Raw genomic sequence first — 57,671 nt, 5'->3', positions numbered from 1 at the left:
GCCTGCTGGACCCGCCGCTGCACGAGTTCCTGCCCGACATCACCGAGCTGTCGGTGCGCGTCGCCCTCGCCGAGGCCCGCAAGGAGCCGCACGAGAACGAGCTGCGCCTCCTCCAGGCCGTGCACCGGCTGCACGAGCAGAACCCGATGTTGGGTCTGCGCGGTGTCCGCCTCGGTCTGGTCATCCCCGGCCTGTTCACCATGCAGGTCCGTGCCATCGCCGAGGCCGCCGCCCAGCGCATCGAGGCCAAGGGCGACCCGCGCGCCGAGATCATGATCCCGCTGGTGGGCACCGTCCAGGAGCTGGAGCTGGTCCGCGACGAGGCCGAGCAGGTCATCGCCGAGGTCCAGGCGCAGACCGGCGTCGAGCTGAAGCTCGCGCTCGGCACGATGATCGAGCTGCCGCGCGCCGCCGTGACCGCCGGTCAGATCGCCGAGTGCGCCGAGTTCTTCTCCTTCGGCACCAACGACCTCACCCAGACGGTGTGGGGCTTCTCCCGGGACGACGTGGAGGCCAGCTTCTTCACCGCGTACCTGGAGAAGGGCATCTTCGGCGTCAGTCCGTTCGAGACGATCGACAAGGATGGCGTGGGCGCGCTCGTGCGCAGCGCGGTCGAGGCCGGCCGGGCCACCCGCCCGGACATCAAGCTCGGCGTGTGCGGTGAGCACGGCGGTGACCCCGAGTCGGTGCACTTCTTCCACGAGGTGGGCCTGGACTACGTCTCCTGCTCGCCGTTCCGCATCCCGGTGGCACGCCTGGAGGCGGGCCGCGCGGCGGCGCAGCCGAGCGGGAGCGACAGCCGCTGAACCGTGGCCGGACCGTGGCCGGGCCGCCGTGGCCCGGACGGTCCGGCGCTGAGACCCCGGAGCCGCCGTTGGTCCCCGACCCTCACCGATCGGCGGCGGCTCCGGTCCGTTAGAGAGACGGGGCGGACACCTTGTGCGGAGGTGTCCGCCCCGCCGTCGTCCGTTGCCCCGGAGGGGCGTGCGCGCACGCCCCTCCGGGGCAACGCGCTGCTCCCGCGCGCTGCTCCCGCGCGCTGCTCCCGCGCGCCGGGGCGGGGCCACCAGGATGGGCGTGCGGGCGGGCGTGTGCGGGACGGGCCCGCCAGTCCGCGCGGAGCGGGCGCAGGGGGCTGGGCTGAGGGGCGTGGTGGTGCTGGGGGGTGCGGGGCATGGAGGGTGGGTCGCCGGGCGGCGTTTGGGCGCCGGTACCGGGGATACCCGCCCGGGAGGTTCCCACCCGCCGGGGCGCCGGTGCCGTGGTGGGCTCAGGTGTCCCCCGGGGCCGGGGGCCCTCGTGGGCGGGGGCCGTCGGCCGCCAGGGGCCGCCGTCGTACACGTCCGGCGGTGACGGGGGAGCCGCGAGGAGAGGAATTGTGGGTTCCTGTTGCATTGCGGCCGGTTGAATTCCGGGCTGTTGAACACCGGACCTTTATGTCAGGTCAATGTACTGGCCATTGTCCGGCCGAATGAGGCGATTCATCCCGCAAAGAACGGGCGGAGCGCGGCCACCGGATCCCCACCCGCCGACCGCGCCCCATTACCCCTGCCGGGCGGGAGAGCCGCAACCTTTCAGGTCCGCCGCCGGACGTGCGAAGCCCCCCACGGTCTTCACCACGTCACCTCGGTCCTGAAGGTTTCCTGCCCGACGCCGTACAGCTTTTCGGTTCACCCCCTGTCTCCGCGATGCGTTTCAACTGTGGCTGAAATGCCGTGGTGACGGCGTGTGATGGCATGCATACTCATTGGCGGGGGGTGATTGCGGATGCAACAGGGGTGGGTTCAGTGCTGCGTATTCATTTCACCGGGGACGACCTTGCCGGGGTCCGGATGGCGGCCCGGCCGGATGCGTTGTGGGAAACGATTCTCAGCTTTCACAGGTTGCGCGACCGGCGCGGCGCGCTCGTCTACGGGGCATGGCGATCGGAATCGCGGACGCGGCTGAACGGCGAAACGCGGCTGCTGGGCGCGCTGGTGCCCACGCGGGGCTATTTCCCGGATTTCCTGACCCCGCCACAGGGCATTGACGGCCTCGACACGGGCCTTCAGGCAGTGCGCGCCACCCCGCCCGCCCGGGTCCACACGGAGCTGGCCCTGCTGGCCTCCTCACGCCCCGGCGGGCCCCAGTTGCCCGGCTGGGCGCGCGACCTCGCCGAGGGGCGCCAGGAGCCGTTCGGACGGCTCATCGGGGCACTGCGCGGCTACCACCGGGCCGCCATCGAGCCGTACTGGTCGCACATCGAGGCCCGTGTGGAGGCCGACCGCGCCGTACGCGGCCGCGCCCTCCTCGACGGCGGGGCCGACGAACTGCTCGCCTCCCTGCCGCCGGTGCTGCGCTGGCGCGCGCCGGTACTGGAGGCCGACTACCCGGTCGACCGCGAACTGTGGCTGGACGGGCGCGGCCTGCTGCTCCAGCCCTCGTACTTCTGCCGGGGCACCCCGGTCGTCCTGCGCGACCCGGACCTGCCGCCTGTCCTCGTCTACCCCGTCACGCACAGCGACGCGCCGGTGTCCGGCCCGTGCGAGCCCGGGGCGACCCCGCTGGGCCGGCTCGTCGGGCACACGCGTTGCGCGGTCCTCCGGGCCATAGGCCAGGGCGGCACGACCAGCGAGCTGGCCCGCCGGGCGGGCGTCTCCCTCGCCTCCGCCAGCCAGCACGCGGGCGTGCTGCGCGACGCGGGCCTTGTCGTCACGCTCCGCCAGGGCAGTTCCGTGCTGCACACGCTGACGCCACTGGGCGCCGCCCTCCTCCACGGGGGCGGCGCCCAGCCCGGGCAGCAGCAGTCGCAGCGACGGCGCTACGCGCGGAACGGCCCCGTCACCTCGTAGGTGATGCCGCCCGACGAACTGCCGCTCGTACCGCGCTGGCTGGAGAAGTACAGCCGCTTGCCGTCCGGCGAGAAGGCCGGGCCGCAGATCTCGGAGCCGGACTGGCCGTTGATCCGCAGGAAGGGTGCCACCACGTCGTCCGGCGTGATGACGCAGATCTCCATGTTGCCGCCGTCCTCCGCGACGAACAGGTCGCCGGAGGACGATCCGGTGACGTTGTCCACCCCGGTCAGCGGGGCGGTGCCGCCGCTGACCAACGAGTCGTCGTAGGCCAGCTCGTAGGTGTTGTTCGCCAGGTTCAGCTGCCACAGGCGGTTGTCGCCCTTGGTGGTGAACCAGACGGTGTCGTTGGCGTAGTGGCAGCCCTCGCCGCCGTTGAAGCGCTTGGCGCCCGACACCTGGTCACGGGTGTAGGTCGGCGAGCCGTCCCGGTCGGGCACGGTCGCCCAGGTGAAGCTGCCGGAGGTGGCGGTGCCGGCCTTCAGCACCTGGAGGGTGCCGGAGGACAGGTCGCCCCAGGTGGTGGGGATGAAGCGGTACAGACAGCCGTTGGACTCGTCCTCGGTCAGGTAGATCACCTTGCGCACGGGGTCGGCGGCCGCCGCCTCGTGCTTGAAGCGGCCCATGGCGTCCCGCCGCACGGCGGCCTTCACGCCGTAGGGGTCGGTCTCGTACACGTATCCGAGGCTGACCTCCTCGCAGGACAGCCAGGTGTTCCACGGGGTCTTGCCGCCCGCGCAGTTGGTGCGGGTGTTCGACAGGATGCGGTACGCGCCGGTGATCGCGCCCGTGGAGGAGAACCTGACGGCGCCGGCGCCGCCCCCCGGGTTGATCTCCGAGTTCGAGACGTAGATCCAGCCCGTGCCGTCCACGAAGCAGGCGCCGCCGTCCGGGGCGTTGTGCCAGGTGTACGAGGTGGAACCGACCTTCTGTCCGGACCGGGCGATCACCCGGCTCGTGAAGCCGCTGGGCAACTGGATGCCGTTGGCGTCCGCCGCGCCGAGTGCCCCGTACGGCCCGGGACCCGGCTGTGCGGGGGCCGCGTAGGCCGCGCCACGCATGAGGGTGCCGCCGAAGGCGGCGGCGGTGCCGCCGATGACCGCTCCACGCAGGAAACTGCGACGTTCCACTTGTCACTCCAGGAGGTTCGTGACCGGACCAGCCGCACCGGGGCGGGGCGGCGGGGTCGAGCGCTTCGGGGAACCTAGAAGCCCTGGATTGACGGTGCATCAACAAGCAGTGAAGGGGAAGCGTCGGGCGCCGGTCCGTGCCGGTCCACCCCTCCAGCGGCTTCATGAGTTCGGTGAGGCGCTCTTTCCAGAACACCTTCTACGCCCCCGTCGCCTCCGTGTCCGGGAGCCCGGCCCCGCCCGGGCCGTGGCCGCGGCGGTGCGGGCCCGGGCGGGTGGACGCCTCGCCCGGCGGCCTCCCGGTGATCCTCCGGCCGGGCGAGGCCGGGGCCCGGGCCGCGCGGTGGCGGGCGGTGGGGGCCGGGGCGCCCGCGCGGTGGCGGGCCGGGCGCGGCGGGGCGAGATTTTCTTCGAGGAAGTCCGGCGGGAGCGATGAGTTCCGCCGGGCCCCCCGGTCTACCACCCGAAAGCGCCACACCACGAGAGAAGAGATGACGACATGCCTCAGATGATCTTCGTGAACCTGCCGGTGAAGGACCTCGAGACGTCGAAGGCCTTCTGGAGCAAAATGGGCTACTCCTTCAACGAGCAGTTCAGCGACGACAGGACCGCGTGCCTGGTCATCAGCGACACCATCTTCGTGATGCTGCTCACCGAGCCGCGCTTCAAGGACTTCACCAAGAAGGAGATCGCGGACGCGGCGCGCTCCACCGAGGCGATCTTCGCGCTGAGCGCCGACAGCCGGGACAGGGTCGACCAGCTGTGCGACGCCGCACTGGCGTCCGGCGGCTCGCCCGCCAACGACCCCCTCGACTACGGAACGATGTACGCCCGCTCCTTCCAGGACCCGGACCACCACCTCTGGGAGGTCGTGTGGATGGACCCGGCCGCCGTCCAGGGCTGACTCGGTCGGCACGGGGGCGCGGTCGGCACGGGGCGCGGTCGGCGCGGGGGCGTCGTCCGCCACGCCGAGGCGCCCCCGTCGACGGCCGGGCCGGCAGCGCCGTCGGCGCCCGGCCTCGGACGCCGCCCGGCGTGGACCGCCGCACCGCCGCCCGTACGGCGGGCAGCGCCCGCGCCCGGCTCGGTCGGCTCGGCCGGGAGGGTCCGGGTCGCGGGCCCCGGGGTACCGGCCGGGCGCCTTGGGGCAGGGCTCGCGCGCGTCGCCGGAGGCCGCGTGGATCGCGGCGCGGCCGGTGCCGGGGCGGTCACCGGGTCCGCCGTCGGCGTCACCGCGTGGCCCTCTCCCGGGACAGCTCATGGGCGTCCTCGGTCCTGGCCACGGCCAGGACCTCGGACATTCCCGCGACGACCGGTCAGGAGACGGCGGCGAGTTCGCGCGCCCGGAGCTCGAAGACGGCCACCGACACCTCCTCGTCGTCCAGGCACCGTCCGCTCTCCAGGTCGAAGCGCTGCTTGAGGAGCGGGGACGCCACGAACGGCCGCCCGCCCGCCGACCCGATCAGTCCGCGCGACAGCACCTGGGCGCCGGTGAACGGGTCGCGGTTGTCGATCGCGTACGACCGCCCCGCCCGGTCCCGGAACAGTGCCACCTGGCGGCCGTCCGGCAGCAGCGCGGCCATGCCGCGGCCCGGCGTCAGCACGGAGTCGTCGCAGATCCGCAACCACTCGTCGGCGTAGGAGAGTTCGAGCATCATCGGGCGGAAGCTCCTTCCAGGGGTTCCAGCGTGAGGATCGTCAGGTCCGGCTTGATCTGGCCGCGCTCCGGCACGAACCGCACCGACGGGTCCGGCGCGTCGGGGGCGTTCACGAAGGAGACGAACCGGCGCAGCCGCTCCGGGTCGTTCAGCGTCTCGGCCCATTCGTCGTGGTAGCTCGCCACGTGCGCGGCCATCAGCGCCTCCAGCTCGTCGCAGAGCCCGAGCTTGTCGTGCACCACCACGTCCCGGAGGTGGTCGAGCCCGCCCTCCAGCCGCTCCAGCCAGGCCGCCGTGCGCTCCAGCCGGTCGGCGGTACGGATGTAGAACATCAGGAACCGGTCGATCAGCCGGATCAGCTCCGCGTCCGACAGGTCCTGGGCCAGCAGGTCCGCGTGGCGCGGCGTCGCGCCGCCGTTGCCGCCGACGTACAGGTTCCAGCCATTCGCCGTGGCGATCACGCCGAAGTCCTTCGACTGCGCCTCCGCGCATTCGCGGGCGCAGCCCGAGACCGCCGACTTGAGCTTGTGCGGGGCGCGCAGGCCCCGGTAGCGCAGCTCCAGGTCGATCGCCATCCGCACCGAGTCCTGCACGCCGTAGCGGCACCAGGTCTGGCCCACGCACGACTTCACCGTGCGCAGCGACTTGCCGTACGCGTGCCCCGACTCGAACCCGGCGTCCACCAGCCGCGACCAGATCTGCGGCAACTGGTCCACCCGCGCGCCGAACAGGTCGATCCGCTGGCCACCCGTGATCTTGGTGTAGAGCCCGAAGTCCCGGGCCACCTCACCGATCACGATCAGCTTCTCCGGGGTGATCTCCCCGCCCGGGATGCGCGGCACGATCGAGTACGAGCCGTTGCGCTGCATGTTCGCCAGGAAGTGGTCGTTGGTGTCCTGGAGCGCCGCCCGCTCGCCATCGAGGATGTACTCGTTGGTCAGGCTCGCCAGGATCGACGCCACGGCCGGCTTGCAGACCTCGCAGCCCTCGCCGCCGCGCGCCTCCGCACGCCCGTGCGAGTCGAGCAGCTCCGCGAACGACGTGAAGCGCATCGCGCGGACGATCTCGTACAGCTCGCTGCGGGTGTACGAGAAGCAGCCGCACATCCCGCTGTCGGCCGGCTTGGGCAGCAGCTGCTGGATGACCTTCACGCAACTGCCGCAGCCGGTGCCCGCCTTGGTGCACTTCTTCACCTCGGGCAGCGAGGAACAGGCGCAGATGGCGCCCTTGGTGACGTTGTGGCAGGAGCAGATGACGGCGTCGTCCGGGAGGGACTGCGGGCCGAGCGTCACCGGCGCCCCGGCGCCGGCCGGCAGCACCAGCTGCTCCGGAGCCACCGGCGGCTTCGTCCCGGTCATCGGGCGGAGCATGCCGTACGACTCGGCGTCACCCACCAGGACGCCGCCCAGCAGCACGCCGTCGGGGTCGACGACCAGCTTCTTGTAGACGCCGGAGCGGGAGTCCGAGTACACGACGTCCAGGCACCCCTCGGCGGTGCCGTGCGCGTCGCCGAAGGACGCCACGTCCACGCCGAGCAGCTTCAGCTTGGTGGACATGTCCGCACCGGTGAACCCGCTCGCCTCCTCCTCGGCGATCGTCGCGGCCGCCGTGAGCGCCATCTCGTAGCCGGGCGCGACCAGGCCGTACACCCGGCCGTCGGCCGCGAGGGCGCACTCGCCGATCGCGTACACCGCGGGGTCCGACGTACGGCACCGCTCGTCGACCGCGATACCGCCGCGCTCGCCGACCGTCAGGCCGCAGTCGCGCGCCAGCTGGTCACGGGGGCGGACACCCGCCGAGAAGACCACCATGTCGGTGGCGACCGTCGTCCCGTCCGACAGGGCCATGCCGGTCACCGCGCCGTCCTCGGTGAGGACCTCCTGCGTGCCGGTACCGGTGTGGACGACGAGGCCCATGTTCTCGATGGTGCGCAGCAGGGCCGCGCCGCCGCCCTCGTCCACCTGCACCGGCATCAGCCGGGGCGCGAACTCCACCACGTGCGTCTCCAGGCCCAGGCCCTTGAGCGCGCCCGCCGCCTCCAGGCCGAGCAGCCCCCCGCCGACCACGGCGCCGGTCCTCGCCGTCTTCGCGTACTCCTCGATGGCGAGCAGGTCCTCGATCGTCCGGTAGACGAAGCAGCCCGTGGCGTCCTTGCCCGGCACCGGCGGTACGAACGGGTACGAGCCGGTCGCCAGGACCAGCGTGTCGTACGCGATCACGCGGCCGGCGCGCGAGGTGACCGTGCGGGCCTCGCGGTCGATGGCCGCGGCCGGGTCGTCCAGGTGCAGCTCGATGCCGTGCCGCGCCATGAAGCCGTCCTCGACCATGGACAGGTCGTCGGGCGTCTTCCCGTCGAAGTACGAGGTCAGCCGGACTCGGTCGTACGCCGGGCGGGGCTCCTCGCAGAGCACGACGACCCGCGCCCGCTCCGTGACGCCGCGCTCGGCGAGGGCCTCGAGGAAGCGCTGGCCGACCATGCCGTGGCCGACGAGGACGATAGTGGGCATGTGGGCCATTTCAGGAGCCTCCGTCATGGGTGAGCAGGTGGAGCAGGGGCGCTTCCGGGAGGGCCTCGTCGCCCTCCCAGGCCCGGGCGAGCGCCCCGACCGCGCCGAGGTCGCCGAGGAGTACGCCGCCGACGAGGCGGTCGCCGCGGACGACGACCTTGCGGTAGGCGCCGCTCGTCGCGTCCGCCAGCCGCACGGTGTCGTCACCGGGCAGCGGCGTCGCCTCGCCGAACGCCGCCAGTTCGAGGGCGTCCATGCTGAGCCGGGTCAGCGCGCGGGTGCCCCGGTAGGCGCCGGTGCCCCGGGTGAGCACCTCGGTGAGGACGTCGGCCTGCTCCAGGGCGGCACCGGCCAGCCCGTAGAGCCGGCCGTCGTGCTCGGCGCAGTCGCCGACGGCGTGGATGTACGGGTCGGAGGTGCGCAGCCGGTCGTCGACGACGATCCCGCGCTTCACGTCCAGGCCCGCGTCGAGGGCGAGGCCCACGCGCGGCCGCACCCCGCAGGCGATGACGACGACGTCCGCGTCGAGCACGAACCCGTCGGCGAGCTCCACCGCCTCGACCGCGTCGTCGACGCGGCGCACGCCGCGGACCCGGCACTCGGTGTGGACCTCCACGCCCAGGTCCGCCTCCAGGTGACGGCGGAGCAGCCGCGAGGCCTCGGCGTCCAGCTGGCGTTCCATCAGGTGCTCGCCCTGCTGGGCCAGCACCACCTCGGCGCCCCGGGCCGCCAGCGCGCGGGCCGCCGACACCCCCAGCAGGCCGCCGCCGATCACCACCGCCCGCACACCGGGGCGGACCAGCGCGTCCAGTGCCAGACAGTCGTCGAGCGTCCGGAACGCGTGCACCCCGGACGGCAGCCGCCCGCCGCCCAGGCCACGCAGCGGCGGCAGCACCGGGTTCGAGCCGGTGGCCAGAACCAGCCGGTCGTACGCGAACGCCTCGCCGTCCGCGCAGTGCACCACCCGGGCGGCGCGGTCGATCCCGGTCACCCGCACCTCGTGCCGCGCCCCGTCGTTCCGGGGGGACGGCAGGGTGATGACCTCGGGCCCGTACCGCCCGGCCAGGACGTCCGCGAGCAGCACCCGGTTGTACGGGGCGTGCGGCTCCTCGCCGAGCAGGGTGACGGGCAGCCGCTCGGCGAGGCGAGCGCCCGCCGTGCCTCCGCCGACCACCACGATCCGTTGACTCATGCTCGCCAGCGTGCGTCGGCGGTGTTTCCCGGCCGCATCCCGATTGTTTCGCGCACGGAAAGCTGACCTCAGCGACGGCCGCCGCCGCCGGTGAGGGGACCGCGCTCGGGAGCGGGGTGCGGGCTCCGGAGCGGGGTGCGCGCCTGAACCTCAGAGGCAGCTCAAGCCTCGCTCATCTCTTGGACGGCACACGTGTCCCGTCCATAGGGTCTCGGTCGTGCCCGACATATCGCTGACCACTCTGGTCCTCCTCTGCGCGGCCGCTCTCCTGGCGGGCTGGATCGACGCCGTGGTGGGCGGCGGCGGGCTGCTTCTGCTGCCCGCGCTGCTGCTGGGTCTCCCGCAGGTCCCGGCCGCCCACATCCTCGGCACCAACAAGGCGGTGGCGATCGTGGGGACGACGGGGGCCGCCGTGACCTACGTACGCAAGGCGCCGGTGCGGGTGAGGACGGCCGTGCGGATCGGGCTGGCGGCGCTGGCCGGGTCGATGGGCGGGGCGTTCTTCGCGGCGGGGATCAGCAGTGCCGTCCTGCGGCCGGTCATCATGGTGGTGCTGCTGGGGGTGGCGGCGTTCGTGATGCTGCGGCCGTCCTTCGGCACGGGTGCGGGTGAGGGCCCGGTCACCAGGGCGCGGGTGGTCACGGCGATCGTCCTCGTCGGCGGCGGGATCGGCTTCTACGACGGCCTCTTCGGTCCCGGCACCGGCACGTTCCTGGTGCTGGCGCTGACCGCCGTGCTCCACCTGGACCTGGTGACCGCCTCCGCCACGGCCAAGATCGTGAACGTGTGCACCAACGCGGGGGCGCTGGCGATGTTCGCCTACCAGGGCACGGTGCTGTGGCGGTTGGCGGCGCTGATGGCGCTGTTCAACCTGGCGGGCGGGATGACCGGGGCGCGGATGGCGCTGCGCGGGGGCGCGGAGTTCGTGCGGGGCGTGCTGCTGGTGGTGGTCTTCTCGCTGGTCGCGAAGCTGGCCTTCGACCAGTGGGGGTGACGTCCGGTCAGCGGACGCCGATCAGATGGGCGTAGGCGACGACGTTGCCCTGGTAGCCGGTCTTCTTGTCGAACGCGCCGCCGCAGGTGATCACGCGCAGCTCGGCGCGGTCGGCGGGCCCGTAGACCTTCCGGTCGGGGAAGTCCTCGTTGTCGTACACCTCGATGGCGTCGATGGTGAAGACGGCGGTCCGGTCGTCGCGGCGGGTGACTTCGATCCAGTGGCCCTTCTTGAGGCTGCCCAGCGCGTAGAAGACGGCGGGGCCTTCCGCGTTGTCGACGTGGCCGGCGACGATGGCCGTTCCCCGGGCCCCGGGCGGGGTGCCGTCCTTGTACCAGCCGGCGATGTTCGGGTTCCCGGCCGGTGGCACCTCCAGGCTGCCGTCCCGGGCGAGGCCCAGGCGCATCACCGGGGCGTCGACCCCGATCTCGGGGATGCGGATGCGGACCGGGGCCGAGGGGGGCAGCGGCGCGGCGGCCGCGTCGGTGTGCCGGTGCGGTCCGGCGGCGAAGGCCTCGGCGGCGGTCGGGACGGGCGGGGTCAGCTCCGCGGAGCCGTTCTGGACGAGCCAGAGGCCGACGCACGCGGCGACGGCTATGCCCCAGCCCTTGCCCCTGGTGCCGGTGGTGCCGGTGGTGCCAGAACCTTTGCCCATGCCTGAGCCGGTGCCCGTGCCGTTCTCCGTCCCACTCCTGGTGTCGTCGGTCATGGCTGCCCTCGCGGGTGTGGGGCTCCCCGCCCGCGCCGCGGTCTCGGGGACACACGCGGCGGGGGCGGGGAGCGGGGCGGGGGTACGGGGACGGACCCCGTCAGCTGTCCTGCGCGCCGCTCGCCCGGCGGCGCAGGAGCCAGACCCCGCCTGCGGCGGAGGCGACCAGCACGGCCGCTCCCGCCGCGATCTGGGTGGTGTCGGGGCCGACGCTGCCGCCCACCCCGGTCTTCACGTGGCCGCTGGGGACGTGGCCGCCCTGGTCGTGCCCGCCCGTGCTCTGGCCGCCCGAGTCGTGCCCGCCGGAGCTGTGGCCGCCGCCGTGCTTGACGACCAGGTCACCGGTGGCGGTCTTGCCGTTGTCGCAGGCCACGGCGATGGCGTAGGTGCCCGGCTTGGTGCGGGTGGGGACCGTGAACTGGCCGATCACGACGTCCTTGTGGGTGCCCGGCGACAGCTTGAAGTCGCCCGCGCCGAGCGACTGCGCGTCGCCGATGCCGTGCCCCTTCTTGCCGCACGCGGTGGTGTTGACCGTGACGGTCTCGCCCGGCTCGGCGGTCGACGGGTACACCTCCAGCTTCCCGAGGTCACCGGCGTAGGCGACGTACGCGGTCGGCGAGGCGGGGGCGCCGAGCGAGACGGCCGCCAGCGCGGTGACGGTCAGCAGGCGGGCAGTGGTGCGCATGGGGTCCTCCGGGGCGCGCGAGAGGCGGGGCGTGACGGGTGGATGTCCTGTCTCCGAGGTAAGGCGCCGCTCGCCGCGCCCGCCTCCTGATGCCCCATCAGATTGCGCCGTCCGGGTCGGCGTGTCGGTGTGGACGTCCCGCGTCACCGCAGGTCAGCGCCGGTTCGCCGGTGCCACCGGCGCGCCGCCCCGAACGGGTGAAGGTGCCCCTGGGTGGGAGGCCCTCGACCGGCCGGCGCGGTCCCGGTCCGTGGGGGGCCCGGCTCGTCGCCCGTCATCCGCTCGGCAGTGACTTGACCTCAACTTTGGTCGAGGTACGAAGGTCTTCCCCATGGAGATCACCCAGACCTCGCCCCTGACGCTGGCCGTCATCGTCGGAAGCAACCGCGAAGGCCGCTTCGGCCCCGTCATCGCCGACTGGTTCCTCGCCCACGCCACCCGGCGCACCGACTTCACCGTCGACGTCATCGACCTCGCCGACCCCGACACCGACCTGCCGACCTCCCTGTCCCACGACCCGGCACCGGCCGTCCGCGACCGGCTCGCCAAGGTCAGCCCCACCCTGTCCGCCGCCGACGCCTTCGTCGTCATCACCCCCGAGTACAACCACTCCTTCCCCGCGTCCATCAAGAACCTCATCGACTGGCACTTCGCCGAATGGCAGGCCAAGCCCGTGGGGTTCGTCTCCTACGGCGGTATGTCCGGCGGTCTGCGCGCCGTCGAGCAACTGCGCCAGGTCTTCGCCGAGATGCACGCCGTGACCGTCCGCGACACGGTCTCCTTCCACAACGCCCACGGCCACTTCGACGAGGACGGCCGCCACAAGGACCCCACCGCCCCCGACGCCGCGGCCAAGGCGATGCTCGACCAGCTCGCCTGGTGGGCCAACGCCCTGCGCGACGCCAAGTCCGTCCGCGCCTACGGGAGCTGAACCACGCCGGCGCGGCCGCCCCGGGGCCCACCCGCCCTCGTCCCGCCGCCCCCACCGCCGGCCCCGCCGACGGCGGAGAGTGCGTACGCTCGGCTGTACGCGGCGCGGTTCGCCACCGTGGCGTGAGGACCGGCACGCGGAGACGACGCGCGGAGGAGAGACCGTGACCCTGGCCCTGACCGTACTCACCACGACAGACAGCGCCGAGAAGGCGGAGGAACTGGCCCGGGGCGCGGTGGAGGCGCGGCTCGCCGCGTGCGCGCAGATCTCCGGTCCGGTCACCTCCGTCTACCACTGGCAGAACGCCATCGAGACCAGCCAGGAGTGGCAGGTCCTCTTCAAAACCACGGAGGGCTGCTACGACGCGCTGGAGGCGTACCTCACCGCGAAGCACGACTACGACACCCCCGAGATCATCGCCACTCCGGTGGTACGGGGGAGCGCCCAGTACCTGGCGTGGCTCCAGCGGGAGACGTCGGCGCGATGAGCGCACCGGGCCGGGAGCTGCCGTTCTTCGTGTACGGGACGCTGCGCCCGGGCCAGTACAACCACGACCTGTTCCTGCGCGGCCGTACGTCGGCGGAGGAACCGGCCCTGCTGGCGGGCGCCGTGCTGTACGGCGGGCCCGGCTACCCCTACCTGGTCCGGGGCGCCGGGCGGGTGGCGGGGGAGCTGGTCGGCGCCGCGCCGGGCGCGTACGAGGAACTCCTCGCCCTCCTGGACCTCCTGGAGGACGGGTACGACCGGGAGGTGTGCGAGGCGGTGCGGATCAGGGACGGCGCGAGGGTCCGGGCGTGGGTGTACGTCGCCACGTCCGTCGTGCGGCTCGGGGAGCCGATAGCGGGCGGGGACTGGCTCAGCCGCCACCCACGGCCGGGCCGCCGCTCACGGCCGGGCCGCCGCCCACGGGCGGAGCCGCCTGCGGAGCCGTGCCCGCCCGCGGAGCCGGGTCTTCCTCCGGAACCACGCCCGCCTGCGGAGCCGGGCCGGCTTGCGGACGCACCGCTTCGAGACGCACAGCGCACACCTTGAACTCGGGCATCCGGGAGGTCGGGTCGAGCGCCGGGTTGGTGAGCGTGTTCGCCCGGCCCTCCCCGGCCCAGTGGAACGGCATGAACACCGTGTCCGGCCGGATGCCGGTGGTGATCCGCGCGGGCGCCACCGCCCGCCCCCGCCGCGACACGACCGCCACCGGCTCTCCCTCGGCGACCCCCAGCCGCCCGGCCAGCCGGGGGTGCAGCTCCACGAACGGCCCGGGCGCGGCGGCGTTCAGCTCGTCGACCCGCCGGGTCTGGGCGCCCGACTGGTACTGCGACACGACGCGCCCGGTCGTCAGCACCACCGGGTACGCGGCGTCGGTCTCCTCGCCCGCCGCCCGGTGGGTGACGGGCACGAACCGCGCCCGCCCGTCCGGTGTCGCGAACCGCTCCAGGAACAGCCGGGGCGTGCCGGGGTGGCCGGGCTCGGGGCACGGCCAGAAGACGCCGTCCTCCTCCGCGATGCGGCGGTAGCTGATGCCCGCGTAGTCGGCGGGCCCGCCGGCCGAGGCGCGGCGCAGCTCGTCGAAGACCTCCTCGGGGTCCGTGGCGAAGCCCTTCTCCCACCCCAGCAGCGCGGCGAGCGCGTTCAGCACCTCCAGGTCGGTCCGTACGCCCTCGGGCGGGTCGACGGCACGGCGGCGCAGCAGGACGCGGCCCTCCAGGTTGGTGAGGGTGCCGGTCTCCTCCGCCCACTGGGTGACGGGCAGGACGACGTCGGCGAGCGCGGCGGTCTCCGACAGCACCACGTCCGCCACGGCGAGGAAGTCCAGCGACTCGATCCGCTCCTGGATGTGCGCGGCACGGGGCGCGGAGACGACCGGGTTGGAGCCCATCAGCAGCAGGGCCTTGATGTCGGTGCCGAGCGCGTCGAGCAGTTCGTAGGCGCTGCGGCCGGGCCCGGGGAGGGTGTTGGGGTCGACGCCCCACACCCCGGCGACGTGGGCGCGGGCGGCGGGGTCGTCGAGCTTGCGGTAGCCGGGCAGCTGGTCGGCCTTCTGCCCGTGCTCGCGCCCGCCCTGCCCGTTGCCCTGTCCGGTGAGGCAGCCGTAGCCGGACAGGGGCCGGCCCGCGCGGCCGGTGGCCAGGCACAGGTTGATCCAGGCGCCGACGGTGTCGGTGCCCTTGGACTGCTGCTCGGGGCCGCGTGCGGTGAGGACCATGCCCTCGGGGGCGTCGCAGAACATCGCCGCCGCCTCCCGCAGCTGCGGCACGGGCACGCCCGTGATGCGCTCGACCTGCGCGGGCCAGTGGGACATGGCGGCGGCGCGGGCCTCGGCCCAGCCCGTCGTACGGCTCTCGATGAACTCCTCGTCCGTCCGCCCCTCCGCGACCACCAGGTGCAGCAGCCCGAGCGCGAGGGCCAGGTCGGTGCCGGGACGCGGCGCGAGGTGCAGGTCGGCCTGTTCGGCGGTGCGGGTGCGGCGCGGGTCGACGACGATGAGCCTGCCGCCGTTCGCCTTCAGCTCGGTGAGGTAGCGCAGGGCGGGAGGCATGGTCTCGGCCAGGTTCGACCCGACGAGGATCACGCAGCCGGTGCGGGGGATGTCCTCCAGCGGGAACGGCAGCCCCCGGTCGAGCCCGAAGGCCCGCTGGTGGGCGGCGGCGGCGGACGACATGCAGAACCGGCCGTTGTAGTCGATCTGCGAGGTGCCCAGGACCAGCCGGGCGAACTTGCCGAGCGTGTACGCCTTCTCGTTGGTGAGCCCGCCTCCGCCGAAGACCCCGACGGCGTCGGCCCCGTACTCCTCCCTGGTGCCGCGCAGACCGTCGGCGACGGTACGCAGGGCCTCCTCCCAGGTGGCCGGTTCGAGCCTGCCGGTGGCGGGGCGTCGGACCAGGGGCCCGTCCAGCCTGACCCGGGAGGAGAGCACCGCGGGTGCGGTACGTCCCTTACCGCACAGGGCTCCCCGGTTGACGGGGAAGTCCGTACGTTCCACCACCTCGACGCCGTCGCCGACGGGCCGGAGGTTCATCCCGCACTGCAGCGCGCAGTACGGACAGTGCGTGGCGGTGGTGGCGGTGAGCATGCCCCCGAGCATGCGGCGCGCGTGTTACGTCCACCGACACGGCGCATTACGGGCCCGGTACGGCCGGCTCCACCCCCACCGGCGCCGCCGGTGAGGCGCGTCGGCGCCCCAGCGCCTCCGTCACGCCCTTCTCCTCGCGGCCCAGGAACCTCGGATCCGGTTTGAGCGCCGCGTCCAGCGCCGCCTTGCCCGCCGCCACCAGTTCACGCGCCCCGCCGTAGTACCAGACCGAGTCGCGCGGCTCGTCGACCCCGACCCCGTACACGTCGATGCCCGCCGTCCGGCAGAGCGTGACCGCCCGGCGGATGTGGAAGCCCTGGGTCACCAGGACGGCCCGGTCCACGCCGAAGATCTTCTTCGCGCGGACGCACGAGTCCCAGGTGTCGAAGCCCGCGTAGTCGCTGACGATCCGCCCGTCCGGTACGCCCCGTTCCCTCAGGTACGCGCGCATGGCGTCCGGCTCGTCGTACTCGGCGCGGCCGTTGTCACCGGTGACGAGGAGGACCTTCACCTTGCCGTCCCGGTACAGCGCGGCGGCGGTGTCGAGCCGGTGTGCCAGGTACGGGGTCGGGCGGCCCTTCCACAACCCGGCCCCGAAGACGACGGCCACGTCCCGCGCCGGCACGTCCGCCGCCGTGCGCAGCCGGCCGTCGGCGGCGGCGTGCGTCCACGTCGCGGGGGTGAGCGCCAGCACGCACCCCAGCATGACGCCCTGCGTCAGCCGCCGCTGTCCGCGCCGGCTCACCGGCCACTTCAGCCTCGACCGTACGGACCGCACACCCTGTCGGAATCCCACGTCCCACCTCCGACTCCTCCGACGCCGCGGCGGCCCGTCCGGTTCAGTGCGGCACGTGTGATCTCGACGGCGGCAGGCCGCCGTACAGGAGCGCGGCGAGCCCCGCCCCCAGCAGGCCGCCGAGGAGCTGGGCGGCGATGAAGCCCGGCGTCGACGCGGGCGCGATGCCGGTGAACGAGTCGGTGAGGGAGCGACCCACCGTCGCGGCCGGGTTCGCGAACGAGCCGGACGAGGTGAACCAGATGGCGGCGGCGATGTACGCGGCGACCGCGAGCGGCGCGAGGTGGGCCCGCCCGATGCGGTCCAGGCCCTGGACGAGCAGCACCAGACCTGCCGTCGCGACGGTCTCGCCGAGCAGCAGGTGGCCGTCGGACCGCGCCTGGGTGGACCAGCTGCCGGGGCTCCGCCCGAACATGGCTCCGGCGAGCAGGGCACCCGCGACCGCCCCGGTCAGCTGGGCGGTGATGTAGAGGGAGACCTCCCGGCCGGTCAGCCCGCCCGGGGCGCGCCTCCCGGTCCACCAGACGGAGAGCGTGACGACCGGGTTGAGGTGGGCGCCGGAGACCGGGGCGAACAGGGCGATGAGCAGCCCGAGTCCGATGGCCGAGGCCAGGGAGTTGGCCAGCAGCCGCACCCCGACGTCCTGACTGAGGCCGGTGGCCTGGATGCCCGAACCGATGATGACCGCCACAAGAGCCCCGGTACCGACGAGCTCCGCGACAGCGCGGCGTGGCAGCGCCCTCTGCGTACCACTCATGAGACCCCCACTTCCTGTGAGCGGAAAACTTATTCCGCGTTTCGAAAATAAGGTAGCGGGTAAAAGAGATCGTTCTCCGCCGTACGCCCTGGCACGATGTCCCGCGTGACCACATCCGGCCCCTGGGCCCGTGCAGCCGCCCGCAACAACGCCGAGTGGTGCGACACCATGTGCCGAGCCCACGGCCGCGGTGCCGGCGCCTTCGGCGACCGCGCCTGGACCCACCCGCGCCGGACCCCGCCGTACTACCCGGACGCCGTCACCCTCGTACCCGACGCGGCCACGCACGACGTGCTGGACGGCATCGACCGGCGCGCGCCCGGATGCTCGGTCAAGGACGGCTTCGCCACCCTCGACCTCACCGGGCACGGCTTCGAACCGCTCTTCGACGCCCAGTGGATCCACCGCCCCGCCGCCGCGCCCGTACCCCCTCTCGCCGGCGCCGCGCCCTGGGAGCCGGTCCGCACCGCCGCCGAACTCGCCGCATGGGAAACCGCCTGGAGCGACGGGCACCCCATGGGCCTCTTCCCGCCCGTCCTCCTCGCCGACCCGGCCACCACCGTCCTCGCCGGCCGCGCACCGGACGGCCGCATCGTCGCCGGGGCGGTCGTCAGCCACAGCACCGCCCCGGACGTCACGGGCGTCTCCAACCTGTTCGGCACAGACCCCTGGCCCGGCTGCCTCGCCGCGATCACCCGCCTGAGGCCCGGCACACCGGTCGTCGGATACGAACACGGCGACGACCTCACGGCCGCCCTCCGCCACGGCTTCGCCGCCACCGGCCCCCTCCGCGTCTGGGTCTCGACCGGCTGAGGCCGGCCCGGACCGGTCCGACGGCCCACCCGCGCGGCCGGTGAGCCGGCGGAAAACACCCGTCACCGCCACGCAACGCCCCGGCAACACCCGTCCGCCACCATCGGTTCATGACGGAGCCGGCCGACCCCCACGAGCCCCAGCCCCCCGACAGCACCGCCCAGCCGCCCAGCCGCTCACCCGCGCCACCGCCCGGCCCGGCACCCGGCCGACCCACCCCCGCCTCAACGGAACGAACGGAACGCGCAGGCCCATGAGCACACCCCACCTGCCCACCCTCGTCGCCGTCGCCCACGGCAGCCGCGACCCCCGCGCGCTGACCACCGTGAAGGCCCTGCTCGACCGGGTCCGCGAACTCCGGCCCGGTCTGCCGGTCAGGCTCGGCCACATCGAACTGAACGCGCCCCTCCTCACCGACACCCTCGCCGGCCTGCCGGAGGGCGACGCCGTCCTCGTACCCCTCCTCCTCAGCCGCGGTCACCACGTCAAGCACGACCTGCCCGGCGCCGCCGCCACCGCACCCCACCTGCGCGTGCGCGTCGCCGCCCCGCTCGGCCCCCACCCCCTGCTCGTCGAAGCGCTCCACGCCCGGCTCATCGAAGCCGGCTGGCGCACCGCGTACGGCACCAGCCGCTCCACCGGCGTCGTCCTCGCCGCGGCCGGATCCCGCGACCCCGACTCCGCCGCCGACACCCGGCGGACCGCCCGGCTGCTCAGCGAGCGCCTCGGCGGCGTACCCGTCGTCCCCGCCTACGCCTCCGCCGCCGCCCCCACCGTCCAGGGCGCCATCCGAGCGCTCACCGCCCAGGGCCGCCACCGCATAGCCGTGGCCTCGTACTTCACCGCCCCCGGCCTGTTCGCCACCCGCAGCGCGGCCGCCGCCCCCCGGCTCGCCGCCGCACCCCTCGGACCCCACCCCGCGCTCGCCCGGCTCGTCCTCCACCGCTATGACCAGGCCCTCGCCACGGCACCGCTCACCACCGGTCCCTCGCAACTGGTCACCGTCTGACCGGTTCACCGTCAGTCCCTGCGGTTACCTTCAGTGCATGGACGGCATGGACGGCATGGACGGTACGTACGACGAGACGGCCACCGAGCGCTGGGCCCCCGAGCCCGACAAGCGGCCCGGCCGCACCGCGTTCCAGCGCGACCGCGCACGCGTGCTGCACTCGAGCGCGCTGCGACGGCTGGCCGGCAAGACCCAGGTCGTCACCCCCGGCTCCCGCAGCCACGCCTGGGACGCGAGCCCCCGCACCCGGCTCACCCACTCCCTGGAGTGTGCCCAGGTCGGCCGTGAGCTGGGCGCCGCCCTCGGCTGCGACCCCGACCTCGTCGAGGCCGCCTGCCTCTCGCACGACATGGGCCACCCGCCCTTCGGGCACAACGGCGAACAGGCCCTCAACGACTTCGCCGAGGACTGCGGCGGCTTCGAGGGCAACGCCCAGTCGCTGCGCCTGCTCACCCGGATCGAACCCAAGCGGTTCCTCCACGCCGACGGCACCGACGAGGTCGTCAGCGTCGGCCTCAACCTCACCCGCGCCACCCTCGACGCCGCCACCAAGTACCCCTGGCCGCGCGGCGCCCACCCCACCGACCCCGGCTCACCCAAGTTCGGGGTCTACGAGGACGACCTCCCGGTCTTCGCCTGGGTCCGCCAGGGCGCGCCCGAACACGGCCGTTGCTTCGAGGCGCAGGTCATGGACTGGTCCGACGACGTCGCCTACTCGGTCCACGACTTCGAGGACGGCCTCCACGCCGGGCACCTCGACCCCAACCTCCTCCTCGCCGAACCCGAGCGCGCCGACATCTGGCGCGTCGCCATCGGGCGGTACGTCCCCGCCGACACCTCCCCGCAGGAGCTCGCCGACGCCCTCGACCGGCTCATGGAGCAGGAGTGGTGGCCGCACGGCTACGACGGCAGCGCGACCGCCCAGGCCCGCCTCAAGGACGCCACCAGCCAGTTGATCGGCCGCTTCTGCCTCGCCGCCGAGGCCGCCACCCGCCAGGCCCACGGCGCGGGCCGCCTCACCCGGTACGCCGCCGAACTGGTCGTACCGCGCGAGACCCGCAACGAGTGCGCGGTGCTCAAAGCGGTCGCCGACCGGTACGTGATGCAGCGCGCCGAGCAGGAGGCGCTCCGGGCGGACCAGCGGATCGTGCTCGCCGAGCTGGCCGAGGCGCTGACCGCCCGCGCGCCCGAGGGGCTGGACCCCCAGTTCCGAGCCCTGTTCGACACGGCACCCGACGACCGGGCCCGCAAGCGGGTGATCGTCGACCAGATCTCCTCCCTCACCGACGCCTCCGCCCGCACCCTCCACGCCCGCCTGACCGGCCCCCGCTGACTCCCGCCTCCCGCGGACGACGTCCGCCGGACGACTTCCGCCGGACGTCCCCTTCCCCCATCACGCTCCGTACGGGACGCTGCGGGGGGCCGACGGCGTAGCGTGACAATCCCGGAACCACCAGGAGGCAACAAGTGGTCGACGCAGATCAGACCTTCGTCATCGTCGGCGGGGGACTGGCCGGGGCCAAGGCGGCGGAGGCACTCCGCGCCGAGGGATTCCACGGCCGCGTGATCCTCATCGGTGACGAGAACGACCCGCCCTACGAGCGTCCGCCGTTGTCCAAGGGCTACCTCACCGGCAAGGAACCGCGCGAGCGCGCCTTCGTCCACGAGTCCGCCTGGTACGCGGAGAACGACATCGAGCTCCACATCGGCCAGCCCGTCACCGCCGTCGACCGCGCCACCAAGTCGGTACGCCTCGGGGACGGCACCACCATCCGCTACGACAAGCTGCTGCTGGCCACCGGCGCCGAACCGCGCCGCCTCGACATCCCCGGCACCGACCTCGCCGGCGTCCACCACCTGCGGCGTCTCGCCCACGCCGACCTGCTCCAGGGCACCCTCGCCGCGCTCGGCCGCGACAACGGCCACCTGGTCATCGCCGGAGCCGGCTGGATCGGCCTGGAGGCCGCCGCCGCCGCGCGGGGGTACGGCGCCGAGGTCACCGTCGTGGAACCCGCCCCCACCCCCCTCCACCAGGTCATCGGCCCCGAGCTGGGCCAGCTCTTCGCCGACCTGCACGCCGGGCACGGCGTCCGCTTCCACTTCGGCACCCGCCTCACCGAGATCGTCGGCCAGGACGGCATGGTGCTGGCCGCCCGCACCGACGACGGCGACGAGCACCCGGCCCACGCCGTGCTGGTCGCGGTCGGCGCCGCCCCCCGCACCACCCTCGCCGAGAACGCCGGCCTCGCCCTCGTCGACCGCGCCCACGGCGGCGGCATCGCCGTCGACGCGTCGCTGCGCACCTCCGACCCGGACATCCACGCCGCCGGCGACGTGGCCGCCGCCGAGCACCCCCTCCTCCACACCCGGCTGCGGGTCGAGCACTGGGCCAACGCGCTCAACGGCGGCCCCGCCGCCGCCCGCGCCATGCTCGGCCAGGACGTCACCTACGACCGGGTCCCCTACTTCTTCTCCGACCAGTACGACCTCGGCATGGAGTACAGCGGCTGGGCCCCGCCCGGCACGTACGACCAGGTACTGCTCCGCGGCGACGTGGGGAAGCGCGAGTTCATCGCCTTCTGGCTGAAGGACCGCAGGGTGCTGGCCGGGATGAACGTGAATGTGTGGGACGTCACACCCGCCATCCAGGACCTCATCCGTTCCGGTGCGCCCGTGGACCCCGAGGCCCTCGCCGACCCCTCGACACCGCTTACCGCCGTCCTGCCCCGCCCGTAGGCCCCGTTTCCCGCCGGGCGACCGCCGCGGCCCCCGTAAGATTCAGGCGTGGCAGGCGGCAGGATCAACGATGACGACGTGAAGGCGGTTCGGGACGCGGTCCCGATCGACGCCGTCGTGTCCGAGTACCTCCAGCTGCGCAGCGCCGGCGGCGGCAACCTCAAGGGCCTGTGCCCCTTCCACGACGAGAAGTCCCCCTCCTTCCAGGTCAGCCCCAGCAAGGGTCTCTTCCACTGCTTCGGCTGCCAGGAGGGCGGGGACACCATCGCCTTCGTGATGAAGATCGACCACCTCTCCTTCTCGGAGACCGTCGAGCGCCTCGCCGGCAAGGCGGGCATCACCCTGCGCTACGAGGAGGGCGGGTACAACCCCGGCCACCAGCGCGGCGAGCGGATCCGGCTGATCGAGGCCCACAAGGCCGCCGCCCAGTTCTACGTCGAGCAACTCGACAGCGCCGAGGCCGAGATCGGGCGGAAGTTCCTCGCCGAGCGCGGCTTCGACCAGGCCGCCGCCCAGCACTTCGGCGTCGGCTACAGCCCGGCCGGCTGGGACCACCTCACCCGCTACCTGCGCGGCAAGGGCTTCTCCGACAAGGAGCTGCTCCTCTCCGGACTCTCCCAGGAGTCCCGCCGCAACCCCATCGACCGGTTCCGCGGCCGCCTGATGTGGCCCATCCGGGACGTCGGCGGAGACGTCGTCGGCTTCGGCGCGCGCAAGCTCCGCGACGACGACAACGGGCCCAAGTACCTCAATACCCCCGAGACGCCGATCTACAAGAAGTCCCAGGTGCTGTACGGCATCGACCTCGCCAAGAAGGACATCGCCAAGTCCAGCCGGGCGGTCGTCGTCGAGGGCTACACCGACGTCATGGCCTGCCACCTCGCCGGCGTCACCACCGCCATCGCCACCTGCGGCACCGCGTTCGGCGGCGACCACATCAAGATCCTCCGCCGCCTGCTGATGGACAACGGCTCGGCGCGCGTCATCTTCACCTTCGACGGCGACGCCGCCGGACAGAAGGCGGCCCTGCGGGCCTTCGAGGACGACCAGAAGTTCGCCGCCGAGACGTACATCGCCATCGCCCCGGACGGCATGGACCCCTGCGACCTGCGCCTCGCCAAGGGCGACGAGGCGGTCGCCGACCTCGTCGAGCCCCGCACCCCGCTCTTCGAGTTCGCGCTGCGCCAGATCGTGAACCGGTACGACCTGGAGACCCCGGCCGGCCGCGCCGCCGCCCTCGACGAGGCCGCCCCGATCGTCGCCCGCATCAAGAACATCGCCTCGCAGCACGAGGTCGCCGTCCAGCTCGCGGGCATGCTGGGCATCCTCGACACCCAGTTCGTCGTCAAGCGCGTCGCCCAGTTCGCCCGCTGGGCCAGGGACCGCGGCGGCCGGGGCCCCGCGCCCGCCACCCGCCCCGCGCCCGCCGCACCCGCGACGAAGGCCCCGGCCGCGCCTTCCGGCCCGGCGCTCAACCTGCGCAGCCCGGCCCACCGCACCGAGCGGGAGCTGCTGAAGCTGGCGCTCCAGCACCCGGCCCTCGTCTCACCCGCCTTCGACGCGTACGGCGCCGACGAGTTCACCGCCCCGCCGTACGCCGAGGTGCGCCGGACCATCGCGGAAGCGGGCGGCGCCGAGCAGGGCATCAGCAACGCCGCCGAGTACCTGGCGCGGGTCCGGGACGCCGCACCCGACGACACGGTCCGCGCACTGGTCACGGAGCTGGCCGTGGAGGTCATCCACGGACGTACCGTCGACGAGACGTACGCGGGCGACCAGCTCGTCCAGGTGCGCCTGCGCGCGGTCGACCGCCGCGTCCGTGACGTCCAGGGCTCCCTCGCCCGTCTCGGCACGCACGGCGACCCGGACCACCTGGCCGCCGTCCAGAACGAGCTGTGGGTTCTCCAGCAGTACGCACAGTCGCTCCGCAACCACGGCGCGGCCGCGCTCTAACCCCGGGGGCCCGGCCGAGCCTCACAGGCCGATCGCGTACACCTTGCGCAGCGTCCGGTGCACCGTCCACGTCGTCCGGTCGCCCTCGCGCAGCACCGCCATGTCGCCGGGGCCGACGTGCAGCGTGGGGCCGCCTTCGATCTCGACGGTCGCCGAGCCGCTGACCACAACGAACAGCTCGTCCGCCTCGGTGTCGGTGACGACGCCCGGGGTGATCTGCCAGATCCCGCGGACCTGCTTGCCGTCCTCCGACTCCCACACCACCTTGCCGGTCACCTCGGGGGTCCCGGAGACGATCTGCCCCGGGTCGAGCGGCTCGGGCCCGAGCTCGGCGTCGGCGATGTGAAGAGCGAAACTGTGCGTCATGACGCGACCCTAACGAGGCGGCGGTCCCACCGGCGTCGACACTGTGTGCCGTATCGGCCGGGAGCACCGGACACTTCGTCACCCCGGGCGGCCCGGCCCCGTCCGCGGCGGAGCCGACGGCCGCCGGTGATCAGTCATCAGTCACCGGTCACCGGTCACCGCGAGGCGTCACCGACCGGTCGCAAAAAGTGGCCGCACGCCCCTACTGGCGGTGATGTGTCGTACCCCACACTGGGGGCGGTGCCTGAGTCCTCGGAGCGCGGCCGGCCCACCGACGGTGTGCCTCTCACCCCCGCGGATCCGCTCATCGAGTACGGGACGGAGAACAGCGGCACGGCCGCCGCCGTCCCGCTGCCGCACGCCCCCGAACCGGCAGCGATCACCCTGGAGGCCGCCCCCGTGCAGACCCGGACCCTGACCGACACCGACCCGGCCACGGCCACCGCCGTCCCCGTACAGGGCATCCCGCCCCACCACCCGGAGATCCTGCCCGACGCCGTACCGGACCCGGACGAACCGGAGCAGGCACCTTCCCTTCGGAGCCGGCCCGCCGCCGAAGCGGCCGGCGGCCCGACCTCCGACCTCTTCCGCCAGTACCTCCGGGAGATCGGCCGCATCCCGCTGCTGACCGCCGCCGAGGAGGTCGAACTCGCCCGCCGTGTCGAAGCCGGCCTGTTCGCCGAGGAGAAGCTCGCCGGGACCCCCGACCTCGACTCCCAGCTGGCGCTGGACCTCGACCGGCTGGTCGTCATGGGCCGGATGGCCAAGCGCCGCCTGATAGAGGCCAACCTGCGCCTCGTCGTCTCCGTGGCCAAGCGGTACGTCGGCCGCGGCCTGACCATGCTCGACCTCGTCCAGGAGGGCAACCTGGGCCTGATCCGGGCGGTCGAGAAGTTCGACTACGCGCGCGGCTACAAGTTCTCCACGTACGCCACCTGGTGGATCCGCCAGGCCATGTCCCGCGCACTCGCCGACCAGGCCCGCACCATCCGTGTCCCGGTCCACGTCGTCGAGCTCATCAACCGGGTCGTACGGGTCCAGCGCCGGATGCTCCAGGAGCGTGGCTGTGAACCCACCCACGAGGAGGTCGCCGCCCACCTCGACCTGGCGCCCGAGCGGGTCGGCGAGGTCCTGCGCCTCGCACAGGAACCGGTCTCCCTGCACGCCCCGGTCGGCGAGGAGGACGACGTCGCGCTCGGCGACCTCATCGAGGACGGGGACGCCGCGTCCCCCGTGGAGTCCGCGGCGTTCCTCCTGCTGCGCGAACACCTGGAGACCGTCCTGTCGACGCTCGGCGAACGCGAACGCAAGGTCGTCCAGCTCCGTTACGGACTGGACGACGGCCGGCCCCGCACGCTGGAGGAGATCGGACGGATCTTCGGCGTGACGCGTGAACGCATCCGCCAGATCGAGTCCAAGACCCTCAACAAGCTGCGGGACCACGCCTTCGCCGACCAGCTGCGCGGCTACCTGGACTGATCGGCCCCCGCCCCCCCACCCGGCGCCCGCCACCGTTCCCGCCCCTGCCGTCGTCCGTCCCGTTCCCGTCCCTCCCCGTCAGTCGACCTCCGCCACCGCCTGCGCGAACTGCGCCGCGTACAGGCGGGCGTAGGCGCCCTCCGCCGCCAGCAGCTCCTCGTGCGTGCCCTGTTCGACGATCGCCCCGTTCTCCATCACCAGGATCACGTCGGCGTCCCGGATCGTCGACAGCCGGTGCGCGATGACGAAGCTCGTGCGCCCGTGCGCCAGCCGCGCCATCGCCTTCTGGATGAGCACCTCGGTACGGGTGTCGACGGAGCTGGTCGCCTCGTCCAGCACCAGGATCACCGGGTCCGACAGGAACGCCCGCGCGATGGTGATCAGCTGCTTCTCGCCCGCGCTGACGCCCGCGCCCTCGTCGTCGATGACGGTGTCGTACCCGTCCGGCAGCGTACGGATGAACCGGTCGGCGTGCGCGGCCCGTGCCGCCTCCTCGATCTCCTCCCGCGAGACGTCACGCGAGGCGCCGTACGCGATGTTGTCGGCGATCGTGCCGCCGAACAGCCAGGTGTCCTGGAGCACCATGCCGATCCGGGACCGCAGCTCGTCCCGCGTCATGTCCGTCGAGTCGACCCCGTCCAGCAGGACGCGGCCGCCGGTCACCTCGTAGAACCGCATCAGCAGGTTGACGAGCGTGGTCTTGCCGGCGCCCGTCGGCCCGACGATCGCGACCGTCTGCCCGGGCTCCACCGACAGGGAGAGGTTCTCGATGAGCGGCCGGTCCGGGTCGTAGCGGAACGACACCTTCTCCAGCGCCACCCGCCCCTCCTGCGGCGCGGCACGCCCGACCGAGCCGGGGGTGTCCGGCTCCTGCTCCTCCGCGTCCAGCAGTTCGAAGATCCGCTCCGCCGACGCGACGCCGGACTGCACCAGGTTCGCCATCGACGCCACCTGCGTCAGCGGCATCGAGAACTGGCGCGAGTACTGGATGAACGCCTGTACGTCGCCGATGGACAGCGTCCCGGACGCGACGCGCAGACCGCCCACCACCGCCACCAGGACGTAGTTCAGGTTCGAGATGAAGAACATCAGCGGCTGCATGATCCCGCTGTTGAACTGGGCCTTGAACCCGGCCTCGTACAACGCGTCGTTCTGCTCGCGGAAGTCGGCCGCCGACTCGTCCTGCCGCCCGAAGACCTTCACCAGCGCGTGCCCGGTGTACATCTCCTCGACGTGGGCGTTCAGGCTGCCCGTCGACTTCCACTGCTGCACGAAGTGCGGCTGCGACCGCTTGCCGACCCTCGTCGCCACGACCACCGACAGCGGCACGGTCACCAGCGCGACCAGCGCCAGCAGCGGCGAGATCCAGAACATCATCACCAGCACACCGACGATGGTCAGCGCCGAGTTGATCAGCTGGCCCATCGTCTGCTGCATGGTCTGCGAGATGTTGTCGATGTCGTTGGTCGCCCGGCTCAGCACCTCACCGCGCTTCGCCCGGTCGAAGTACGCCAACGGCAGCCGCTCCAGCTTGCCCTGCACGTCCTCCCGCAGCCGGTACACGGTCCGGTTGATCACCCGGATCGACATGCGCGTCGACACCAGCATCAGCAGCCCGGCCGCCACGTACACGACCAGCGCGAACATGAGTACGTCGCCGACGGCACCGAAGTCGATGCCCTGGCCCGGCCGGAAGTCCACCCCCGACAGCATGTCCGCGAGCCCGCCGTCCCCGCCGGCCCGCAGTCCCGCCAGCGCCTGCTCCTTGGAGAGCCCGTCCCGCATCTCCCGGCCGACCACCCCCGCGAAGATCAGGTCGGTCGCCCGGCCGAGGATCATCGGACCCACCACCGACAGCGCCACGCTCAGCACTCCGGCCGCCAGCATCAGCCACAGCGTGACCTTCTCCGGCCGCAGCTGCCGCAGCAGCCGCTTCCCCGACCCCTTGAAGTCCATCGACCGCTGGTCGGGGCCCCCGGCCGCCGCCATCATCCGTCCCGCCGGCCCCGCCATCAGGCTGCCTCCGCCTCGGTCAGCTGGGAGAGCACGATCTCCCGGTACGTCTCATTGCCCGCCATCAGCTCGTGGTGGAGCCCCGCCCCCACCACCCGGCCCTCGTCGAGGACGACGATCCGGTCGGCGTCCCGGATGGTCGACACCCGCTGGGCGACGATCACCACCGTCGCCTCGGCGGTCTCCGCCGCCAGCGCCGTCCGCAGCAGAGCGTCCGTCGTGTAGTCCAGCGCCGAGAACGAGTCGTCGAACAGGTAGATCTCCGGCCGCTGCACCAGCGTCCGCGCGATCGCCAGGCGCTGCCGCTGCCCGCCCGACACGTTCGTCCCGCCCTGCGATATCGGCGCCTCCAGACCGCCGTCCAGTTCCCGTACGAAGTCCGTGGCCTGGGCCACCTCCAGCGCGTGCCACAGCTCCTCGTCGCTCGCGCCGGGGTTGCCGTACCGCAGGTTCGTCGCCACCGTCCCGGAGAACAGGTACGGCTTCTGCGGCACCAGACCGACCGTCCGCGACATCAGCCCCGGGTCCAGGTCCCGCACGTCCACGCCGTCGACCAGCACCTCGCCGCCCGTGACGTCGAACAGCCGTGGCACCAGGCCGAGCAGCGTCGACTTACCGCTGCCGGTCGAACCGATGATCGCCGTCGTCTCGCCCGGCCGGGCCACCAGGTCGACACCGCGCAGCACCGGCTCCTCGGCACCCGGATAGCGGAAGTCCGCGCCCCGCACCTCCAGGTGCCCGCGCCGCGGCAGCTCCCGCACCGGAGCCGCGGGCGGGATCACGCTCGACTCCGTACGCAGCACCTCCTCGATGCGCTCGGCACACACCTCGGCGCGCGGCACCGTCATGAACATGAAGGTGGCCATCATCACGGCCATCACGATCTGCATCAGATAGGCCAGGAACGCCGTCAGCGCCCCGATCTCCATCCCGCCGCTGTCGATGCGGTGCGCACCGAACCAGACCACGGCCACGCTGGAGATGTTCACCACGGTCATCACGGTGGGGAACATCAGCGCCATCAGCCGGCCGGTCGACATCGACACCTCGGTCAGATCGGCGTTGGCGCGCTCGAACCGCTCCCGTTCGTAGGCGTCCTTCACGAAGGCCCTGATCACCCGGTTGCCGGTGATCTGCTCGCGCAGCACCCGGTTCACCGTGTCCAGCCGCACCTGCATCGTCCGGAAGAGCGGCCGCATCCTCCGCACGATCAGCGAGACGGCGACACCCAGCACCGGAACCACCGCGAGCAGCACGCCGGAGAGCGGCACGTCCTGTCCGAGGGCCATCACGATGCCGCCCACACACATGATCGGCGCCGACACCATCAGCGTGAACGCCATCAGCACCAGCATCTGCACCTGCTGGACGTCATTGGTCGTCCGCGTGATCAGCGAAGGCGCCCCGAAGTGACCGACCTCCCGCGCCGAGAACGACTGCACGCGGTCGAAGACCGCCGCCCGCACGTCCCGCCCGAGCGCCGCGGCGGTACGCGCGCCGAAGTAGACCGCGCCGATGTTGCAGACGACCTGCACCACGGAGACCGCGATCATCAGCGCGCCGTACGTGAGGATGTAACCGGAGTCACCCCGGACGACACCGTTGTCGATGATGTCCGCGTTCAGCGTCGGCAGGTAGAGGGTGGCGGACGTCTGCAACAGCTGCAGTGCCACCAACAGGGCTATGGGCCGCTTGTACGGTCCCAGATGGATCCGGAGAAGTTGTCTGAGCACGGTTCAACTATCGCCGGACGCGCCCGCTCCGACGACTCGGTTTTCCGGTCCTTTGCCCCCGGCCGTCAGCCCGAGAAGGCTCCGGGATGCAGCTGTTCGCGGGTCGCGCCGTACTGCTGACGCACCGCGCGGCCGACCGCGAGCTCCTCGCCCGGCTCGAAGACCTGGGCGGCAGCTCCCTGCCAGGCCGGCGGCTCGTGCGGCGACAGCGCGCCCCGCGACACCCCCAGCGCCCACGCCGCCTGCCGCGCCGCACCCACTGCCGCGTAATCGGCCGGCTGGGGGACGACCACCTGCGCCCCGAAGATCGCCGGCGCCGCCGCCTGCACCGCGGGGAGTTCGGCGGCCGCCCCCAGCAGGAACACCCGCCGCACCTCCACGCCCCGCCCGCGCAGCACGTCCATCGCGTCCGCCAGCGAGCACAGCATGCCCTCGAACGCCGCCCGCGCCAGATGCTCGGGCTTCATCGACTCACGCCGCAGCCCGCTCAACGTCCCGGCGGTGTGCGGCAGCTGAGGCGTGCGCTCACCCTCCAGATAGGGCAGCAGTACGAGCCCGGAGGCACCCGGCGTCGACTTCAGCGCCAGCGCCGACAGCTCCTCCAGACCACCGTCCAGGCCCAGCATCTCGGCGGTACCGCGCAGGGCCCGGACCGCGTTCGACGTGTGCACGACCGGCAGGTGCATCCCCGCCGCGTCCGCGAACGCCGTGATCATCCCGCGCGGGTCGGCCAACGCCTCGTGGTGCACCGCCATGACCGAGCCGGACGCCCCGAGCGACACCACGGCGTCCCCGGTCCCGAGTCCCAGCCCGAGGGCGGCCGCCATGGTCTCGCCGGTCCCGGCGGAGATCAGTAGCCCCTCCGGAGTCGTCCCCGCGGCCTCGGCGGGCCCCAGCACCTCCGGCAGCGCGGCCTGGTGCCCCAGCGCCAGCTCCACCAGATCCGGCCGGTACGCGCCCGTACCCGCCGACCAGTAACCCGTACCCGACGCCGCGCCCCGGTCGGTCGTCCGCCGCACCGGCCGGCCCAGCAGCTGCCACACCAGCCAGTCGTGCGGCTGCATCACCACCGCCACCCGCGCCGCCGCCTCCGGCTCCGTGCGCGCCAGCCACCGCAGCTTCGCCACCGGCTGCGCCGCCTGCGGCACGCAGCCCACGGCCTCCGCCCACGCCTGACGGCCGCCGAAGGCCTCGACCAGGTCCGCGGCGGCCACTTGGGCCCGTTTGTCGTTGCCCACCAGCGCGGGCCGCACCAGCGCGCCCTGCCGGTCCAGCGGCACCAGCCCGTGCTGCTGCGCGGAGACGCCGATGGCCTGGACGCCTTCGAGCAACCCGCCCGACGCGGCCTCGCCCAGCGACAGCAGCCACGCCTGCGGGTCCACCTCGGTCGCCTTCGGCTCGACGGGGTGCGGCGCATAGCCCTGCCGCAGCACCGCACCCGTTTCCGCGTCACAGACGACGATGCGTGTGAAACCCGACGAACTGTCCAACCCGGCGACTATCCCCATGGGGATAGATTCTGCCGCACCCTAGGTGTTACTGGTCCCCCACTCGTCCTGGCCATTGCCCTGGCTGCGCTCCTTCAGTGAACGCACCCGCTCGGCGACCGACTCGGGCATCCGGTCCCCGACCTTGTCGCTCACCGTGTGCAGCGCCTTGCCGGCCACCTCCCTCCCGGTCTGCGCTGCCGACTCGGCCGCGTTGCGCACGGCCGGGTTGTGCGAGAACTCGCGCGCGGACTTCCGCAGCTGTTCGTAGCGCTCGCGTCCGGCACGGGTGCCGAGGACGTAACCGAGGGCCACTCCAACGACGAACGTGACCTTGTACCGCATGGCTGCCACCCTTCCCTAGGCGTCGGTGCTGGCCGCCTACCCGTAAGGGCCGGAGATCACCCCGGGGAACCGATTGGCGGAGCACCCCCCTGCTTGCGCTAATGTATGTGTCGCAGCGAGCGAGCGCCGCCCGGGACGCCCCGGGAGGGTACGTTCGGTGCAACGCAGCAATCCCCTGTAGCTCAATTGGCAGAGCAGCCGGCTGTTAACCGGCAGGTTACTGGTTCGAGTCCAGTCGGGGGAGCGCGATCCCCTGTAGCTCAATTGGCAGAGCATTCGGCTGTTAACCGGAGGGTTACTGGTTCGAGTCCAGTCGGGGGAGCGGTGGAGGGAGAGGGTCCTATGGGCCCTCTCCTTTCTTTTCGCCCCGATTCCGCCTCGGAGGGAACCGTCCGGGGCGTGAGGCGGTCCTCATGGACGTGCGTTGCCGACCATCCGGAGCAGGAGATCGTATGAGCGGCTATGCTGCGGCAGACGGCGCGCACAAATGTGCGCGACGCGCCGTAAGGGGCGGTAGCTCAGCCGGTTAGAGCAGCGGACTCATAATCCGTCGGCCGTGGGTTCGAGTCCCACCCGCCCCACCGAGCGCAGGTCGGAGAAACGTTCTGACCTGCTTAAACGTTTCTCCGGTCGGCTGAATCCGGGATTCCGGGGCGACTGGAGCACGGGGCGGTTCGCCCCGGCGCGCGGGCTCGTCTCAAGGGCCGGGCCCACCTCGACGGCGCGGATCTCGCACCGCGGCGTGGGGCCCCTCATAGGGGAGGGCGCAGGCGACTGTCCGTACGGGCAGGGGAGCGACTTCCGCGAGCACCGTGCGTCGAGCTCCCGACCGCCCGGCAGGGGGCACGCCTGGGGCGCGCCCCCGCGGTGTACCGGGCAGGGTCAGAACCTGAGCACGAAGTTGTTGATGGTGCCGGTGCTGCCGGGCATGACGTCGTCGACGCGGAGCTTCCACATGCCGTTGGCGGACTGGCCGCTGGTGTCGACGGTGTACGTCTTCCTGATCACGCCTCTCCCCTCGGGCGATCCGGAGCCCTTCAGGAGGTGCAGCGAGCCGTCCGGGGCGACGAGGTCGATCTTGAGGTTGGCGAGATTGGCGTGTTCGACGTGGACGTAGACCTGTGTGTGGGCCGAGCCGGTGCCGGTCATGCCGGTGACCCTGGTCCAGATCTGCTCGTAACCGGCGTCGGGGATCTGCTTGACGGTCTGGTTCTCGAAGGAGGGGAATCCGAGCGACCAGGCGTTGAGCTGCCCGGTGGAACCGCCCGCTGAATCGGTGACCTTCAGGGTCCAGGTGCCGGCGGCCGTCGCGGTGGTGGCGTCGATGCCGTACGTGGTCTTCAGGGTGCCGCCGGGCTCGGAGCCGTAGGCCTTGAGCGTGAAGACCTTGTTGTCGGGACTGGTCAGGGTCAGCCCCAGATCGCCGATCTTGGTATGGGTGAGGTCGACGTACACCTGCGAGGGGCCGGAGGCGTTGCCGGTGACACGCGAGACGGTGACGGCGGAAGAGGTGGTGCCCCTGTCGGGAATCGTCCTGGCGGTGGTGTTCTCGAACGGGGTGGGGAAGTGCAGCGACCAGGTGTTGAGGCTTCCGGTGGAGCCGTCGTCGGTGTCGGTGGCGCGCATTCGCCACTCGCCGTCGGAGGGCTGGCCGGTGGCGTCGACCGTGAAGTCGCCCGTGTAGGCGGTGCCGCCGGTGTTCAGGTCCGCGCTCTTGAGCAGGTACGTCCTGCCCGTGGGCGAGACGAGTTCGAGGCGGACGTCGCCGATCCAGGCGTGGCTGTAACTCACCTTGACGGCGAGGTCGTTCGGTGCGCCGTCCGGGTGTCCGGTGACCACGATCGGGGAGTCGGCGGGCCGGCCGGGCACGTTGGCGCCGGTGCTGTCGGGGATGGCCACCGGCATGTCGTTGTCGAAGCGGAAGGCCGGCGGCTTGCCGGTGCCGTCGCCCGGCTTGGGCGTGGCGGTGCCGACGGCGGCGTGGACGTCGATGCGGGGGGTGGCTGCGCCGGTGTAGGTGAGGGGGGTGCCGCTGTCCGCCAGGCGCGAGACGAGACCGCCGATCCCCTCGGCGGGATGGACCTGCCTGAGGACCGCGAGGGCGCCGGCGACGTGCGGCGCGGCCATGGAGGTGCCGTTCCTGCTGCCGTAGACGCCTCCGGGCAGTGAGGAGACGATGCTGGTGCCGGGGGCGAGCAGGTCGAGCAGCGGACCGCGGTTGGAGAAGCTGGAGAGCTGGTCGTCGTCGGTGGTGGAGCCGACGGTCACGGCCGTGGACACGCAGCCCGGGGTGCTGACGGCGTCGGCGAAGCCGCTGTTCCCGGCGGCGACGACGGTGGCGACACCCTCGGCGAGCAGGCTGTCGATGACCCTCTTGCGGGGATCGGCGTCGCAGGCGCTGGTGTGACGGCCGGCGCCCAGGCTCATGTTGACGGCGACGACGGGCGTCCCGGCCTTCTTCAGCGCGAGGACCTTCTCCAGTCCCCTGATCTGGGAGCTGGTGAAGCTCAGGACGCAGGGGCTCGCGCCGGAGCCGCAGTAGGTGTCGCTGTCGAACCTGGTGAACACCTGGATCGCGGCGATGTCCGCTCCCGGGGCGACGCCGTGTGCGGGGGCGCCGCCGATGCCGGTGCCGTCACCCGCGACGATCCCGGCCACGTGGGTGCCGTGGGCGCAGACGCCGGCTGCCATGGCGGCGCAGGGACCGGTGCCGGTGTCCGCGCTTCCGGGGCCTTCCTGCTCGCTGCCTCCGCCGGGGCACAGGCTGGTGGCCCCGTAGGCCGCGTCGTTGACGGAGAAGCAGGCCTCGGCGGTGACGCGCCCGGAGAGGAAGGGATGCCGGGCGGCCACACCGGTGTCGAGGACGGCCACCGTGGCCCCGGCTCCGGTCGTACCGGCGGCGGTGGTCCTGTCGCTGCCGATGGCGGCGGTGGATTCGTCGAGAGTGGGCGGAACGGGGACGTCCTCGGTCACGCTGACGACGCCCGGTGTGCTGGAGAGCGCCTCCAGGCCCGCGCCGTCGACGCGGAGTGTGACCAGCGGCAGGGTGTCGTAGGAGACGAGGGTCTCGCCGGCCTGCGAGGCGGAGGCGAGATCCGCGCGCTGATCGGTGACGACGTTGACGCGGACGGTGGAGCCGTCCCGCGTGGTGTCGAAGAGCGAAGCGGCGACGGGGCCGTCGGCGGTGGGAGTCGGGTCGTCGGACAGGGGGGCGCTGTGCGCGGGTATCGCGGTGAACAACAGGGCCGCTGACACGGCCGTCACCAGACCCCATGCGGGTCTCTTCACTGGTGCTCCATCGACTCGGGTGATCGGGCCATCGGGTACGTACGAAAGGGCCGGGCGGGGACGCGGAAGGGCCGGGCAGCGAGGTGCTGCCCGACCCCCTTGTCCGTCAAGAGCGGGCGGGGAAGCCGTTGTTACGTGGCCTTCGCGCCGTTCTTGGGGTTGCCCTCCAACTTGACCGCCTGGTAGTAGGTGTAGGCGGTGCTGCGGCACGCCGCCTTGGCCCTGTAGGCGCTACACACGTCGTCCTTGAGGGTGTTGTAGAAGACCGTGTCCACGGAGCTCTTCTTCGAGGTGTCGAGGTAGTGGCTGTGGCTGGTGTACGAGTTGCCGATCACGCCGTAGCCGTAGTCGTGCATGTCGCACGCGGGGCGGAAGTTCCAGCCGGAGGGCTTGTCGGGGCTCTTGGTGCAGTGGTCCTTGTAGATGCCCCTGACCTGCCGGCCGCTGGGAGTCGTCTTCCAGCTGGGCCAGCGCCAGCCGTAGTGCGCGACCTTCGTGGTGCAGCCGCTCTTCTGATACCGCATCCAGTGGTTGGCGGCCCAGCACTTGCTGGGATAGGCGGTCGCGCCGTCGATCCCGGACCCGACGGGCTCGGTGCCCTGGTCGGGGCCGTCCTCGACCGCGGATCCGGGCTCGGGGCTGCCGGTGGTCTCCAGCGCCTGGGGGGCGGCCGCGTCCCCGGCGAAGGACAGCTCCCACTGCAGTCCCCCGTCGGTGGTCACCGTGGCCAGACGGCCGCTCTCGTCGTAGGCGTAGCTGTTGAGCTCGCTTCCCGCGGCGGGGTTGCCGACCTGCTTCAGCAGGCCGGAGGCGTCGTAGTGGTAGCGGGCCAGGGTCTGCACGGTGGAGCCGGCGGTGACGGTGATGTCCTTGACCTGCCCGGCGATGTCGCCGAGGGCGGCGCCGGAGGCGGTGCTGGTGTCGGCGTACGTGACACGGACGGTCCGGGCCGGCTCCTCGGCCGTGGCGGTCTCCGCCACGGTGGAGACACGGCCGACGCCGTCGTAGGACACGGTGGTGTCGCCGTACGCCTTGGTGCCCAGGGCGGTGACGCGCCAGGCGTCGCCGCTGACGGAGAGCCTGCTCCAGGTGTATCCGAGCTTCAGGTCGGACGCCGGAACGGCGTTGCCCTGCTCGTCGGTGAAGGAGTCGTCATCGGCGGCGGTGGTGGCCAGATCGATGTTGGGGGTTTCCACGACGGTGGTCTTCATGCGACCCGCCAGGTCGTCCCACAGGACGGTTTCGACCAGGGTGGAGCCGTCGGCGGCGGTGTAACCGTTGACGCTGCCGCCGTCGGGGCGGTCGAAGGAGCTGGTGAGGTCGTACCGCGTGGTCTCGCCGCTGTCCAGGTCCTTGGTGGTGATCCGGCCGGAGTCCTGGATGAGGGAACGGTTGAGCTGACCGCCCACGAACTCGGCTTCCCAGCCGGGTCCGAACACGCCGAGGTCGGAACGGTCGGAGGGGGCCTCCTGGGCAAGGGCCAGCCCCTGGGGCTGCCCGGCCACCGTGTGGGAGCGGCCCATGAGTCCGCCGTCCACGTCGTTCTCGTGGATCTGGTAGGTGTCGTTCTCGGAGAGGTAGAGACCGGGACCTATCGCCTGCACCTCGCCTGTGGCGAGCGGCTGGTCCGGGACCTCGGAGGTCGTCGATGCCGAGGCGATCTGCTGCGGGAGCAGCAGCGCCATCGAGACGACTGTCACGAGGGAGAGCGTGGCCTTGCGCACGGTGTTCCTCCCGTTCGGGTCGATCCTTGGTGCTCAACGGCCACGCGCCCAAGGGGGGACCGGACGTGGGCGCACCACCTGTCCCGTGCGGAACGGCGAACCGCCCCGGGGCCCCTTGGCTTCGGGCCGGCACTCCCCGGTGGGGTGCCGGTGCGAGCCTGCTCCGGGAGGACGCCGCCGGGAACCTCGAATGTTTCAGGTGGCCGCCCGCTCACCAGTGGGTGAGGGTGTCGATGATCGCGGTGAAGGTGAAGCAGTCGGAGACCAGACGGTGGGATCGTGGGGCGTAGGTGCCGGAGAGGTTGCCCATGCTGTTGATGGAGGTGCAGCCGGTGCGCTGGACGGGGCGGCGGCGGTCGATGCCGGCGGGGCTGAAGTCCGGGCCGCGGAAGTAGGCCAGGCCCTCCCGGCCCCGCTCCGCGGCGCTGTTGTTGTAGACGGACCGGACCGGCTGGTTTCCGGCCCACGCGCAGGTCTCCTCGCCCGACAGCCAGTCGCTGTCGTCGCCGCGCCAGCTGCACATCTCGCCGTTGCCGTTGTGTTCGCTGAAGAAGCAGACGGAGTTCTCGGGGCAGCGGTGGTAGCCGTAGGAGATCTTCCCGTCCGGGCCGACCGGGGCCTTCGAGGCCGCGGGCAGCGCCGCGTACACCGGCGTCCCGTCCTCGTGGTTCACGTACGCGTACCCGGCGGCCGTCGCGCACGCTGTCGCCAGGAGGGTACTCGCGAGAACCGTGGCCAGCACGGGGTGGCGGCGCCGGAAGCCCGCGCGGCGGCGTGGCCGGCGTACCGGGCCTGCCCCGCCCACGGCCCGCTCCACCCGTGTCAGGAGGGCCTCCGTGTCGTGCGCGGCGGCCCGCTCCGCGTGGGTGCGGGACAGGCAGTCGGAGATGATGTGCCGCCAGGACTCGGGCAGGTCGGGCGAGAGGCGCAGCTCCTCCATGCCCTGGGCGTAGCGGGCGGCGGCGTCGCAGCGGGCTTCGGGGGTGGAGCCGGGCAGGGGGTGAGTGCCGGTGAGCACGAGATGGGCGAGGACGCCGAAGGCCCAGATGTCGGCGGTGGGCCGGATCAGCGTGCCGCGGGCGCTGGTCTCGGGCCGGAGGAGTTCCGGCGGGGTGTAGTCGCGGGTGGCGAAGGCCGGCGAGTAGGCGTGGGTGCCGTCGAGTTCCGCGGAGGTGCTGAAGTCGGCGAGGCGGGCCGTGCCGTCCTTCATCAGCAGGACGTTGGCCGGCTTGAGGTCGCCGTGCACCCAGCCCGCGTGGTGCAGCTGGTGCAGGCCCGCGCACACCTCGGCGAGGACGAGGGGGCCGAGCGCGGGGCGCGGGGTGCGGTCCAGGACGGCGTCCAGGGAGTCCGCCGCCTGTTCCAGTACGAGAACGGTGGCGCCGTCGAGCTCCGGGTGGTCCGGGTCGTCGACGGTGAGCGTCTCGTACATGCGGATCAGGCGGGGCGCGTGCAGGCGGCTGAGGAGCTGGACCTCCCTCTCGGCCAGGTCACGCAGGTGCCGCACCTGACGCGGCGTGCGGGTGCCGGTCGCGAGGAACTTCAGCGCCGCCCGGGACGGAAGCCCGTCGGCGGGCGTGGCAGCGCGGGCCGCGTACACCGTGGAGAACGCGCCGGACGCGATCGGTCGCCGTACCTCCCAGCGGCCGACCCGGTACCCCTTCGGCACGGGGACGACGTGTGACGCCCGCTCCTGCCCCGTCACAAGGTCACCTCGCTGCCGGCGGGCGCTTCGAGGACGATCAGATCGTCCTCGCGGACCAGGTCGAAGCGGAGCGCGAGGGAGACCAGGGACTCCTTCTTGCCGTTGAGGCGCCGGCCCGCCTCGGCGGTTTCCGGTTCGGGACGGAGACGGAGCTTGACGGCGAGGTAGTCCACGTTCCAGTAGACGGAGGACCGGTTGGCAGCGGGCCAGGTGGGGCGCAGCCGCTCGACCAGTTCGTCGACCGCGGGCAGCGGGGCGTGCGGGGCGCCCCGCAGCCGGGGCTCGCACAGGGCGGTCAGCACGGCGAAGTACCGCTTGGTGCGGTCCAGGGCGAACGCCGGGGCCGTGGCCTGGCCGGGGCTGAGAGCGCGGTGCCGGTAACTGTGGCTCGGTGCCCAGACTTCGAAGCCGAGCAGGTCACCGGCGGCCGGCAGGACCACCCGGGCGAACTCGAACGGGACCGGAGCGTCCTGGCGGCCGGGGACGACCTTGACGTGCTCACCGGCTCCTTCCGGGTTCTCCACGACGTACGTCTGGCTGGTGCTGTCGTTGCTCAGGATCCAGAACGAGTGGTGTGCGGTGATCGTCCCTGCCGTCCGTGACACACCGGAGTGCTCGATGACGAGGTCGTTGTCCGCCGCCCGCCCGAAGGTGAGGCTCTGCCCCGGGGCGATCCTGAGCTGGCCCGCGGGCCCGTCGCAGCCGGGCGGCACCACGATGATGCTGTGCACGGAGTAGACCTCCCCCTCACCCCACGCCCGAGGCATGGGCTCCATGTGACACGGCACGACGTCTGGTCCGGACGGCGTGCTCGGTTTCCTCGTTGAGCGGGCCCGTGCGGCAGCCGTCCGGTGGTGTCCTGTCCCCGTCCGTGACTCCGTCGTCGTGCCCGTCCGTCTTGCACGGCGCCGCGGAAACTGCGGCAGCGACGGCCCGGCCGTTGCGCGCCGGCCGATCACGCCGGGAGCGTGATCACGGCCTGCCGGGCGGTCATCACGCTCAGTCTAAGGGCCGGGCTGTGCGGTCGCGGTGCCCGTCCGTTCCGGAAACAGCGCCCGCGTTCACCTCGTGCCGCCGCTGAACGCGTCCTTCGAGGCGGACGTGCGGCACCTGACCCGTCGTCAATCAGCCATGTCCGTCGACGACCCGCACCCGCGGGAGGATGGCTGGATCCTGGCGGAGCGCGGCATCGGCGACCAAGCCGCCGCAGGACCCGGCCGGTTCACCCGAGTCGTCTCGGCAGCTACCTGATCAGCGGTGATGTACCTGCGCTTCTTATCTGCGCCGGAAAGGGACATGACGTTACGTCACGAACAAGGTGCCTGAACCGGACTCATTCGCTTCAGGCCCTGACTTCGGCCAGGGGCGTGTGGTTAGATTGAGCCTGCACGGCAACTTAGTGCCGTTGCACGGGGGTAGGACCAAAAAACCTTCAATGTGGAAGGTCGCATTCGGTCCTTGACTGTCTGGCTCGACTGTGAGCGCGTGTAGGTACCGAAAGCTGTCCGGACCGGATCCCGTTCGCGATTCGCCGGAATCCTGAACGCATCGATCCGGTCGGATTTCTGCGGCCCCCGAGTCCATCGAACCCGTGTGGTAAGTGGGTCCGACGAGGGATGGCGTTTTCTGCGTCCGCAGCGCAGACAGCATGGCCGACGGAATCCGTCGCGGGTTCTGTGTGCAGCAGTCAGGTACAGCTCAGCGTGGAGTGCCTACTGGTGTGCTGCGGCAGCGGTGCCGTGCGACGACTCATCCACATGTGGGACACAGCGTAGGAGTGGAATGTCTGAGATCACCGACGTGTTCGCACGCGAAATCGTCGACAGCCGTGGAAACCCGACTGTCGAGGTGGACGTGCGCCTGGCCGACGGTTCCACGGGCAGGGCCGCGGTACCGTCCGGTGCGTCGACAGGCACCCGGGAAGCGGTCGAACTCCGTGACGCCGACCCGGACCGCTTCCGTGGCAAGGGCGTCAGGCGCGCGGTGGCCGCGGTGAACGACGAGATCTCGCAGGCGGTGAAGGGGCTGCCGGCGGAAGCGCAGTCCACTGTCGACCGGCGCATGATCGAACTGGATGGGACGGAGAACAAGGGCCGGCTCGGCGCCAATGCGACGCTGGGTGTGTCGCTGGCGGTCGCGAAGGCCGCCGCTTCGTCGCACGAGATGCCCTTGTACCGGTATGTGGGCGGTACTTTCGCGCACGTCCTGCCGACTCCGATGATCAACATCATCAACGGCGGCGCTCACGCCGACAACGCGCTTGATTTCCAGGAATTCATGATCGCGCCGGTGGGTGCGGACTCAATGGCAGAGGCCGTCCGTATCGGTTCGGAAGTCTTCCACACCCTGCGTGACCTTCTCCGCGAGGCCGGACACAACACCAATGTCGGCGATGAGGGCGGTTTCGCGCCCAATCTGGCCACCGCGGACGAGGCCCTCGAGTTCATTGTCAAGGCCATCGACAAGAGCGGTTTCCGGCCGGGCAGCGACGTAGCGCTGCTGCTGGACCCCGCCTCCTCCGAGTTCTACCGCGACGGCGCCTACCATTACGCGGGCGAGAACCGTGTCCGGTCGGTGACCGAACACGCTGATTACCTGGCCGACCTGGCCTCCCGGTTCCCGATCGTGTCGATCGAGGACGGTATGGCCCAGGACGACTTCGAGGGCTGGAAATACCTCACCGACGCCATCGGATCCACGTGCCAGCTGGTCGGTGACGACGTCTTCTGCACCAATGTCCGCCTGCTCCAGGACGGGATCGACCGAGGAATCGCGAACTCGATCCTTGTCAAGGTGAATCAGATCGGCACCTTGACCGAAATGCTGGACACCGCGAACACGGCCTTCCGTGCGGGCTACTCCGTGGTGATGTCGCACCGCTCGGGTGAGACCGAGGACACGACCATCGCCGATCTGGCGGTCGCGCTCAACTGCGGTCAGATCAAGACCGGCTCCCTGTCGCGGGCCGACCGGACGGCCAAGTACAACCAATTGATCCGGATCGAAGAAGAGCTGGGATCCGAGTCGGTGTACGGCGGCGTGAAGTTCTTCAGCGGCACCAGCTGAACGCAGCGGGCCACGCGTGCGGTGGCCGTCACTCGGGTGCGCCTCAGCGGCGCCGGTGCCGCATGGCGGACGCGGGCGAAAGGCGCCACCGAGGTCAAGTGGCGGGCGTTCCACGCCTGTTCGGCCTGTTCGGCCTGTCGCCGGAGTCGGATGCCGAGCGCCCGGCGAGCGGGGGCCGACGCGGCGGAGGGACCGAACGGTCCGGCCACCGTCATGCGCGGGGTCGTCGCTCACTGCGAGCACCCATGAGTAGGCGCCTGCTCCGCCGTGTCTTGATTCATGCCGTCCGAGTCGATCGAAACTGCTCGGTTCGCAACAGGGATGAGCGTCCGCTCTTCTTCGTCGTGCCCGGAAAGAACGTAGAGAATGAGCATTCTCGTACTCCACAAGTCCAACGCCAGCCGTCGCGGACACCTGGCACGAGCCGCGGAATACGCGAAGAAGAACGGGGACCGGCTTCTGCTTGTCGTGAAGGACCCGACCTGGGAAAAAGAGTTCGCCGATGTCGTTGTGTCGGTGGATACTTCGGATGTCGGGGCCACGGTGGCCGCGGTGCGTGAGCTCGAGGCCTCCGAGCCGGAACCCGTCCGGGCCGTCGCGGCGTTCGTCGGGCACAGCGTGCCGGCCGCGGCCGCGGTGGCTTCCGCTCTGGGACTGCCGTTCGTAAGTGAGCATGTGGCGCGCACGGTGCGCGACAAGTACGCGATGCGAGAGGCGTTCGACTCCGGAAACGTTCCGCAACCGGCCTACGGTCTGGCTCGGACGGTCGACGAGGCGGAGGCTCAGGCGGCGCGCATCGGCTTCCCGCTGGTACTGAAGCCGCTCATCGACAACGACAGCGGGTACTTCCGTCGGGTGGACGACGTCGGAGAACTCACCGAGCACTTCCCGGTGATCCAGCGTGGTGCCTGGTCCGGGATCGCGCACAACCCGCTCTACGCGTGGATGGTGGAGAAGTACGGCTCGGCGGTCCTGCTGGAGGAGTACCTGCCGGGCGCGGAGGTCAGCGTCGAGTCGATCGTCGTGGACGGACAGGCCCACGTGGTGGCCATCCATGACAAGCCCCTTCCCATGGAGGGCCCCTACTTCGTCGATGTCCACTACGCGACGCCCAGCCGGCTGCCGGTGGAGGTGCAGAACCGTATCGTCGAGCTCACCGCCGCCTCGCACCGGGCTGTCGGCATCGAGTCGGGCGCCGTTCACACCGAATTCCGCGTTCAGAGCGACGGCACACCGAAGATCCTGGAGACGGCGGCACGCCTCGGCGGCGGACCGATCTACCAGTCGGTTCTGCTGAGCACCGGAGTGGACATGGTCGCAGCGGTGCTGGACGTGGCTTCCGGCCGGAAACCCGATCTCCGTCCCAAGCCCGAACCCACTCCGGCCGGTTTCTACCTGTTCTTCGCGGAGAAGGCCGGGCGGATCAGCGAAATCCGTGGGGTGGAAGAAGCCGGTCTCAAACCCCACGTGCATGAGCTCTCCCTCTACCGGAAGGTGGGCGACGCTGTCGATGTTCCGCCGCGCGTCTGGCAGTCGCACGGACATGTGATCTTTACTGCCGACAGTGCTGACGGACTCGTCGAGACGTTCGACGAGCTTGTGAAGTCCATCAAGATCGAGATCGAGAGCGAATGATGTTCTCGACGAAGGTCCGGGCGTACTGCCTGAGGAGCTATCTGTGAAAATCAGGAACGAACTGGCGCCATACCTTGCGGGCTATGAGGAGAAGTTCACGAGCAAGGGCGAGATCCGCTGGCTCCCGCATCTTCTCTTCTTCCACCCGCAATCGCATCGTTCCGACGTGGTGAACACCGACTCGATCGGTTTTCGGTACGCCACGGACGGCGACCGCAGCTATTCGGTGGCCGACCAGGGGGACGCCGAGTCGGTACGGCTTCTGGCCGGCAGCTCCACCGTCTTCGGTATCGGTGCCAGCTCCGACGCCTGGACGCTTCCCTCGCGGCTGAACGCGCACGACGACCGGGGCGGGACCTGGCTCAACTTCGGCGGCCGCAGCTTCAACTCGACGCAGGAGCTCCTCCTGCTCACGCTCTACCGTCACCTGTTGCCCAAGGTGGACGAGATCGTGCTGTTCTCCGGGTTCAACAACCTGAGCCTGGCGCGCATGCCGCAGATGCGGGAAGAAGATCACGGCACGTTCTTCCAGTACACCACGTACCAGGACATCTTCGCGCAGCACGAGAGAGCGAAGGCGAAGTCCTCCGTGCGCAGCCTGCTGCGCAGGGAGAAGGAAGCGCCCGCACCGGCCGTGCCGAGCATCGACGAGCAGATCGCCTACGCCGCCGACCTCACGCTGCGCCACCTGAGCGGGTGGAAGGCGCTGGCGTCCACCTGGGACGCGAAGATCACCTACATCCTCCAGCCGCTGTCGGGCTGGGTGCGCGACAAGGGCAGCAGGGAGGAGGAGCTCATCTTCGACGAGCTGGAGCAGCACGGCGGTTTCGCTGCGATGTATGGCGACATTCTGAGCCGCGACGTGAATATCGAGTACGCGGCGATGCTGGAGCAGGGCGCGAAGGAGATGGGTATCGACTTCGTCAACTTCAGTCCCGTCATGGCCGATTCCGCCAAGCCGGACCAGTGGCTGTTCATCGACCGGATCCATCTGACCGACCACGGCCATGACTTCGTCGCCGGCAAGATTCTGGAAAACATCTAACCTGGAGCCCCGCATGTCGTTCATCAAATCCCTGATCGACCGGATATTCCGCCGGAAGAAGCGGTCCAAGAAGCCCGACGCTTCCATTTACCCGATGTTCTAGGGTGGCCGACCACAGCAAGAGAGCATTCCCCATGTGGCGTGAGAAGTACCGCCGGTGTGCCGACCCAGAGATATTTCTGGGCACCACCGCGATCCAGACACTCATGGCCGAGGTCGCGTCTGTTGATCTCGGGACCGAACCTCCGAACCTGTCCGTCACGCTCGACGAGGTCTCCGCCTGGTCGGACGAACAGCGGAGCGCCTACCGCGAACTGACGGACCTCGCCGACCGGACCGAGGCGTCCGAGACCCTGGCGCACGCGCTTCTCCGCCAGTCCGGGCCGCTCGCCTCGACGCTCGGGGCCTGGTTGCAGGGCATGAGCGCACCCGGGGTCTTCGAGGACGAGGTCCACCTCCGGATCCTGGCCCTGTTCGCCGACGACATCGGCGTCGGCGGCCCGCGCTCGTCGCGCTACGACGCGTTCAAGGTCCTCGCGGCGCAGTCCGGCCGTCCCGAACTGGCCGTGGACGCCGACGAACTGGCCGCTGAGCGGCCGATCCGGGACCACATGTTCGCGCTGCCCGCGACCTTGTTCGCGATCAGCCGGCGCAGCGACGAGTTCGCGCCGCTGATCGCCGGCATCGACGTGGTGATGCGCTCCGTCGGCATGCTCCCCTGCTGGGAGGCGCTCCGGGCGAGCGAGGGCACGGCGGCCGAGTGGGCGCGCCTGGATCTGGCGCGGTCCACCGGGGCCACCGGCATCTCGGCGCCACTGGACGTCTCGCGTGACGTGGCCGGGAAGTTCCGCGCGACCGGTGAGGCCGCGCGCCGCCAGGTCGAGCTCGGTGCCGCCTGGATGCTCGACGCCCTGCGGTCGTGGAACGCACTGCTGCTCGACGAGGCCCGGGTCGCGCTGCACCCTCGACGTGCGATGGAACAGCTCATCCGGGAGCGTGCCCGGGAAGGAGCCGTCTACCACCAGAACTTCCGGATGGGCGGCGGAGACACGCTCTCCGAACTGCTGGAGCGTGCGAAGTCCGACCCGGGGCCGCTGCTGAAGGAGCTGGCCGCGACCCGCATGGTCAAGCCCGGCAATGCCGAGCGCAGCTCGCTGGTCAACGGCCTGATCGGGCCGAAGGGTCCGATGTTCCGGGTCTTCTCGGCCGCCGACGTCGAAGTGATCTCGAAGTGGATCGACTCCCTGGCCGACCCCGATCCCGATCCCGATCCCGAGCCCGCGCTGCCGCCGGTCGCTCGGGTACCGAGCGCGCCGGCGCCCGATGTCCTCGACAGGACGGACGAGGACGGCGTGGTGCCGGCCGACATCCGTGAGGCCTACTTCGTGCTTCAGGGGCGCGTGCTGGCCCCGGCCACCCGTGACTTCGCCGTCCGGTATGTGAAGCGCTGGCTGGGCAGGGCGAAGCGGTCGCTGGGCCGCACGGACCGGTCGCTGCCCGAGCAGTGGGCGCCCACCGGACTGCGTCCCTGGCTGCTGGACATGCACGACAAGCACGGTGACGAGTTCGAGACCGGCAGGTCCGGCGACATGCCCAGCCGTGAGCAGGTGGTCGACGAGACCCTGCAGCTGGCGCCGCTGACGCTGATCGACGGATCGTGGCTGCAGGGGTTCACCGACGCGGGGCTCGCCACCTCCCGGTTCGGCTTCCCGCTGTTCGAGACGTACTGGGACGAGCTGGGCAACGGCGACATCGACATCAACCATCCCAAGATCTACCGTGATGTGCTGCGCGAGATGGGCATCGAGCTCGCGCCGACCGGCAGCCGGGAGTTCGCCTACGACACCCGGTTCCGCGAGGAGTCGCTGGAGCGGCCGGTCTACTGGCTCTGCCTGGGCAAGCTGCCGCACACCTTCATGCCGGAGATCCTCGGCATGAACCTGGCGATGGAACTCTCCGGCGTCGGCGGCAGTTACCGCACCGCGCGGCGCTTCCTCAAGCACTACGGCTTCTCCACGCACTTCGTCGATCTGCACAACACGATCGACAACGTGTCCACCGGCCACTCGGCCTGGGCCGCCGACGCCATCGACACCCACATGCGCACGGTGTCGAAGCTGTCGACCCCGGCGGAGGCCGCCGCCGAATGGGAGCGGGTGCGCATCGGCTACGAGTCGCTGGCCCCGCTGCCGTCGTCCACCATCGCCGACCGGATCGGCGACCGATTCCTTACAACTCCGTGGAAACCTCGATCGCACGGCGGGTCGCTGTTCCACCACGCACCGGTGGGGGTGTCCTGATGTCCACGTACACGCTGGGAATTTCGGCCTACTATCACGACAGCGCGGCCGCGCTGGTCCGCGACGGCGTGGTGGTGGCCGCCGCGCAGCAGGAGCGCTTCAGCAGGGTCCGGCACGATTCCGCGTTTCCGACGGACGTCATCGCGTACTGCCTGGACCACGCCGGTATCACCCTGGAAGAGCTCGACGCCGTCGTCTACTACGAGGACCCGCGTCTGAAGTACGGGCGTGTGCTGTCCTCGTTCGCCAGCGCCGGCCCGCGCGGGCTGCGGCCGTTCTCGGCCGTACTCCCGGAATGGCTGCGCTGGAAGCGCGACGTCCTGAAGCGCGTGGACGCCGAACTCATGGTGATGGGGCGCGGCACGGCGCCGCGGGCCGTCGCCTCGCAGCATCACCGCTCGCACGCCGCGTCGGCGTTCTTCCCCTCGCCGTTCGAGAACGCGGCCGTGCTCACGATCGACGGTGTGGGCGAGTGGCAGACCACCACGATCTGGCACGGGCGCGGCAACTCCCTGGAACTGGTCAACTCGGTCTCGTATCCGCACTCGGTGGGGATGCTGTACTCGGCGTTCACCTACTACTGCGGCTTCAAGGTCGACTCCGGCGAGTACAAGCTGATGGGCCTGGCGCCCTACGGGGAGCCGCGGTACGCCGACATCATCCGCCGGGAGCTGGTGAACATCCGGCCCGACGGTTCGTACACGCTGAACATGAAGTACTTCGAGTTCCACCAGGGCAGCCGCATGGTGGGCCGCGCCTTCGAGGAGCTGTTCGGCGCGCCGATCCGGGACGCGGAGAGCGAACTCGAGCAGCGCCACTGCGACCTGGCGGCCTCGGTACAGGTGGTCACCGAGGAGATCGTGCTGGGCCTGGCGCGGGCCGCGGTCGAGCAGACCGGCGAGCGCTCGCTCGTCATGGCCGGCGGCGTCGCCCTGAACTGTGTCGCCAACGGTGTGCTCAGCCGTTCCGGCATCGTCGACGAGCTGTGGATCCAGCCGGCGGCCGGCGACGCGGGCTGCGCGCTGGGCGCCGCGCTCGACCACGCGGTCCCGGCGCACGGCCGGCCGCACCTGGCCGACGGCGGGGACGGCATGTCGGGCGCGCTGCTCGGGCCGAGCTTCTCCGACGGCGAGATCGAGAAGTTCCTCGACGAGAACGGCTACGTCTTCACCACGTTCTCGCAGGACAAGCTGTACGACGAGGTGGCCGGCCACCTGGCCGACGGCGCCGTGGTGGGCTTCTTCCAGGGGCGCATGGAGTACGGCCCCCGCGCCCTGGGCGCACGGTCGATCATCGGCGACCCGCGCGACCAGTCCATGCAGAAGCGCATGAACCTCAAGATCAAGTTCCGCGAGTCGTTCCGGCCGTTCGCGCCGGCCGTGCTGGCCGAGGACGCCAAGGACTACTTCGGCCTGGTCGGCGACAGCCCGTACATGCTGGTGGTCGCCGAGGTCGCCGACCGGATCAAGACCGAGGCCTCGCTGAACCCCGGCGGGCCGAGCCGCGGCCTGGGCAGCATCAACGAGGCCCGTTCGGAACTGCCCGCCATCACGCACGTGGACCTCTCGGCGCGGGTGCAGACCGTCACCGAGCGCGACAACGCCCCGTACGCCCGGCTCCTGCGCGCCTTCAAGGCGGCGACCGGCTGCCCGGTCCTGGTGAACACGTCGTTCAACGTGCGTGGTGAACCCATCGTGCACACCCCCGAGGACGCCTATCGCTGCTTCATGCGCACCGGAATGGACGTGCTCGTCCTGGGCAGCCACGTGCTGCACAAGGACGACCAGCCTCCGTTCGCCGAATCCGTCGACTGGCGCGACGAGATCCCGCTCGACTGACAAGGAATGGTCTCCATGCGTTTTGCAGCATCCGCGGTGTTCGTCGCGGTGTTCGTTCCGATCTCGCTGTACCGGCGGGTGCGGGGCTCCAGCCGTTTCGGTGCGCGTTTCCACCGGGGGCCCTCGGCCTGGGACCTGCCGCGTGCGGTGGATCCGCGCTGACGGCGCTCAGTCACGGAATTTTCCCGACAGAACTTTCCGAGAAGCGGGGACTAATGTTTACCAGCAGAGAATCGTTCCGGCTGCGTTGGGTCGCGGTCATGGACCACACCCGGCACGACCGGGCCATCGAGCCGTCGAAATGGCAGACGCGGTGCATTCGTGCGGGTGAGGTGCACGAGTTCGTCAACGTGGGCCCCAGCCCCCGGTACCCGGTCGACCACGTCGAGTACTACGGCTTCGCCACGTTCGAGACGTCGGGCGTACTCGCGGTCGGCGACGCCCTGATAAGCGAGGGGCGCACGCTCGGAACCATCAGCGGCTTCGACGAAACCCACATGCCGAACCACTACAACATCCTTGTCGAGGGCACGGAACTCCGAAACGGCCACGCGATCGGAGTGAAGGCCGGAATGGCCGTCAGCACGCGTCCGAGAGAAGACAAGGATTCCGGGGGATCCTGATGTTTGACTACCAGAAGCTGTACGCGAACCACACGCCGGCCGACCGTCCCGTGTTCCTCTGTCTCGGCTGCGAGAAGGAGACGGACGACAGGACGCACCGGTGTCCCTCCTGCAGCGGCGCGATCGAGGTCCTGTACCCGCTCGACCGGGTGGAGATCGGACCGTTCGACTCGAACCCCAGCCCGCTGCGGCGCTACAAGGACGTCCTGCCCGTGGCCGACGAGGAACACCTCACCTGGCTGGGGGAGGGCAACACCCCGTGCACCGACGTGCCCGCGCTCGCCCGGCTGCTGGGCGTCCGCTCGGTGTACATCAAGGACGAGTCGCGCAACCCCACGCGATCGACCAAGGACCGCATCGCGTCGGCCTCCCTGAGCCGGTTCAAGGGCCTCGGCGTGCGCGAGTTCGTCATGGCCTCCACGGGTAACAGCTCCATGGCCTACGCGAACTCGATGAGCCTCGTCCGGGGCTTCAAGCTCCACATCTTCGTGGGCGAGCAGTTCGCGTACCGTCTGAACTACGCGGACCACCCCCAGATCGCCACGCACGCCGTCGCCGGCACCTTCGTCGGCGCGGGCGCGATCGCCCAGAAGTTCGCCGAGGACAACGGCTACTTCTGGGAGGGCGGCTTCTTCAACTACGCCCGCCGCGAGGGCCTCAAGATGTCCTACATCGAGGCCTACCAGCAGATGCCGTCGGCTCCGACACACGTCTTCCAGGCCATCAGCAGCGGCATGGGCCTGCTCGGCGGATACAAGGGCGCCGTGGAGATGCACCGCCTCGGCCTCCTGGAGAGCCTCCCGGCGTTCGTCGGCGTGCAGGAGGACAGCTGCGCCCCCATGGTCAGCGCGTGGAACGCGGGCCGCGCCGTGATCGCGGAGGAGGACATCGTCGACAACCCCGACGGACTGGCCCACGCCATCCAGCGGGGCGACCCGACGAACACCTACCCCTACATGCGTGCGATGGCGCTCAACACGGGCGGCGCCCTGGTGGCCGCGCGGACGCACGACATGTACATGGTCAAGGGTCTGCTGAAGTCCCTGGGCTTCGACGCCTGTTACGCGGCCGCCGCCTGCCTCGCGGGCGCGATGCGCATGGCGCAGGAAGGCGCGCTCAAGGAGGACAGCGACCTGCTCATCATCCTTACCGGCGCGGAGCGACCCATGCTGCCCACGCCGACGAACATCCTGGCCGTCGCCTCATGACCACGGTTGCGGACGAGATAGCCCGCAGACTGTCGCAGCGGGGCGTCACCCATGTCTTCGGATACCCCGGGGAGACCTCGCTCTCCCTGTACGCGGCCTTCCAGCGGAACGACTCGCTCACCCACGTCGTGGGCAGGTGCCCCCGGGGAGCGGCCTACGCGGCCGAGGCGTACGCCCGGGTCAGCGGGGGCGTCGCGGTCTGCGACGCCCCGGGCGGGATCGGTTCTCCCTACGCCACCCCCGCCCTCCTGGAGGCGTACAACAGCGGCACGCCGCTGGTGCTGATCACCTCGGGGCCGAGCAAGAGCACCCCGCGGCCGTGGGCGACGGGACAGGTCGAGCACGCGCGGCTCTTCGACAGCGTCGCCAAGCACGTCTACGTCGTCCGTGAGCAGCGGGGCGCGCTGGGTGTCGTCGACGCCGCGCTCGCCCTCGCGGAGCGGCCCCGCCGCGGCCCGGTCGTCGTCGAGATCGCCCCCGACGTCCTGGAGGCCGAGGCGGACCCGAAGCTGCTCGACGAGCTCACCGCCGCGTCCGCCGCCCCGGAACCCGCGGGCACGGCCGCCGAGGCGGGCGGGGAACACCCGGCCGCCAGGGCCGCCGAGGCGGTCGGGCGAGGCGCGAGCGTCGCCCTGATCGCGGGCGGCGGCTGCCACGCGGCGGGCGCCGCCGAGGCGCTCCGGGAGTTCGTCGACCGGTTCGGCATCCCGGTGTTCACCACGCTCAACGGCAAAGGCGTCCTCTCCGAGGTCGGCACCGACCTTCCCCGGGTGGTCGGGTCGAAGGGCGACACGCCCGCGAACGAGTACATCAGCGGCTGCGAGGTCGTGCTCTACGCGGGCTCCAAGCTGGGCGACAAGTCGACGAACCAGTACGCGTGGCCGTCACCCGGCCAGTTCCTCGTCCGGATCGACAACGATCCGCAGATCGACGCCGCCGATCCGGCGAGCGGGTGCCTGCTGCGCGAGGACGTCGCCGGCGGCCTCAAGCTGCTCTCCGACGAGCTGGGGGAGTGGTCCTACCGCGGCCCCCGTCCGTCGGCCACCGCCGGCGACTGGTCCAAGTCCGGCACCGCGTCCCTCGTGGCGACGGTCAACGCGGAGCTTTCCGACCGGGACGTCTGCGTCGGTGAGGCCAGCGTCGCGAGCGGCTGGTTCGGCGCGCTGCTGCGCCTCGCACCACCGCAGAGACTCATCACCCCGCGCGGGACCGGAAGCCTCGGCTACGCGATTCCCGCGTCCGTCGGCGCGGCCGTCGCCCGCCCCGACGCGACGGTGTGGTCCCTGGTCGGGGACGGCGGACTCACCATGTCCATCGGTGAGTTGGAGACCATCGTCCGCCTCGGGCTCAACGTGAAGATCACCGTGCTCGACAACGGCCGGCTCAATCTGATCGACCAGCACGCCATCCACCGTCACGGCGCCGCCGCCGTCAGCCGTGACTTCCACCGGATCGACTGGCCCACCATCTGCGCGGCGATCGGCCTGCCGGTGATGGCCTGCGACGACCCGGACCGCGACGCGTCGGAGATCGCGTCCTTCTTCTCCCGGCGAGGCCCGGCCGTCCTCGTGCTCGACACGTCGGTCGACGAGGTCTCGCCGGACATGGCAATTGCAATTCGAAAGGCGCACTGAAATGACCCTGATGATCCTGCACACCCGCAACGCGAGCCGCCGCAAGCACCTTGCCAAGGCCGCGGAGACCGCCCACGCGCTGGGGCACCGGGCGATCGTCGTCGTGGAGGAGCCCAGCTGGGAGCACGAGTACGTCGACGCGGTCTACTCCGCGCCCACCGGCGACCTCGAGGCCACCGTCGCCCGGTGCATGGAGATCGCGAAGGAGGAGTCCGAGCCCATCGCCGGTGTGATCGCGTTCGTCGAGCACAGCGTGCCCGCCGCCGCCGCCGTCGCCGAGGCCCTCGGCCTTCCGTACATCTCCCCCGAAACGGCCGCGAAGAGCCGCGACAAGCTGACCATGCGCGAGGCCTTCGAGACGGTGGGCGTCTCGCAGCCGCGTTTCGCGCTCGCGTCCTCGGTCGAGGAGGCGCAGAAGGCCGCGGAGACGATCAAGTACCCGCTCGTCATGAAGCCGATCATCGGTGGCGGCAGCATGTTCGTCCGCCGGGTCGACACCCCGGAGGAGCTCGCCGAGCACTTCGGGGAGATCCAGAAGGGCGCGTGGGCCGGCTTCGACTACGACCCGCTGTTCTTCCTCAAGTCCCGTTACTCCGAGGGGATCCTCCTCGAGGAGTTCCTCGTCGGCAACGAGATCAGCGTCGAGAGCTACGTGCAGGACGGCGAGACGACGGTCGTCGCCGTGCACGACAAGCCCACCCCGATGGACGGCCCCTTCTTCGAGGAGACCTTCTACGCGACCCCGACCGTGCTGACGGGCGAGACGCTGGAGAAGGTCAAGGAGTTCACCGCGCTGGCACACCAGGGCCTCGGCATCACCCAGGGCGCCACCCACACCGAGTTCCGGGTCTCGCCCGACGGCGAGCCCTACATCCTGGAGACCGGCGCGCGGCTGGGTGGCGGCCCGGTCTACCAGAGCGTGCTGCTGTCGACCGGCATCGACATGGTCGAGGTCCTCACCAAGGTGTCGCTCGGCGAGAAGGCCGACGTCTTGGTCAACGACGCGAACGCCCGCCACGTCGGCTTCTCGCTGCACTTCGGCGAGAAGCCCGGCGAGCTCGCGGCCGTCGACGGCATCGACACCCTCGAGGCCGACGAGACCGTCTCCGAGGTCATGATCTACAGCCGGATCGGCGACCTGATCGACGTCCCGCCGCGGGTCTGGCAGGCCCACGGTCACGTGATCTTCACCGCGGCCTCCCGCGCCGGCATCATCGAGAAGCAGCGGCAGGTCAACGAGACGCTGCGCTTCCAGGTCCGGTAACTGCCGTTTTTGCTCCCCGCCGATCGACGCGGGAGCACGGGCGGTTCGCGATGACGTGAACCGCCCGTGCACCGCCGTCGCCGTCCGCCGGGTGAAAGGTTCCTTTGTCGTGGTGGGTGCGGTGACGCATATGCGATGTGACGCTCTGTCCCTCGATCTGGACGAGACCCTCATCGACTACTCCGTGAGTTCGCCGCGGGCGCTCGAAGCGATCGGTGCGCACGGGTCGGATCTGCCGCGGTGGTACGAGGTCTCCGCGCGGGCCGATCGCGACCTGGACCGAGGCCTCCTCCCGGTGGAACAGTACGAACGCGAGAGGATCCGGCGGTTCCACGAGGCGTGCCACCGCCGGACCCTGTCCGCGTCCGAGCTGGACGAGCTCGTCGCGCGGCGCCGCGGCGCCGTGCTCGCGTCCGTGCGCCTGTTCCCCGACGCCGTGCGGTTCCTCGACACCGTGACGGCGCTCGGCCTCAGGTGCGTGGCCGTCTCCAACTCGTTCACGGCGCTGCGCGAGGACATCGTCCGGCACCTCGGTCTGGCGACGTACTTCTCGCACATCACGTACTGCGGTGACGGCACGCACCGCAAGCCCGCGAAGGAGGCCTTCTCCCGCGGGCTCGCGGCGCTCGCCGGAGCGGAAGCCGTCGTGCACATCGGTGACGAGTACGAAGCCGACGTCATCGGCGCCGGCAACGCCGGGCTCCGGAGCGTGCACGTCGACCGGTCCGGTGGCGGCTGCGCGCACGCCGGGGCCTGCGTCGCCTCCCTCGACGTCTCACTGGAACGCCACGCGCACGGGGTCCTCGTGCGGTTCGGTACGGGACCGGTCCTGACCGTCGACGAGCGGAACCTGCCGTACAGCCACCTGCCGCCTCCCGGCACCGTCAACACACCTTCCCCCAAAGGAGCCCCCGCCATGAGTTCCGCCCCTGCCGACGCCGCCGTCTACCGTGGCGGTGACCCCATAGCCGAGGTCGTCCGCTCCGGCTTCACGGAGAGCTTCCACCGCGGCTCCGTCGCGGTGACCGACTCCGCGGGCACCCTGATCGCCCGGGTCGGCGACGCGGTCTCCCCGGTCTTCCCCCGCTCGGCCATCAAGCCGGTGCTCGCCGTCGCGATGCTGCGCGCCGGCTGGAAGCCCGCCGGGGACGCCGAGCTGGCCGTCGCGGCGGCCAGCCACCGGGGCGAGCCGGCGCACGTGGAGCGGGTCGAGAGGATCCTGGCCGACGCGGGCCTGGACGGCGACGCCCTGCGGTGCCCGCCGGACTTCCCCATGGACCCGGCCGCCGCCCGTGCGATCGTCGCGGCCGGCGGCGAGGCCCGGCGCGTGTACATGACCTGCTCGGGCAAGCACGCGGCGATGCTCGCGACGTGCGTCGCCAACGGCTGGGACACCGCCACCTACATGGAGCCCGGCCACCCGCTGCAGAAGCTCGCCACGTCGGTGATCGAGGAGCTGACCGGCGAGACGGTCGCGGCGACCGGCGTCGACGGCTGCGGTGTGCCGGTCCTCGCGGTGGGCCTGACCGGCCTGGCGCTCGCGATGTCCCGCCTCGTGGAGGCCTCCGAGGGCACCGAGGAACGTGCGGTGGCCGACGCCATGCGCGCCCACCCCCACCTCGTCGAAGGCACCGACCAGACGGACGCGCGGGCGATGCGGGCCGTCCCCGGCCTGCTGGTCAAGTTCGGGGCCGAGGGCCTGCACCTGCTGGCCGCGCCGGGAGCCGGGGCCGTGGCGGTGAAGGTCGACGACGGCGCGAGCCGCGCGTCCATGCCGGTTGCCCTGGACGCGTTCATCACCCGCGGCCACCTGACGGTGCCGGAATCCGCCAAGGAGGCAGTGGAGAAGCTGATCCGTCCGGAGATCCGGGGCGGCGGCCGGCAGGTCGGCCATCTCCGCACGCTGCTCTAGCGGGTCACCCGCGCGGACCACCCGCCGATCGGGTTAAATGACGAGGCTGTCACCGACAACGTCGTCGATCGTGGTGCCGCCCTGTGAAGGGCCGCGGGCGGTCCGGCGTTCCACCGGACCGGCTTCGGCGGCGCGGAGGCGGGTACGCCGCGGCGCGCCGCGCTTCGATGGGCGCTCACCTTCCTGCCCGTAGGCGATGCGAACGCGTGAAAGGCCGAACGCAGGACACCCCTCGCACCAGCCTCATCCCACTTGAGAGAAACGAACCTGTGAGAATTCTGCTCCCGCACACGAGGAATCACAGCCGACCGCAGCGGCCGACCCGGGGACGGGACATAGCCGGGGCACCGTGCCGCGCGTTGACGGCCGGGGAGGCCCGATGAGGTACCTGGTTCTCAACCGGACTCCGCTCACCTCGGGACTCCGCTTCCCCGACTGGATCGGCGCCGACGACGAGGCGGTCCTGCTGACCGACACGGCGGCCGTCTCGACCGACCCGCGGGAGCGCACCGCCCAACTCGCCGGGTACGCCCACGTGGAGTTCTTCGACGACTTCCACTTCAACCCCCTGGTGGAGAGCCAGGCCCTCGCCATGCACCGGAAGTGGGGTTTCGACCGCGTTCTCGCGCTGTCGGAGTTCGACATCCTGCGCGCCGCGCGTCTGCGGGAGATCTTCGGCGTGCCGGGGCAGGACGTCGCCAGCGCGACCGCCTTCCGCGACAAGCTCGACATGAAGCGCATACTCTCCGAGGCCGGCGTCCCGCTCGCCCGCTACGCGCCCGTGTCCAACCTCGCCGACCTGCTCGGCTTCGTCGAGGGGAACGGGTACCCGGTCGTCGTCAAGCCGCGGCGCGGCGGCGGTTCCATGGACGTGCACGTCCTCCGGGACGAGCAGGACATCGACTCCCTGCTCGCCGCCCACCGCGACCTCGGCACCGACGACGGTGCCCAGCTCATCGCCGAGCAGTACATCGAGCACGAACTGCTGCACGTCGACGGCATCGTCCTCGACGGGGAGATCAAGCTCATCTGGGCCTCGACCCAGGGCGACAGCACGTGCCTGGACATCAAGCAGGGCAACGCGCTGCACAGCTGCCTGATGGACCCGGACGACCCCCTGCTCGCCCCCGCGCAGGAACTCACGCGCCGGGCGCTGGCCGCGCTGCCGACGCCGGACACCTCCATGTTCCACGCCGAGGTCTTCCTCACCGAGGACGGACGTATGGTGTTCAACGAGGTCGCCAGCCGCATGGGCGGCGGGATGATCGAGGACGTACTCAAGCTGGGCTTCGGCGTCTTCCTGCCCGAGGTGTACGTCCGCAACCTCAGCGGACACGAGCCGCTCGACGTTCCGGCCGCACCGCTGCGGATCGCCGGCCTCTCGCTGTTCCCGCCCCGCCCCGGCACCCTCGTGCGGATCCCCGGGGAGTGCCCGGTGCCCGGCATCACCGAGTACCGCACGTACGCCGAACCGGGTGCCGAGCTCGAACCGGCCAAGCTGAGCGTGGAGAAGATCGGCTCCGTGCTCGCCACCGGCGGCTCGCGCGCGGAGGTCGAGACCGCCCTGTCCGACGCCCTGACGTGGTTCGAGCGGAACACCGTCATCCAGGGCCGCGGCGGACCGGACTCCGCGTCGTGATCGAGACGCTGCGCCTCGCCCGGCGCACACCCGGCGTACTCCTGCTGCTGTTCGGCAACTTCGCGGTCGCGTTCGGCAGCAACATCGTGATCCCGTTCCTCGCCGTCTACCTGACGCGGGAGCAGAACCTCAGCCCCGTCGTGGTCGCCATGGCCATCACGGTCAAGTTCTGGTCCCAGCAGGGCCTTTCCATGCTGGGCGGCTGGATCGCCGACCGGGTGGGCCCCGTCCGCGCCATGTCCGGCGGACTCCTGGTCCGGGCGGTGTCGTACCTGGTGCTCCTGTCCGTCTCCGGGCCCGTCCAGGTCGTGACCGCGTGCGCCCTCCTGGGCCTGGGCGGTGCGATCTACGTACCGGCGTCGAAGGCGGCGCTGGTACGGCTGCTGGGGACGGGGGACCAGCTGCGGACGGTCTTCGCCCTGCGCAGTACCGCGAACAACGTGGGCTGCGCCGTCGGCCCGCTGGCCGGCAGCCTCCTGCTGCTGGTCGCCGACCCCCGCATCGGCTTCGTCGTCACCAGCGTCATCTACATGGTGCTCGCGGCCGTCTTCCTGCGGCTGCGGCCCCTCGTGGACGCCGAGGAGCCCACCGGCGCGGACTCGAAGGCCGCTGCCGACGCCGACGGCCCGGTCACTGCCGTGAACCGCCGGAACCTCGCCTGGGTGCTCGCGTGCGGTTTCGCCTTCGGGTTCTGCTACATCCAGCTCGAATACGCGCTGCCGGTCTACACCGGCAGTGTGCAGAGCGCGTCGCTCGTCGGTGTCCTGTTCACCGTCAACGCGATCGCCGTGGTGCTGCTCCAGGTCCCGCTGAACCAGTACACCAGCAAGATCAGCAGCTCCGCGCTGGTCATCTGCGGCGCCCTGCTGATCATGACGACCAGCTTCGCCGCCGCCTCGCTGGGATCCGTGGGCGGCCTGGTGGCCTCCGTGCTGCTGTTCTCCGCCGCGGAAGTGCTGATCGATCCCCGGATCGACAGCGAGATGGCCAACACGGTCCCCGCCCACCGGCGCGGCATGGCCTTCGGCTTCATCGGCACCGCCATGGCCCTGGGCGGCGCCTGCGCCAACGCGCTGGCCGCCTGGCTGTCCACGGACGACGGCGCCCCGGAACGGCAGTTCTGGCTGCTGCTCGTCGCGGTGAGCGCGGCCTTCGCCGTGGTCCTCTACGCCGCCTCGTGGGCCGTACGCCCCCGGGGCGCGGCGAAGGTGGAGCGGGACATGAGCTCCGCCTCGTCCGTCTAGAGGCCCTCCGTACCGCGGAGACCGACACAGCACAGTGCCCCGAGGCCTTCTGGCCTCGGGGCACTGTGTCACCCACCGGTGATCCCCCGCCGGTGTGCCCGGTGGGACCGCGCCAGGAGCCCGAGCCGGCCGAGGTGTCGGTGGCCGCCCGGAGAAGGACCGCCACGCCTCGTGTGAGAGGTCCCCGCGGAACGGTTGGGCGGCGACACGCTCCATGCGGTGTGCGGTGGTGATCGCCACGCATGACGACACCGTCCGTGAAGCCTGTGACAACACGTTCGCCGTGGGAGCGCCGCTCGTGTCCAGGCCCTCCTGAACCGGCGGCGGTAACGTCGGGCGGCGCGCGCCCACGACC

The 57,671-nt window shown here is 71.4% G+C and carries 44 protein-coding genes, 3 tRNA genes and 2 pseudogenes (1 of these 49 cut by a window edge); 31 read left to right on the top strand and 18 right to left on the bottom strand.

The genetic code is table 11. From position 1 onward, the window contains the following. Nucleotides 1–806, top strand: the end of a protein-coding gene (gene ppdK / locus ABD347_RS01970) for a pyruvate, phosphate dikinase (RefSeq protein ID WP_344355609.1). It extends 1,906 nt beyond the left edge of the window; the window shows 806 of its 2,712 coding nt (coding positions 1,907–2,712); its start codon lies beyond the left edge, outside the window; the stop codon is at nt 804–806. A gap of 981 nt (nt 807–1,787) precedes the next feature. Beyond that, on the top strand, nt 1,788–2,831 hold the full coding sequence (locus ABD347_RS01965) for an ArsR/SmtB family transcription factor (protein ID WP_344355607.1): 1,044 nt from the start codon (nt 1,788–1,790) through the stop codon (nt 2,829–2,831). Here the strand turns inward: ABD347_RS01965 and ABD347_RS01960 are convergent. After that, on the bottom strand, nt 2,801–3,961 hold the full coding sequence (locus ABD347_RS01960; protein ID WP_344355606.1) for a PhoX family protein: 1,161 nt from the start codon (nt 3,959–3,961) through the stop codon (nt 2,801–2,803). The two genes, ABD347_RS01965 and ABD347_RS01960, sit on opposite strands and share 31 nt — an antisense overlap. 499 nt (nt 3,962–4,460) lie before the next feature. Here ABD347_RS01960 and ABD347_RS01955 point away from each other — a divergent pair, with 499 nt between their 5' ends. Continuing rightward, a complete protein-coding gene (locus ABD347_RS01955; RefSeq protein ID WP_344355604.1) occupies nt 4,461–4,865 on the top strand; it encodes a VOC family protein in 405 nt (134 codons plus the stop codon). A gap of 412 nt (nt 4,866–5,277) precedes the next feature. Here ABD347_RS01955 and nirD read toward each other — a convergent pair whose 3' ends face one another. Genes nirD through ABD347_RS01940 form a run of 3 tightly spaced genes read right to left on the bottom strand, consistent with a single transcriptional unit; the run spans nt 5,278 to nt 9,318 of the window. Beyond that, nucleotides 5,278–5,619, bottom strand: coding sequence for a nitrite reductase small subunit NirD (gene nirD / locus ABD347_RS01950; RefSeq protein WP_344355603.1), 342 nt, complete (start codon nt 5,617–5,619; stop codon nt 5,278–5,280). Beyond that, on the bottom strand, nt 5,616–8,135 hold the full coding sequence (nirB, locus tag ABD347_RS01945; protein ID WP_344355600.1) for a nitrite reductase large subunit NirB: 2,520 nt from the start codon (nt 8,133–8,135) through the stop codon (nt 5,616–5,618). The genes nirD and nirB overlap by 4 nt, the downstream gene beginning before the upstream one ends. A gap of 1 nt (nt 8,136) precedes the next feature. Then, on the bottom strand, nt 8,137–9,318 hold the full coding sequence (locus tag ABD347_RS01940; RefSeq protein WP_344355598.1) for an NAD(P)/FAD-dependent oxidoreductase: 1,182 nt from the start codon (nt 9,316–9,318) through the stop codon (nt 8,137–8,139). A gap of 217 nt (nt 9,319–9,535) precedes the next feature. Between ABD347_RS01940 and ABD347_RS01935 the strand changes: the two genes are divergently transcribed. Further along, nucleotides 9,536–10,312, top strand: coding sequence for a sulfite exporter TauE/SafE family protein (locus ABD347_RS01935; RefSeq protein WP_344355596.1), 777 nt, complete (start codon nt 9,536–9,538; stop codon nt 10,310–10,312). Between the two features lie 7 nt (nt 10,313–10,319). Here the strand turns inward: ABD347_RS01935 and ABD347_RS01930 are convergent, their stop codons facing one another. Together ABD347_RS01930 and ABD347_RS01925 are read right to left on the bottom strand one after the other, a co-directional pair. After that, entirely contained in the window at nt 10,320–10,967 is a 648-nt protein-coding gene (locus ABD347_RS01930) for a class F sortase (RefSeq protein ID WP_344355594.1), read from the bottom strand. A 154-nt stretch (nt 10,968–11,121) separates the two neighbouring features. After that, nucleotides 11,122–11,706, bottom strand: a complete 585-nt coding sequence (locus ABD347_RS01925) for a hypothetical protein (protein WP_344355593.1) — start codon at nt 11,704–11,706, stop codon at nt 11,122–11,124. Between the two features lie 331 nt (nt 11,707–12,037). Here ABD347_RS01925 and ABD347_RS01920 point away from each other — a divergent pair, with 331 nt between their 5' ends. The 3 genes and pseudogenes from ABD347_RS01920 to ABD347_RS01910 all read left to right on the top strand — a co-directional run. Continuing rightward, entirely contained in the window at nt 12,038–12,637 is a 600-nt protein-coding gene (locus ABD347_RS01920; RefSeq protein ID WP_344355590.1) for an NADPH-dependent FMN reductase, read from the top strand. A gap of 163 nt (nt 12,638–12,800) precedes the next feature. Beyond that, entirely contained in the window at nt 12,801–13,124 is a 324-nt protein-coding gene (gene cutA / locus ABD347_RS01915; protein ID WP_344355588.1) for a divalent-cation tolerance protein CutA, read from the top strand. Then, nucleotides 13,121–13,435, top strand: a pseudogene (locus ABD347_RS01910) (gamma-glutamylcyclotransferase family protein); the annotation flags it as partial. The gene cutA and the pseudogene ABD347_RS01910, both read left to right, overlap by 4 nt. A 58-nt stretch (nt 13,436–13,493) precedes the next feature. Here the strand turns inward: ABD347_RS01910 and ABD347_RS01905 are convergent. The 3 genes from ABD347_RS01905 to ABD347_RS01895 are packed head-to-tail and all read right to left on the bottom strand — an operon-like array spanning nt 13,494 to nt 17,257. Next, nucleotides 13,494–15,704 carry a molybdopterin oxidoreductase family protein gene (locus tag ABD347_RS01905; RefSeq protein WP_344355585.1) on the bottom strand — a complete coding sequence of 737 codons (2,211 nt, stop codon included), beginning with the start codon at nt 15,702–15,704 and terminating at the stop codon, nt 13,494–13,496. Between the two features lie 46 nt (nt 15,705–15,750). Beyond that, entirely contained in the window at nt 15,751–16,500 is a 750-nt protein-coding gene (locus ABD347_RS01900; RefSeq protein WP_344355583.1) for a SanA/YdcF family protein, read from the bottom strand. 43 nt (nt 16,501–16,543) lie between these two features. Further along, the gene (locus tag ABD347_RS01895) at nt 16,544–17,257 is read right to left on the bottom strand and encodes an aquaporin (RefSeq protein WP_344355581.1); all 714 of its coding nucleotides are present in this window, start codon (nt 17,255–17,257) and stop codon (nt 16,544–16,546) included. A 96-nt stretch (nt 17,258–17,353) separates the two neighbouring features. Between ABD347_RS01895 and ABD347_RS01890 the strand changes: the two genes are divergently transcribed. The 5 genes from ABD347_RS01890 (at nt 17,354) to dnaG (ending at nt 23,768) form a co-directional block, all read left to right on the top strand. After that, a complete protein-coding gene (locus ABD347_RS01890) occupies nt 17,354–18,070 on the top strand; it encodes a hypothetical protein (protein WP_425575551.1) in 717 nt (238 codons plus the stop codon). A gap of 40 nt (nt 18,071–18,110) precedes the next feature. Continuing rightward, nucleotides 18,111–19,079 carry a sirohydrochlorin chelatase gene (locus ABD347_RS01885; RefSeq protein WP_425575550.1) on the top strand — a complete coding sequence of 323 codons (969 nt, stop codon included), beginning with the start codon at nt 18,111–18,113 and terminating at the stop codon, nt 19,077–19,079. Nucleotides 19,080–19,116: 37 nt separating this feature from the next. Continuing rightward, complete coding sequence (locus ABD347_RS01880) at nt 19,117–20,412, top strand: deoxyguanosinetriphosphate triphosphohydrolase (protein WP_344355577.1); 1,296 nt, start codon at nt 19,117–19,119, stop codon at nt 20,410–20,412. A gap of 134 nt (nt 20,413–20,546) precedes the next feature. Further along, nucleotides 20,547–21,815, top strand: a complete 1,269-nt coding sequence (locus ABD347_RS01875; protein ID WP_344355576.1) for an NAD(P)/FAD-dependent oxidoreductase — start codon at nt 20,547–20,549, stop codon at nt 21,813–21,815. Nucleotides 21,816–21,863: 48 nt separating this feature from the next. Further along, nucleotides 21,864–23,768, top strand: coding sequence for a DNA primase (gene dnaG, locus ABD347_RS01870; RefSeq protein ID WP_344355573.1), 1,905 nt, complete (start codon nt 21,864–21,866; stop codon nt 23,766–23,768). Between the two features lie 21 nt (nt 23,769–23,789). On the opposite strand, the gene ABD347_RS01865 is transcribed toward dnaG, so the two are convergent. Then, nucleotides 23,790–24,134 (bottom strand): cupin domain-containing protein, encoded by a 345-nt coding sequence (locus ABD347_RS01865; RefSeq protein ID WP_344355571.1) that lies wholly within the window; start codon nt 24,132–24,134, stop codon nt 23,790–23,792. A gap of 240 nt (nt 24,135–24,374) precedes the next feature. Between ABD347_RS01865 and ABD347_RS01860 the strand changes: the two genes are divergently transcribed. After that, nucleotides 24,375–25,613 carry a sigma-70 family RNA polymerase sigma factor gene (locus ABD347_RS01860; RefSeq protein ID WP_344355568.1) on the top strand — a complete coding sequence of 413 codons (1,239 nt, stop codon included), beginning with the start codon at nt 24,375–24,377 and terminating at the stop codon, nt 25,611–25,613. Between the two features lie 78 nt (nt 25,614–25,691). Here ABD347_RS01860 and ABD347_RS01855 read toward each other — a convergent pair whose 3' ends face one another. The 4 genes from ABD347_RS01855 to ABD347_RS01840 form a co-directional block, all read right to left on the bottom strand. After that, a complete protein-coding gene (locus tag ABD347_RS01855; RefSeq protein WP_344355566.1) occupies nt 25,692–27,626 on the bottom strand; it encodes an ABC transporter ATP-binding protein in 1,935 nt (644 codons plus the stop codon). Then, nucleotides 27,626–29,359, bottom strand: coding sequence for an ABC transporter ATP-binding protein (locus ABD347_RS01850; protein WP_344355563.1), 1,734 nt, complete (start codon nt 29,357–29,359; stop codon nt 27,626–27,628). Before ABD347_RS01850 ends, ABD347_RS01855 begins: the two co-directional genes overlap by 1 nt. A gap of 65 nt (nt 29,360–29,424) precedes the next feature. Then, a complete protein-coding gene (locus tag ABD347_RS01845) occupies nt 29,425–30,867 on the bottom strand; it encodes an FGGY family carbohydrate kinase (RefSeq protein WP_344355561.1) in 1,443 nt (480 codons plus the stop codon). 21 nt (nt 30,868–30,888) lie between these two features. Then, on the bottom strand, nt 30,889–31,191 hold the full coding sequence (locus tag ABD347_RS01840) for a YtxH domain-containing protein (RefSeq protein ID WP_344355559.1): 303 nt from the start codon (nt 31,189–31,191) through the stop codon (nt 30,889–30,891). A 171-nt stretch (nt 31,192–31,362) separates the two neighbouring features. Here ABD347_RS01840 and ABD347_RS01835 point away from each other — a divergent pair. The 3 genes from ABD347_RS01835 to ABD347_RS01825 all read left to right on the top strand — a co-directional run bounded on the left by ABD347_RS01835 (nt 31,363) and on the right by ABD347_RS01825 (nt 31,772). After that, a tRNA-Asn gene (locus ABD347_RS01835) sits at nt 31,363–31,435 on the top strand. A 5-nt stretch (nt 31,436–31,440) separates the two neighbouring features. After that, nucleotides 31,441–31,513: transfer RNA gene (locus ABD347_RS01830), tRNA-Asn, on the top strand. A gap of 185 nt (nt 31,514–31,698) precedes the next feature. Further along, nucleotides 31,699–31,772 (top strand) — tRNA-Ile (locus tag ABD347_RS01825). A 301-nt stretch (nt 31,773–32,073) separates the two neighbouring features. Here ABD347_RS01825 and ABD347_RS01820 read toward each other — a convergent pair. The 4 genes from ABD347_RS01820 to ABD347_RS01805 all read right to left on the bottom strand — a co-directional run bounded on the left by ABD347_RS01820 (nt 32,074) and on the right by ABD347_RS01805 (nt 38,639). Further along, the gene (locus ABD347_RS01820) at nt 32,074–34,479 is read right to left on the bottom strand and encodes a proprotein convertase P-domain-containing protein (protein ID WP_344355556.1); all 2,406 of its coding nucleotides are present in this window, start codon (nt 34,477–34,479) and stop codon (nt 32,074–32,076) included. Between the two features lie 131 nt (nt 34,480–34,610). Then, nucleotides 34,611–36,203, bottom strand: a complete 1,593-nt coding sequence (locus ABD347_RS01815) for a phospholipase A2 (protein WP_344355554.1) — start codon at nt 36,201–36,203, stop codon at nt 34,611–34,613. Between the two features lie 211 nt (nt 36,204–36,414). Beyond that, nucleotides 36,415–37,908 carry a protein kinase domain-containing protein gene (locus ABD347_RS01810; RefSeq protein WP_344355551.1) on the bottom strand — a complete coding sequence of 498 codons (1,494 nt, stop codon included), beginning with the start codon at nt 37,906–37,908 and terminating at the stop codon, nt 36,415–36,417. Beyond that, complete coding sequence (locus tag ABD347_RS01805; protein WP_344355549.1) at nt 37,905–38,639, bottom strand: FHA domain-containing protein; 735 nt, start codon at nt 38,637–38,639, stop codon at nt 37,905–37,907. Before ABD347_RS01805 ends, ABD347_RS01810 begins: the two co-directional genes overlap by 4 nt. A gap of 337 nt (nt 38,640–38,976) precedes the next feature. On the opposite strand from ABD347_RS01805, the gene ABD347_RS01800 reads away from it, so the two are divergent. The 15 genes and pseudogenes from ABD347_RS01800 (at nt 38,977) to ABD347_RS01735 (ending at nt 57,316) form a co-directional block, all read left to right on the top strand. After that, entirely contained in the window at nt 38,977–39,159 is a 183-nt protein-coding gene (locus tag ABD347_RS01800) for a hypothetical protein (RefSeq protein WP_344355547.1), read from the top strand. Nucleotides 39,160–39,690: 531 nt separating this feature from the next. Beyond that, a complete protein-coding gene (gene eno / locus ABD347_RS01795; protein WP_344355546.1) occupies nt 39,691–40,974 on the top strand; it encodes a phosphopyruvate hydratase in 1,284 nt (427 codons plus the stop codon). A gap of 366 nt (nt 40,975–41,340) precedes the next feature. After that, a complete protein-coding gene (locus tag ABD347_RS01790) occupies nt 41,341–42,609 on the top strand; it encodes an ATP-grasp domain-containing protein (RefSeq protein ID WP_344355543.1) in 1,269 nt (422 codons plus the stop codon). 43 nt (nt 42,610–42,652) lie between these two features. Further along, nucleotides 42,653–43,654, top strand: coding sequence for an SGNH/GDSL hydrolase family protein (locus ABD347_RS01785; RefSeq protein ID WP_344355541.1), 1,002 nt, complete (start codon nt 42,653–42,655; stop codon nt 43,652–43,654). A gap of 134 nt (nt 43,655–43,788) precedes the next feature. Then, complete coding sequence (locus ABD347_RS01780) at nt 43,789–45,954, top strand: iron-containing redox enzyme family protein (protein ID WP_344355538.1); 2,166 nt, start codon at nt 43,789–43,791, stop codon at nt 45,952–45,954. Beyond that, complete coding sequence (locus ABD347_RS01775; RefSeq protein WP_344355536.1) at nt 45,954–47,792, top strand: carbamoyltransferase family protein; 1,839 nt, start codon at nt 45,954–45,956, stop codon at nt 47,790–47,792. Before ABD347_RS01780 ends, ABD347_RS01775 begins: the two co-directional genes overlap by 1 nt. Nucleotides 47,793–47,807: 15 nt before the next feature. Continuing rightward, the gene (locus ABD347_RS01770; protein ID WP_344355534.1) at nt 47,808–47,954 is read left to right on the top strand and encodes a hypothetical protein; all 147 of its coding nucleotides are present in this window, start codon (nt 47,808–47,810) and stop codon (nt 47,952–47,954) included. Nucleotides 47,955–48,007: 53 nt separating this feature from the next. Further along, complete coding sequence (locus ABD347_RS01765; RefSeq protein ID WP_344355532.1) at nt 48,008–48,415, top strand: DUF6917 domain-containing protein; 408 nt, start codon at nt 48,008–48,010, stop codon at nt 48,413–48,415. Beyond that, nucleotides 48,415–49,623: a threonine synthase gene (locus ABD347_RS01760; RefSeq protein ID WP_344355530.1), complete on the top strand. Its 1,209-nt coding sequence runs from the start codon at nt 48,415–48,417 to the stop codon at nt 49,621–49,623. Before ABD347_RS01765 ends, ABD347_RS01760 begins: the two co-directional genes overlap by 1 nt. Next, complete coding sequence (locus ABD347_RS01755) at nt 49,620–51,257, top strand: thiamine pyrophosphate-binding protein (RefSeq protein ID WP_344355529.1); 1,638 nt, start codon at nt 49,620–49,622, stop codon at nt 51,255–51,257. Before ABD347_RS01760 ends, ABD347_RS01755 begins: the two co-directional genes overlap by 4 nt. Before the next feature lies 1 nt (nt 51,258). Next, nucleotides 51,259–52,521: an ATP-grasp domain-containing protein gene (locus ABD347_RS01750; protein ID WP_344355526.1), complete on the top strand. Its 1,263-nt coding sequence runs from the start codon at nt 51,259–51,261 to the stop codon at nt 52,519–52,521. 130 nt (nt 52,522–52,651) lie between these two features. Beyond that, a pseudogene (locus tag ABD347_RS30600) lies at nt 52,652–53,230 on the top strand (HAD family hydrolase); the annotation flags it as partial. 207 nt (nt 53,231–53,437) lie between these two features. Continuing rightward, the gene (locus ABD347_RS30595; RefSeq protein ID WP_425575566.1) at nt 53,438–54,433 is read left to right on the top strand and encodes an asparaginase; all 996 of its coding nucleotides are present in this window, start codon (nt 53,438–53,440) and stop codon (nt 54,431–54,433) included. A gap of 379 nt (nt 54,434–54,812) precedes the next feature. Continuing rightward, nucleotides 54,813–56,072, top strand: coding sequence for an ATP-grasp domain-containing protein (locus tag ABD347_RS01740; RefSeq protein WP_344355521.1), 1,260 nt, complete (start codon nt 54,813–54,815; stop codon nt 56,070–56,072). Beyond that, nucleotides 56,069–57,316: an MFS transporter gene (locus ABD347_RS01735; protein WP_344355518.1), complete on the top strand. Its 1,248-nt coding sequence runs from the start codon at nt 56,069–56,071 to the stop codon at nt 57,314–57,316. The genes ABD347_RS01740 and ABD347_RS01735 overlap by 4 nt, the downstream gene beginning before the upstream one ends. Nucleotides 57,317–57,671 lie beyond the last annotated feature (355 nt).

Origin of the sequence: Streptomyces gobitricini (assembly GCF_039532985.1) — a bacterium.
Lineage (GTDB): Bacteria > Actinomycetota > Actinomycetes > Streptomycetales > Streptomycetaceae > Streptomyces > Streptomyces gobitricini.
The sequence above is the reverse complement of the archived record's forward strand: the minus strand, read 5'-3'. Positions and strand labels throughout refer to the sequence as shown.

Coding starts and splice junctions, on each gene's coding strand:
- ABD347_RS01955 (WP_344355604.1), top strand. CDS start 4,461: ATGCCTCAGATGATCTTCGTGAACCTGCCGGTGAAGGACCTCGAGACG.
- nirD (WP_344355603.1), bottom strand. CDS start 5,619: ATGATGCTCGAACTCTCCTACGCCGACGAGTGGTTGCGGATCTGCGAC.
- nirB (WP_344355600.1), bottom strand. CDS start 8,135: ATGGCCCACATGCCCACTATCGTCCTCGTCGGCCACGGCATGGTCGGC.
- ABD347_RS01940 (WP_344355598.1), bottom strand. CDS start 9,318: ATGAGTCAACGGATCGTGGTGGTCGGCGGAGGCACGGCGGGCGCTCGC.
- ABD347_RS01930 (WP_344355594.1), bottom strand. CDS start 10,967: ATGGGCAAAGGTTCTGGCACCACCGGCACCACCGGCACCAGGGGCAAG.
- ABD347_RS01925 (WP_344355593.1), bottom strand. CDS start 11,706: ATGCGCACCACTGCCCGCCTGCTGACCGTCACCGCGCTGGCGGCCGTC.
- ABD347_RS01920 (WP_344355590.1), top strand. CDS start 12,038: ATGGAGATCACCCAGACCTCGCCCCTGACGCTGGCCGTCATCGTCGGA.
- ABD347_RS01905 (WP_344355585.1), bottom strand. CDS start 15,704: ATGCTCACCGCCACCACCGCCACGCACTGTCCGTACTGCGCGCTGCAG.
- ABD347_RS01895 (WP_344355581.1), bottom strand. CDS start 17,257: ATGAGTGGTACGCAGAGGGCGCTGCCACGCCGCGCTGTCGCGGAGCTC.
- ABD347_RS01890 (WP_425575551.1), top strand. CDS start 17,354: ATGTCCCGCGTGACCACATCCGGCCCCTGGGCCCGTGCAGCCGCCCGC.
- ABD347_RS01880 (WP_344355577.1), top strand. CDS start 19,117: ATGGACGGCATGGACGGCATGGACGGTACGTACGACGAGACGGCCACC.
- ABD347_RS01865 (WP_344355571.1), bottom strand. CDS start 24,134: ATGACGCACAGTTTCGCTCTTCACATCGCCGACGCCGAGCTCGGGCCC.
- ABD347_RS01855 (WP_344355566.1), bottom strand. CDS start 27,626: ATGGCGGGGCCGGCGGGACGGATGATGGCGGCGGCCGGGGGCCCCGAC.
- ABD347_RS01845 (WP_344355561.1), bottom strand. CDS start 30,867: ATGGGGATAGTCGCCGGGTTGGACAGTTCGTCGGGTTTCACACGCATC.
- ABD347_RS01840 (WP_344355559.1), bottom strand. CDS start 31,191: ATGCGGTACAAGGTCACGTTCGTCGTTGGAGTGGCCCTCGGTTACGTC.
- eno (WP_344355546.1), top strand. CDS start 39,691: ATGTCTGAGATCACCGACGTGTTCGCACGCGAAATCGTCGACAGCCGT.
- ABD347_RS01790 (WP_344355543.1), top strand. CDS start 41,341: ATGAGCATTCTCGTACTCCACAAGTCCAACGCCAGCCGTCGCGGACAC.
- ABD347_RS01780 (WP_344355538.1), top strand. CDS start 43,789: ATGTGGCGTGAGAAGTACCGCCGGTGTGCCGACCCAGAGATATTTCTG.
- ABD347_RS01775 (WP_344355536.1), top strand. CDS start 45,954: ATGTCCACGTACACGCTGGGAATTTCGGCCTACTATCACGACAGCGCG.
- ABD347_RS01770 (WP_344355534.1), top strand. CDS start 47,808: ATGCGTTTTGCAGCATCCGCGGTGTTCGTCGCGGTGTTCGTTCCGATC.
- ABD347_RS01765 (WP_344355532.1), top strand. CDS start 48,008: ATGTTTACCAGCAGAGAATCGTTCCGGCTGCGTTGGGTCGCGGTCATG.
- ABD347_RS01760 (WP_344355530.1), top strand. CDS start 48,415: ATGTTTGACTACCAGAAGCTGTACGCGAACCACACGCCGGCCGACCGT.
- ABD347_RS01755 (WP_344355529.1), top strand. CDS start 49,620: ATGACCACGGTTGCGGACGAGATAGCCCGCAGACTGTCGCAGCGGGGC.
- ABD347_RS01750 (WP_344355526.1), top strand. CDS start 51,259: ATGACCCTGATGATCCTGCACACCCGCAACGCGAGCCGCCGCAAGCAC.
- ABD347_RS30595 (WP_425575566.1), top strand. CDS start 53,438: ATGAGTTCCGCCCCTGCCGACGCCGCCGTCTACCGTGGCGGTGACCCC.
- ABD347_RS01740 (WP_344355521.1), top strand. CDS start 54,813: ATGAGGTACCTGGTTCTCAACCGGACTCCGCTCACCTCGGGACTCCGC.